We start from the raw sequence: 55,255 nt of genomic DNA, 5'->3' as shown, positions 1-55,255 counted from the left end.
AAACTAAAGACGTTCACAGAAAGTCCATCTAATATCTCTCATTATAATGTCCTAAAAGATGAAGCTGGTGCTGTCTATAAGTTTCGGATCCTTTCTACGCCGACACCTTTTTCTGCGGTAGTTACTTTGCAAGGAGTAACAGATCGTAATCAGGCGGAGGCATTGCGAGGGATTAGGCTTTATGTGACGCGGGAAGAGTTACCTGATTTAGCAGAGGAAGAGTTTTACTACACAGATTTGATGGGAATGGCAGTGATTGATCTTCAAGGTGATTCTGTAGGTGAAGTTCAGGCAGTTCACAATCATGGTGCTGGAGATTTTTTGGATATTCATCTTAACTCGGGGGATGTTTACAGCATTCCGTTCCGTAAAGAATCGGTGCCTACCGTGGATGTTGCTGCGCGGTCTATTACCATTGATAAATCGTTTTTGCTAGATAGCAAAGTTTAGATGTCCCTCATCCAATCCACATCACAATCTCCCTGGTATGCGACAGCAGTGACGCTTTTTCCAGAAATGTTTCCAGGCCCCTTAGGTTACTCTATTTTAGGAAATGGTCTGGACCAAGATCTATGGAGACTGGATACAGTCCAGATTCGTGATCATGCGTTAGATAAACATGCAACCGTTGATGATACACCCTATGGCGGTGGGGCGGGTATGGTGATGAAGGTAGATGTGGTTGATCGAGCACTGGAGACTGCGCTTGAACGCCAACCGGGGCGTAAACTCATCTACATGAGCCCTCGTGGTAAACCATTAACACAAGCTTATGCACGGCATTTGGTTCACGATTATTCAGGCATTATTTTGCTTTGTGGGCGCTTTGAAGGGGTTGATCAACGAGTTATTGATACAAAAGAGCTTGAAGAAATCAGCATAGGCGATTATATTCTAACAGGTGGCGAGATACCGGCGCTTGTTTTATTAGATGTTTGCGCGCGATTAATTCCTGGGGTCATTGGAAAACAGGAATCATTAGTGCATGAAAGTTTTGAAAATGGGCTGTTAGAGTATCCACAGTATACAAGACCACAATCCTGGAAAAATAAGATCGTGCCGGAGGTACTGCTCTCTGGCGATCATCAAAGAATCGCTGACTGGCGGCAGGATCAAGCAGAAAAAATAACTCAAATGCGTCGACCAGATTTATGGCAGAAGCATATTGGAAAAAAGTAAATTTTAGGAGTTAACTATGAACCTGTTGCAACAAATTGAGCAAGAACAGCTAGAGCATCTTACGCAAGACAAGCAAATTCCAGAATTTCAAGCAGGCGACACAGTTCGCGTGCACGTAAAAGTTGTGGAAGGTGAACGCAGACGTACACAGATTTATGAAGGTGTCGTTATTGGTCGCCGTAATGCAGGTATTCGCTCTACTGTGCGTGTCCGCAAAATTTCTTCTGGTGAAGGTGTGGAGCGCGTATTCCAACTTTACTCTCCAAGCATTAACATTGAAGTTATTCGTTTTGGTCATGTTCGCCGTGCGAAGTTGTATTATCTTCGTACACGTACCGGTAAAAGTGCTCGTATTGCTGAACGCCCTCGCAAAACAACAGCAAAATAACAAACTGTTTCTATTCTTTTTTAAAGGCGTCTTTATGGCGTCTTTTTTTTATATTAATTTAATTGTGGAAATATCGCCTCTCTCCTCCCTCATTTTCCCCCACCCATTTTCGGCTTTTTTTTATTACAAACGCCCCTAAATTTCTAGAAATAAATACCGATCCCTTGAAGAAAATTGCTATCTTTTTCACCTATAAATGTCGCCAAATTATCTTTATGTGAATGAGGGGCGAGGGTATCTAAATATTCTATCAAAACTTTCATTTTTAGGTTTGTAGATGGGGATGGCCTTGCTATAGTGGGCCATAGGATGATCATTGCTGTTCCCTTGGGCTTACTTCGGGGATCCAGGCATATATAAACAGCTTAGATCCGTGGAGCAAGATTTCGTAAAGTCTTTTTCAAAGAACTCCATCTAACCCAAGGATAGTAGTGAGCGCTGATAAAATAGTGGGGCAGCTAATACTGTATTATGTTGGAAAAATTGGTTGTGTAATTTTGCTGGCAATAGTCATGGGACTTTTATCGGGTTGCTCCTGGCTGTTCCCAAAAGAGGATAATGACTATTCTCGTAATTTGACAGACTATCCTGGCATAGAATATGATGTTCATTTTAACGTGGTAGGGGATGAGTTCTTAGAATCCTTTATTGAGACCAATTCAAAGCTAGAATTGTTGCGAAATAAGCCCCCAATTAGCTCTAATGCATTGAGATATCGTGTTGTCCAAGATGTCAAAAATATTCGACGGGCTCTAAAACATAAAGGATATTTTGAGGCGAATGTTGAGGCGGCAATAGACATTCAAGCTTCACCAAAACTCGTCAATATAGCCATTGAAACAGGCCCTAAATATAGTTTGGGGGGCTTTAGTTTAGAGATTTTAGATCATGATTCAAATGTTGATATAACCCCTTCTAAGCTGGCGCGCGTCATGGAAATTGAGGTGGATGATCCGGTGGATCAAGATAAAATTTTCGAGGCAAATTTACGGCTTGAGAAATACTTCAAAAATCATGGTTATCCGTTTGTAAAAATGGAAATCCCAGATGGCAAAGCTGATAAAGATGAAAAAACCTTAAATGTGGTATTTAAAGCAACCTTGAATCGAGCTCGACAATACGGCGATAATTTTATTAAGGGGATTAAAACCATTGATTCCACCTATATTCGTAACCGCATTGTTTGGCAAAAAGGTCATGTGTATGACGATCGGGAGGTCGAAAGGACAAAGCGTAACCTTATCGATAGTGAGCTCTTTTCGGCAGTGATGATTACCCCGCTTGAGGAAGCTGTTGGTGAAGAAGTACCGATGACAGTAGATTTGGTTGAGGCTCCGCCGCGGTCGGTGGGCGCTGGAGTTGAATATGCTACTTCAGAAGGGGTAGGGGGACGCCTTGCTTGGACGCATCGGAATCTATTGGGTGGTGGGGAAATCGTTAAAGTAGAGGTAAAAGGAAGTCAAAAGGAATCTAAGGCGATCGCTAGTTATGAAATTCCCGATGTTTTTATAGCTGATTTAAATTTTCTCACCTGGATTCAGGCGCGTTATGAGAACACAAGGGCTTATAAAGGGCAAGTTTATGAGACGTATGCCGGACTTAATTATTGGTATATGCACCATGTTCGCGCAAGCTTGGGACTGGCATATGAGCACTCAAAGCTAACGCGTATTGTGACACAACAGGATAAATATTTTTCAATTCCTGCGACTCTTTTAATCGATTTGCGTAATGATGCGATTAACCCCTACAAGGGGTGGCGCCTATTCGGTGAAGTGACGCCCTATTTTGGCAAGCTGGGCCAGTCAAAGAAAATGCTGCGATTTTTATTGAACGCGAACTATTATCTGCGATTAATTAAAAAGGATGTTTTTGTAATTGGTTTCTGGGGGCGACTAGGGCAAATCACACATATCCATAATAAAGATATTCCTTTAGATAAGCGCTTTTATGCAGGTGGTCTCAATTCGGTGCGCGGCTATGGTTTTCAAAAAATTAGCCCTACTGATATTGAGGGTAATCCAACAGGTGGTAAGAGATTAATGGAATTTGGGGTTGAGCCACGCTATAAAATTTCGGATACAATTGGTGTGGTTGCCTTTGTTGAAGCGGGATCTGTTGGCCAGGCGGAGTCATCTTCCTCTGAATCTGGACATTATTTAGTGGGATATGGCGTTGGTTTGCGCTATTATACGGCGATCGGCCCTGTTCGATTCGATATTGCGTTTCCAAGCAGAAGACGCATTGTTAATGGTAAATCTTATGATTCTGCCTTTCAACTTTATCTTAGTATTGGACAAGCGTTTTAAGATGATAGTAGCCTTTAAAAAATTCTCAATTTATGCGCTGCTGACTTTTATTTCTATGCTGCTTATTATCCAAATACCAAAGGTCAATACTAAGATCACTGAAATGGTATTGAATACTGCCTTGCCTAAGGGGATGAAAGGACATATTAGTCGAATTCATGGCCAGTTTCCCTTTGATGTCAAGATTGATTCTGTCAAAATTTCAGATCAGGAAGGGCTATGGTTAGATATACACGGTTTCCAATTTTCCTGGATTGGGGCAGGTATCTTTTTTGGTAAAATTGAGATTGAAAGGATTGGAGCTGAAACATTAGAAATCATTCGCTTTCCCATTATCCCTCATGATAAAGCAGCGAAAAAGGGTACGCTACCCCTCCCTGTAGAGATTAGTGAATATTTCATCAACAATGTTAAAATTTCTCCTTGGTATTCAGGCGGCGTCAAAATTCACGGTAAGGCAGCATTAGCACGCGCTGATCAGGCAGATTTTAAGTTATTTATCGAAACAATTGACCAATTTGAACATGGTGATGCAGATTTACTTGAGCTTGAAATTCACGCATCGGGCCAAAAACTCATTGTCTTTGCTGAAGCAAAAGATTCACTCACGCGGCTCAAAACGATCGCACCTGAGCTCGCCGCCCAAATTAAAGAAGGTGATTACGAGTTTAATATCGATCTAGAGGCCAATCTTGATGGGACAGGGGTGACGGGCTCCTGTACAGCGGCCATTAATAATTTCTTGAGTGTAAATACGCACCTGAATCAATTTATTGGTGATCAGTTGGATTTGGCAATTGAAATAAATCTCGATGAGTCTGGTAAAAATGTTATCGGGTTAGGTGATTTTTCAACTTCCAACAATATTAAAGCCAACTGGCAGCTAAACTATGGATTGGCGGAGCGGACTTACACAACAGCTTTGACGTTTAATTGCGCTCATACCGAGCATCTATTTCCCCATAACTCTCAACTACGGGGCAATGTGAAAGCCACCATCAACGCTGAGGGTCATTTAAATAGTGATCACCATGTGAAATGGTTATTAACTGGGCCAACATTAGCGGGACGCCCTTTAGATAAATTTGCGGGAAATGTTGTATATGAACACCAAAAAGGCCAAATTTATGCCAATTTTAGGCATCCTTATCTTGAAACAATCTTGCATGGGACCTTTTATTTGCAGGATGAATTATTACATTTTGATGGGTTTGAATTTAAAGGGATTGATCATAAAATCAACGGGAATGCTGTAGTTGATACCACCACTTTTAGCTTGAAGCAAGCTGATTTCCATGTGGCGATAGACAATATCAAGTCTATGGCCAAATTGTTTGGACAGAATCTTGCCGGACGGGTGAATGGGGCAATCCATCATGAGGATGGACAATATGGCATCGACCTAAAATTTGATGACGCTATTTATGAAGACTTGGCCTTTCATAAGCTTAATACCAAAATAGCCTTTAAAAATTCAGAAAACTTTACCGTGAACTTGAATGCAGGCATTGGACATTATAAACGTTCTAATATTGAGTCTGCTGTTTTTTCAGTAGAAACCAAACAAGGGAAAGGGTTCTTTGAACACCATCTCAAAGGCGGAGATATGGCCTGGTCAACGGCCGGGACTCTTGCTACAGTGGAGCAACAATGGAAAGTTCTGCTGAAAGAATTGCGCGTTTTTTATGCAGATCAGGCGATTGTTGAGCTTGTAAAGCCAGTTCACTTAGAGGCCACCCCCGAAACTTTTAAGGTTGCTGCGAACACGATAAAACTCGGGAATGGTGAACTTGTCTTTACTAATCTCGAATTGGGCAAAATATATAAAGGGAAGTTGACATTGACTTCTGTTAGGCCCTCAATACTTGCTTTTTTAGTAAATGATCAGGTATTGGACGGTAAAATTAAGGGAGAGCTTGAGATAAAGGGTGAGAAGACGCCCAAAGTTGTGGCTAAACTTTCAATTGAAGATCTAAGTTTAAAAAATACATCACGCAGAACAATGAAATCATTGTCAATGGCAACTACTCTTGTATTTCGGGATAGCGAATGGTCATTAAAGCTAAATTATCATGATTCTGAAAATTCTAAAATTGAAGCGGCGGGGACTATTTTAACTTCCACACTGATTCCGGAGGCAGCGGCAAAAGTTTCGGCGAAATTAAAAGGTCATCTTGACCTTTCTGTTTTGAATGGGTTTATTTGGTGGGGGGATCGCTTTAAAGGGCAATTAAAAATTGATCTTGCAACGAGCAATACACTGCAGCAGTTACACCATAGAGGTACTCTTATATTGCATGAGGGAGAATATGAAAATGCAGAATTTGGGACAATTTTGCGCCATATTGAAGTACACTCAATATTAAACGGGTCAACCCTGCAAATCACCAAATTGACGGGGAACGATTTCCGTGATGGCACTTTTACAGGCATTGGTTCTGTGAAGCTGGCAGATTTGTCGGCAATTCAGCCGCAGGTATTCCTTAAACTCGAGAATATGTTAATAGCGAACGATGACATTCTCTCAATCAATGTCACTGGCCAGATTAATTTGAAGCCAACAAACAAGGGTGCCTGTGTTCTCGAGGGGCAGATTCAAACAAATTTTGTGGATGTATTTTTAGAAGATACGGTTCAAAAAATCAAAAATATCAATTTGATAGAAGTCACAGAACAGACGCAATTACGGCGAAAAGCGCCTAAGAATCACCCACTAATTCCCATGGCTTCAACCTACGATTTAAAAGTCCACATTCCGAACAAGCTGCTGATCGAAGGACATGGAATCAAAAGTTTATGGAAAGGCGATTTGCATGTTATAGGGCCGCTCAATAACCCCGAGGTGAAAGGTGAGCTGGTGATAATTCGTGGCCGTGCAGATGTTATTGGCAAACAAATGTCAATCGCCCCTGATAGTAAAATTTCTTTTATCAACCAGAATAATGATGTTATTCCATTTTTGAATATTAAGGTTGAAAAGACAATCCGGGATGTTGACGTTATGATTTGGCTGCGAGGAATTGCGACAGATCCTAAAATTGACTTTATTTCAACGCCAGTGTTAGGTCAGGAAGAAGTGGTGTCGCTGTTGCTCTTTGGTAAGCCTTTAAACTCAGTTTCCTCAGCCCAAGCATTACAGCTAGCGACTAAGCTTGCCGCGATTAAAGCCCGCGATAAAGGTGGTAATTTGATTAATAAATTCCAAGATGCTTTTGGTTTGGACGAGTTTTCTGTGGGCAGCAATGATTCATCGGATGAGAATGGGACTGAGCAACAAGATATATCATCAGGCTATTCTGTGCGGGTTGGGAAGCAACTAAATGACCACATTTATTTCGGTGTTGATCAAGGCTTAGGTGTTGAAGCAGATACCAAAGCCATCGTAAATATTGATGTGACAAAAGATACCAAAGTTAATCTTGAAGCCGGTTCTAAAGGGGCAACGGTTGGATATTTCTGGGAAAAGCGCTATTAATCGGCTGTTATAAGTAATATTAGTTGGAAAGCTAAGATTTAATAACGCGATGGGAAATGAAATTTCAAGCCTTAATAACCGCGCCGAGCATAGTCCTGTTTCTTCTCGTGTTTGGGGTATATTGCCGCGAAATTGGGCGTCATTTACCGCTAAAGCAGCAACAATTTTATCTGATGCTTCAGAAGGTCGCTCAACTGTTTCAAACTGGAAAAAGCCATTATTGAGAGCGTTCTGGGTAGGGTGAGGGTAATAATTATCATAGACTTTTTGGCTTAATATGGTCGATAAGTATTTGATATCCTTTAGGTAATAGCTCCAGAACTCCTTTCTAGGTGGAGGCTTTCGTGATTTTTCTCAAAGTACGTTTCATTAAAATAAAAATAAGGCTATAATACATCAACGTAACAAAAATCATTATTGCGAAACAGCTTGTTGAGTCAGAATGCTTGAACCCCACCTGTTGCAAATCAATAAAATTTATAAACATAAGAGGAACAAGGAAAACCTTGCTATAAGTTGCAAAAGGTATGGTTGTTTGAAAGAAATCTGGATAAATTTGGTACTTCAAAACCCGTCTAAACCCATACCAGAAAAAAAGATAATCCCAGGCAAAACTCCAAAAGCCGAAATAGAGGCTGATGCTGAGAGAAGGTTCTTTTATGTCTTGCAACTCAGGGGAAAATGGTAAAAAAAGAAAAATATATTTTCTAAAAAATTCAAGCTCGCCAGAATTTATTAATAAATTGAGGAAAAGTAGGTTTAAGCACAAAAATATGATAAATATCGTAAAGCCAAGTACATTTGCACGCCATGAGATAGACCAATAGATTTTGATAAGGTCAAAGAGGCGAGGGTTCTGATTGAACATTGTGCTGATCATTCCCACATTTGAGATAAACAATGTTGTTAGCATAAGGGTAAACTCGGGTGATTAAAAAGATTTTTTTTAGTATGTTTAGCGCTTTAATTTTGGTACCAGTTGCCCTTATTTTATGGTTGATGTTTGGTCCAGGAGGGGTGTATACACGCGTCGATCACGGCCAAGATACGGTTATCTTAATTGAAAAAGGGAGTCGCCACGAAGAGATTATCAAGGTTTTGTTGGATAAAAAGCTCATTAAAAACTCTTATGTTTATTATGTAGCTCTGTTTCTTGCACAACAACAGGGCAAACTAAAAGCAGGGGAATTTTTAATTCCAGAACATGCAACTCCTTATCATATCATTCGAATTTTATGTTGCGGTCGGGTCATTGTTCACTCAGTGACCTTTCCAGAAGGAGTTACGGTTGCTGATGTTGTTGAGAAAATTAACTCACTTGACAATCTAAAGGGCCCCATTTCTCATACGCCAGAAGAGGGTATGCTGCTTCCCGAAACTTATACTTATGTGTATGGCGATACAAAGCAATCAATTATTGATCGTATGAGTGCAGCCATGACTAAAACGGTCAATGAACTTTGGGAAAAAAGCAAAGAATTAGGCCTTTATAAAGAGGCCCATGAAATCATTATTATGGCCTCTCTTATTGAGAAAGAAACGGGGAAAGCGTCAGAACGGTCAAGAATTGCAGCCGTGTTTCTTAACCGTTTAAAAAAGGGGATGAAATTGCAGTCGGACCCAACTGTTACTTACGGGTTAACTTTGGGCAAGATTAAGCTTGGTCGCCCAATCACCAAGCAGGATTTAAGATCTGAAACGATTTTTAATACATATGTCATCGCGGGACTGCCACCATCTCCGATCGCGTGTCCCGGTGTGGATGCACTAAAGGCGGCGGTGAATCCGCTGAAGACTGAGGATTTATTCTTTGTGGCAAATGGTAACGGGGGGCATCACTTTAGTGAAACTTATTCGCAACATACCAACCATGTTAATGCGTGGCGTCGCCTTGAACGTAATCGGGGATGAGATACTCCACACTATTTGGAGAAGCGAGTTTTTGGTTTTTTCAAGTATTAGGATATAGCGTAATAATTGAGGAGATAGGGCAAATTTGGTGCATTTCTAGATTCTGTGAACTTATTGATCTTAAAAGATTTTTGAAAAAAGTTAGGTGTAGGTTACTAAAGTGTTAAAGAAAAGTATTGCAAATTCTAACAGATTTGGTATCTTTTTAGTATAATCGCATTGGGGTGTAGCCAAGTGGTAAGGCAGCGGGTTTTGGTCCCGCCATTCCTGGGTTCGAATCCTAGCACCCCAGCCATATATGGCTCGTTTTCCTAATATACTCAATCTCGCTTTATTCAGTTTCTAGACTGAAAATTATCTCAATAATCGACATTAGCCATAAAAATTCTGTTCACCTCATAACTCTTGCCATCCTTGTAGCAGAGGAAGTCCGACATACGCCTCGCTGGTGTGCTGCCACATACGCCTCGCTGGTGCTGCCACAGATTACTAATCATCAGGTAAATAGGAGGAATGAGAGCGAAAGGGCGGAGGTGCTGACGCAGCAAAATCCTATGGTCGAAATCATCAAAGGAATTTCTATTTAATGGAGTTTTATGCTCGGTTTTAGGATTAGTTGATGCGAGAAGTTGCAAGGAGCCGCGCTAGCCACCCCTCGCACGACAAAGCTAGCCTTATTTGCTAGTGCCAGTTGCAGATGTCGTTGTTGTGGCCTTGTACGTTGTTGTGCTTGAACCACCTTTATTGGTTTTTTTATCTGTTTCTTTATAAGTTGTGGTGGAAGCAGAGTCGTCTGAACTCATTTTATGACCTGTTTCATTGGCAGCATGGGAGATAGCGTGGCCAGCTTTTGATAGATCTTCACCAATGCCTTGTGTTGTGTTGCATCCGGAAAGCATTAATAAAGCAATAGTGCCGCTGCCAAGAATTGTTTGTGTGGTTTTTTTCATCCGTAACTCCTTTATGGTTTACTCTTAAATAACATTGCAATCACTTGAATTAATATAAATACATAATATAGTAACACTCACTAAAAAATCTACGATATAAAAAGTTAATTTTTCAACTATACAAAAAATCACTTCCGAATGGATAGGCGGCTCAAGCAAGCAACCTCAGATACAGAGATAATTTCAACTTAAAGGATATGGTTAGGAAAATATATTGATATATTAAATATTTTTATTTAAAAGAAAGTAAAATTTTAAGTAATTTGAGATGAATAAACATCATCCATACTGAAGAATAGATACTTAGTATATTTTCAAGGAAATTAGATATGCACTACCTCCCTCCATTACAGTTAATGGTCAGCCTTATGATAATAATGTTTTTTTCATCTGTTAGTGGAGGAGACTATGAAAAACAAAGTACAAATCTTCCGTCTCAAAAAAGACGAAGGCTAGTTTTTGATATACCAAGTATCGTTATAAGTGATGACAAAGAAAACCACTCGCCCTGTCAGGAGGAGACAAAAAACTTAACAGAAGTACAACCCTTAGCTGATGCAGACCCCCTAACTTTTTTAGCTAAAAGGCCACGCAAAAAACGTGTTTTAGAAAAGCGGTCTGATTCTTTGCTTATACTAAATTCTACAAAGGAATTTTCTTTACCGGCAAAGGCGCCTTTCAGGGGAAGTGTAAATAGTAAAGCTTTATTGGAAAAGGAAGAAAAAGCCTCTTCCGTAACAAAAGATGCCCCAATAGCGCTTTTTTCGCGGCCCTCCAAAGGTATCGTTTCTCTTGATAGGGAGGAAAATAAAAAAAACAATGGCAAGAGATGATTGATGATCAAACAGAGATTTTGGCTATGCCAGGCCTCGCAGGTTTTACGAAAGCAATAACATATCAAAAACGGGGCTTAGCAAAATTGGAACTTTCTCACTATTTAGAGGCTATAGACGATTTTACATTAGCTTTAGATACAGAAGGTAATACAAGCATCACCAAAGCAAAAACACTTAAATATCGCGCCTTTGCAAGAACCCAGCTTAGTTGTTATAAAGAAGCTCTTAAAGACTACAAGGAAATTTTTAACATAGACTCTGATCTTTCCCCCTTATTCTTATCCGAAATTCATACTGCTTGTGCTAAAATCTATCAACTTATTGCTGCTGAAAGACAACCCCTATTTTACTCTGGTGAAAAGGGGGGCTCTGATGCTACCGCCTTAAGAGCCCATTAATTCTGGTCTTCTAGCTGTCATAGTCGCCATATAAGCCCCGGCAGCTATCACCTTTTCTATCAATTGAGATGCCGCTTCAAGGATAAGATCATTCATCATCTTAATGTCAGATGCTTGATAATCAGTCATTTCAACGGCATGCATGTTCATATCTGGGTCCATGGGTAAATGCATCTTATGCCAAGGCCTTTGAGGACAAAGACTTAAAGGCCGTATTCTTGCAGAATCTCTTCTTTAAGGTCATCTTTCCCAGGTCCTTCCAGAACTTCAGAGAAGTTATTCTCTATAAATTTAATATCGTTTTTAATATTTTCTAACTCAGATGTCTCGATTTGAATTTTGTATAAGCTTATCCTAGATTTTAAAGTGAGTTCCTTTTTAGAGTAATAAATAATCTTTTGTTCCCGTAAAGATAGAGATGAGAAGTGATCCATTTTCATCTGAGCCAGCTTTGTTAAATAGTGAGCATATAAAGCATAATTTTTCTTGATTTCGAAACTTTCATCAATATCAGTGGCTAGGTCATGCTTAATTTCTGCGATATGATGGAGGTGAGTCCTGGGTTTATGTTCTAGGGACTGGTAGGACCCCGTTAAATAAATGCTGGCTCTTATAAAATCAGCTTCAAGGGGAGAAATCTGCCTGTCTTCATCTGATTTTATTAAGCTGCGAGGACTGGTTTCTGCGGCTTCATCAAAAAGAAAATTTAAAACCTTGGCAATTTTTTGCCATTTACTTCTTTTTTGTTCTGCTTCAAGGCGGATTTGTTTGTATTCTTCCAGATCCTTACAAAAATGTATGAAAGTAAATAATCTATCTTCTCGCAACTTATACCAGTGAGGTTGCCAAATTCGATATTCTTCCCCCAATGCAAGCTTATTAAAAATTTCTTGTATACTTCCAAATACCCCATTTTCCAAATTATTATAGAATGATAGGTAATCAGGATCATATATATCATCTTTTCCGGAAGATATTCTTTTGTGTGGTACTTGGTTAAGCCATTTAGGCCCCATTAAGATTCCTACACGGCTATCTTTTAAAATATTAACAAGTTGATTAGCTTCTTTGTAGGAGCGGGGAGGAAATTGCTCTAAGAGCCAATCCCTGAAAAAGCCAAGATATTTAAAATCGTCAGGTAATGGTTCTTGATACAGGAGCTTTGTATCTGGATGCTCTCTAAATATATCCTGTAAAGTAAAAGGTTCTACGCGCGTGGCCTCATAAAAAATCTTGTTAAGGACTCTTAAAACAAAAGGGTCATTAAGAATTTGTACTGAAGACCTGTTGGATGGTGATTGGTCATGTTCAACAATCTCTCGAAGCATATCTTTAAGGGAGTTTCTTGCTGGCAGTGAAGGATAGGGCATCCCATATGTCTCTTTCACAGCTTTAATAAACTTCTCTTTTTCTTTGCCTTCAAGAAGATTTGGAACATCATTATTACTCTTTATACGCTCCATAAATTTGAAGAAAATTGAATTTATTACCAGAGAATTAGCAAGAGTTTTATTGCCATTTTCTGTTAGCTCTTTAATTAAGCTTTTGACTTCAACTGAATTATCTTTCAGCCAAGATCTAAAGTTATTATCTTGATTTATTTCCAAAATAACATTAGGTAATAGCTTTGCAGAAAAATGTGTTTCTTGTAAAATTGTTTCTAATGGTGCTTCTTCCTCTAGATCTTTCATCTTCTCTTTTAATGAAGTGATAAAGCTCAAGTCTTGACGCTTGGCAATAGCGTCCTGAACTTCATCACTTAGTAAGAGAGACTTTTTTCCTTGTTCTCTTAAATTAGCATCTGTAATAAATAGATTGAGCCAACCTTCTATATCTTTAAACCATTCTTCTAAAATTTTCAGACGCGCAGGATTTAAATGACTGGCAGATTCATAACTCTTGGCCATAAAGAATTGGGCCATAGAAGCTAAATCATAAACTTGGAAAGGAGAAAGAAGAAGTTTGGCAAGCTCTTCTTTAGAAGCTTTTTCATTGAAATGAACACAATAACGAAAAAATGGGTTTAGCAATTCTTCAAGTTTCATGAACAAAGTGTCCGAGTGACTTGTAAGAGGAATACCTAATTCATTAAAAATTTCCTTTTGCCGCACATTAAAAGTTTCATTATCGACTTCTTCTGTTCCCACCGTCACTGTGCAATTCAACAGAGCTTGTACTGAAGCGAGTTCACGATTATCTTCAAGTTTCGACCAGGGTGTAGCAATTTTTAAAAGGCCATGAGCTTCTAAGATATCATAAATCTTGGTTTTTATTTTTTCTAAAGCTGGATCGTAATTATATATTTTCCCCAAAAAATTTGGGTTTTCTCTCTTAAATTCAGCAAGTCGATGATTAGGTACCAACGCATAAGAATTATTCTTAAATTGATGAAGACCGACCGAAAAAATGTCTGAAGCTGTTCCTCCATAGATTTCACCTAGAAAACCTTTGAAGGGTTCTATTAAGGCAATCGTGTTATCATTAGTCTGTAAGTCAGATTTTTTTGCTTCACCCCTAAATCCACGCATTATACTAGGAACGGGCCCGCCTATACAAAAATGAAGGGTATGGCGGGGTTGGATAACTTGATCTTTTGAAAAAACTTTTATTTCTCTAGGACCAAACTTCATCCCCATGAAGCTTTTTCTTTCTGTCAAACTTGTGCCGGGAATAATAGTATTATTTTTAGGGCAAATGCTCGTTAAATGAACTAATGGTAACTTTTCTATCAGTTGATCAGCTGATAGATTTTCCAAAGCTGTCGAAGCTAAGGAGCAAGTTATTAATGCTTTAAAAACACAAAAAAATCTAACGGTTTTCATTATTTTCACCAATGTTAATTGTATTAAAAAAGAGATAGTTATTATTTGTGGTTTTTACAATAAGTAGTAGCAGGATAATGTAATGCCCTGTAATGCCCCCCGCTTAGCAAGCATATTTTAAGGGGGCCTCCTTCTGTGTTGGGTTGAAAAATTTATGTTCTCTTAGTTTATCAAATCTCTTTCTGACTTTGTACTTCTCAGCATTGGGGGTTGTTTATCAGAAAAAGAATAATTGCTGTGGGGCACGGCCTTTCCTTGTTTGCTATGCCTCGGAGAGACAAGGGAAGCTATTCTCTCACTTAAAGGAGATTGCGCCAAATTAAAGGAAGGTATGCGCAAAGGGGACACTATAGAGGGGCATTCTTTTTTCTCAATTTTATCCTCGATGGGTTGTCCTTTTCTCTCTTGCCCCTTCTCTTTTTCCCTATTTTCTCCTCTTATATACTTTGGCGTTTTTCGATACTCTCGCTTAGAAAGCTTTTCTGCTACTCCCTCACCTGAAGAATTACTATCATCAGATTGTTCTTCTGAATCGTCAGAACTACTTTCTATCTTTTTTGTAGGCGGAAAGGCTTTTGATAAATTTAATTTCTTTGAATTTTTTCCAAGACGGTGAAAAAATGTAGGCTTTTTGCCAGAGGCATCTTTAGTTTCAAAGTGCTCGATCTCATCTAAAGTTTTTTTTGCTTTTTTTGCAATCGGTTTATACCGAGTCAACAGATTTTTTAAGTTGCTTTTATTTTCCAAAGATTGTCGAATTTCTTTATCAAAATTTTTGACCACATCTTCAATAAAATTTTCAGAAAAAGCGTTCTCATAATACTCATCAAAGATGTCCAGGTAAAAATTTACGTCAACGGTAGGAGAAAGCCTTTTCAAAAAATTAACGGATATTCTATAATCTATTTCTTGTAGCCTAAAACTGTCTCCCAGAGTTATAATAGCAGCGTGATTCTCTTTTAGAAATTCTCTAAGCTCTTGGCAGATACTAGCTGTTCCTTGCAATGTTTGAATAAGCACTTTTATTTTTTCGCGCTCTTTTTTTAATTGCATTAATTCTTCTATTAATTCCTCTGAAAAGCTATCCAAAGAAAGCCTTTTTTCTATTAAAGAGCACTTTTTTATTAAAGAGCACTTTTTACTGTAATGAGAAATATGAGATTGTACTTGAGTGAGCAGCTTTTCTTGGACCCACGTTTTCCCTTTTATTTCTGAAAGTTCTTTTGCAAAATCTTTTAAAGAAGTAAGAACTTCTTTTTGAGTTTCCACTTTCTTTTTGAAACTATCTTTTCTCAAAATTTCTCCATCCTCCTTAACATCGAAATGAATAAAGTCTTCAGGAATCTCTCCTTCTTTTCTTAAAAGGAAGTGCTTTCTATCCATCCAGAAATTTAAAGCACTTTGATTATAAGTGGGCAAAGAAAGGATTTCTTCACTAAAAACTGAAAATTTTTTATTATTTCTCATTAAAGTGGCCTTTGGTATAAAAGGCTGCATATCCTTAAGTAATTTGTCATATTGTTGTCTTTTTAGTCGGGACATAGGCTCTTGATATGTTGCTATTTGATGATCACACTCTACAATTAATTTTTCTCTTTCTGTGTGGCTAAGATTTTTAAGATTCCCGTGGTTTTGAAGAGCTATATGATCAAAAAGATATCTTTCTTTTTCTGCGGCGTGAAGAAGAACACTATTTGAGAAAATAATAAAAAGAATAAACACTATCACTTTAACTAATTTATATTTGATGTCATTTAAAAGAATCATTTTGAAAATCTCTCTTCAATATTTTTTATTATCAATAGATTGTTGACTCTTATTAAGTGAATTAGTTGAGGGTTCTAATTTCTAAAGAGTCCTATAAACTGAGTAACCTATTCAAGTTTTTGGATACCTAGGCTTCTAGAAGGACAAGGAGAAACGTTAGTTTTTCCTCCTAAGACGATTTTCAATTTATTATCCTCCAAGCCTAAAACCATTGCTAACTTAAGGATTCTTGCTGAAATCCTTAATGTGCTGTTAAATTTTATTATACCTTTTTTTAGAATTTTAAGAAAAATAAATATTATCGATTGTAAGTAAAAAACTAACAGCTATAGGTATCGTCATCAACTATGTTGTAGGGATTTAAGTTTAGCATTAGCAATGATAACGATTTTACTTTACGCATAAGGGCAGGGGGCTTGTTGCGTAAATGGGATAGAAGGATAAACTCCTCCCTTTCCCTCACACTTATTAGATTTTAACTGATACCAGCATGCCAAGGTTCGTAAATCTCGCATTGTGCTTACGATCAATTACCTCTTTATATCGGTACATCGTATTTTCTATTCGTGCGTTCCTGCCATAATCATTATTAAGGGAGAGCAATACACAATGGCTGGATGAATTTTTTGTATTTAAATCAAACTATTATAAAAAAGTAAAACATTACTATTATTTCTCTTTGAGCCCTATAAAATAATGCATTATAATTTTTTGTTGAATAGAAAAACTTATACCGATTTATCTCTAAATTTATGGTTTCCAAAAAAATAGGAGAGATACACCCACCCTATCAAAAAATTAGCTTTGTATAATATTTTTATTTTATATTCACTATTTTATATTTTTTGACTCAAAGGAAAATTGAATGGCTTCTCATCCTTACCAGTTTTATAGAGACTTTTATGATAATTCGTCCCACATGAGGATACTGGCAATTAATAATCCTTATAAATTTAAAATAGTTAATTGTACGAGGCCATTCTTAGAAGTTTTAGGTTATACAAAAGAGGAGCTGCTAAGTTTTCGATCTATGAAAAGTCTATATCATCCTGATTGTTATGAAGCTTTGGATCAAGCTAGGTGCTTATATTTAAAACAAGGTTTCCTTCAAAATTATGAACTAATTCTTAAAGCAAAAAATGGCAAGAAGATCTCTGTTTATTTGAATATTTTAGCGGTAAAAGATTATGAAGGAAATATCCTCTATAATCATTGTTTATATAAAAATATTTCTGATTGCGGAGATAAAGATATTTCAAAGACTGTCAAAGCCCAGCAATATCTGGAATCCTTAAATAAGGCATTTATAGAAGTGCAGGATTTCTATCAATATTTCTATGATTTTTACGAAAATGCTCCCGATATGTTTGTCTCTATGGCAGGTGGAGATATAGAAAATGTAGGTATTACACATTGCAATGACACTATTGCTCAAAAGCTAGGTTATTCAAAAGAAGAAATCCTGGCTATGAACATGTATGATTTATATCATCCTGACTGCCTTGAGGAAACAAAAAGGATGAGGAAACATTTTCTTATCCACGGATATGTAAGCAATTGGGAGCTTCAACTTAAGAAAAAGAACGGTGAAAAAATTCAGGTTTCTTTAAGTTCAAAAAGTAAGAAAGACAGCCAGGGATGCATTATCAGTAGTATTAGCATGTGGCGAGATATAACGGACTTGGTAGAAACGCGGCGTCAGCTTCAAAAATCAAATGACTTGCTGACTCTTCAAAATGAAGAAATAAAAACACTTATGCACCTTATGTCGCATGATATTCAGGGGCCTATACGCGGAATTGAAAATTTTACACAATTTATCCTCGATGAAAGTAAAAAGGTTTTGCCAACTTCTACTTTAGATCTCCTTTATAAAGTGCAAAGAAATGTCAGAAAACTTCATTATCTTACACGAGATATTCTTTCTTACTTTTTTAAAGGCTCTTCGGCAAGCATAGAAGAAACCAACTTAAAAGATATAATAAACCAACTTTCCGTCTATCTTGATATACCTTCATCGATAAAAATCCGCTTAGAAAGTAATATCCATACTTTTAAAACGAAAAAAATCCTTTTAGCGCAAGTTTTCTATAATCTGATCTCCAACGCTATTAAATACCATCATAATCCAGATAAAGCGGAAATTTATGTAGAAGGGGTAGATAATAATAAAGATTTGCTTTTTATTATCAGAGATAACGGCCCTGGTATCCCGCCGGAATTTCATGAAACTGTGTTCGAACCGCTCAAAAGACTTAAAGCTGTGAAAGAAGTTGAGGGGAGTGGAATGGGACTTGCTATAGTCAGGAAGATAATTACTCAAGAGGGCGGCAAGATTGACCTAGAATCTGAAGCAGGTAAGGGGGCTACTTTTACTTTTACTTGGCCGAAATAAAGGGTAAGCCATGATTCGTGTGTAAGGTTACGTTAAGGATTCAAAAAGGGTTGAAAGGGTTTTGTTTTCTGAGGCTCACAGAAGCTTTATTTTTTGTGAACCAGGACATCTTTAGAATATGGCTATACTCTTCGCGGCGCACCAAAATAAAGTCACCTCAAATCTGCTGACCATAATCCCGCTTCTTCAGGTATTGTGGGTATATTAGTTGAATATTAACTAATAAAAACTATCTTTTCTTCTATCTAAGAGATTTAAAAGGAGAATAGATTATGAAATTTACTCTCGCAGCTCTTGCACTGTCGGCTCTTTTAACAACTCATGCCTCGGCTCGTGTTTCTACTAATGACCTTGGCTTCCCATGGAATGCTCCGGCTGACACCTGGGATAGTGGTGACTTATCCTATGAAGAAATGTTTGGCGAGGAGATGGCAAAAAATGCCATGTGGCATATCAATCTCCCAACGAAAGCTTCTGAGGCAGTCAGCCAGTTTCTCTCAAATCCTCTGATTCGGGATTATCTTATTCGGGAAACCCAAACATGGGACAACTTGTCAGGACCTGTAATTCAGGCCTATGTCACCGCTCCATCCGTTCTTAATGAGAGAACTGGCGAGAATTTTAAGGCAGCTGCTGCACCCGACTCTATCAGCGCTATCAAGCTACTGTCGCTACAAAGAAACCTGTTGCCCCACGAAGCAAAAATTTCTTATCTCTTGAACCCAAAAATGGAGAGTGGAGAATATCTATCAGAGGATCAAAAGGCACATGTCCTCCAGTATATTAAGAATAATTTTCCGCAAAGAGGAGTGCGGGAATATATCGATATAATGCAAGGATTTTCAACAGACTAATTAATGCCAATTATAGTTTGTCTGTAAAATTTTGATGCAAAAAGTCATTTTCTAACAGAGGGGGCGGAAAATGATGGCAGTAAAAGCTTTATTAGAAGGATATAGACTGACTACAGTGGAGATTTTATATCGCTTGCCCGATCATCCACACTTACTCCAGGCTTTTATCTGGCAGGATTATGATCTTCCCCCCGAGTTTCCTAGGCTCATGCATTTTTTGGAATTTTGGGCACAGTCTATCGACGGAAAGCTGTATTCTGTTCAAGTGGCTAGCGCTGGCCCCCTCATTTTGTCATCCAATCGGTTAGCTTCTTTTTATGGCAAGTTTTAAAAGTTGACAAGGCTTAGTAAATTGATTTATTTACTTAAATGTAAGATCGATAATTATGCATTTCCAAGCCTCTAGGTAATCCCTAGAGGCTTTTTTTATTGTCCAAAGAGTAGGACCTCAAAAAAATGAAACGTTTTTGGAAAACTTTGACAAAGGGCTTGGAGCAACCAAAAAAAACTGGTAGATCAACTGCCCCTTATGTTGCCTACAATCTATTAGGTAGGCCAGTATGGACACCGCGTGATTATCAGCAATTGGCCGATGAGGGATATCAGAAAAATGTGATTGTTTATCGGTGTGTGAATCTCATTACTCGTGGGATCAGCAGCATTCCATGGTTGCTCTATGATCGTGATGCGGAGGTTGAACGGCATCCCATTTTGGAGCTTCTCCATGTTCCTAACCCACGCCAGGCAGGATCGGCCTTTATGGAATCGCTCATGGGGCATTTGCTGCTTTCCGGCAATGCCTATATCCAGGCAATTTTTGATGGAGACAATCTTCCTTGTGAGCTTTATCCTTTAAGGCCCGATCGCATGAAGGTAATTCCCGGAGAATCTGGAACGCCTCTAGCCTATGAATATACCGTTGATAATGCCAAGCGCTATTTGAATTGTGATAGAGAACAAGGAAATGTGGCGGTATTGCATTTTAAACACTTCCACCCTCTCAATGATTGGTACGGAATGAGCCCCATCGAAGCCGCTGCAAGATCTATTGACCAACACAATGTCGTGGCCGAACATAACTTATCCTTGTTGCAAAATGGTGGAAGGCCTTCAGGAGCGCTGATGTTTAGGCCCTCACCCAATGGAACGCCGCTCACCGATAGTCAACGCGAAGGGCTGCGCGAAGATATTAAAAATATCTACGAAGGAAGTACAAATGCTGGCAAAGTTCTCGTACTAGAAGGGGATTTTGACTGGAAAGAAATGGGGCTTAGCCCAAAAGATTTAGACTTCATTGAAGGAAAAAACCTCTCGGCCAGAGAAATTGCGCAAGCATTCGGCGTACCGCCCATTTTGGTAGGAATTCCAGGCGATGCAACTTTCGCTAATTATAAGGAAGCTCGCTATCACCTATGGGAAGATACAATTGTGCCGCTAATTGAGTCAATTGTCGCGGAGCTTAATCTTTGGTTATGTCCCTTTTTTGATAAAAACCTAAGGTTAGGCTATGACCTTGATTCTATTCCCGCATTAGCACTCAGGCGCGAGGCAACGTGGAACAAAATTTCCACAAGTAACTTTTTAACAATCAATGAAAAGCGTCAAGCGGTGGGATACTCACCTATTCCTGGCGGCGACATCTTGTAATTCTTATGCTTATGGCCAACTAGCGGCTCAAAGTGGCGCTTCCGATACGCATGAACACTAGCTCTCATTATGATTTATTTTTATTAATGGAGGATAAATGCAGCAACAATATATAGCAAATTTAACGATTAAAAGCCATCAGACCGATGGCTTTTTTTGTGGCTACGCCAGTGTTTTTCACCTCAAAGATCACCACGGTGAGATCATCACTCCCCATGCGTTTAAAAAGTCTTTGGACCAATGGAAAGCAAATGGTGGCATGCCAAAGCTGTTGTGGCAGCATGATCAAACACGCCCCATTGGTGTTTGGCATGAGATTTATGAAGATGACCATGGTCTGTTTGTAAAGGGACAATTGCTCTTAGATTTGCAACAGGCACGGGAAGCTTATGCGCTCTTAAAGGCAGGAATCATCGATGGGATGTCTATTGGGTTCAGACCCCTTAAGACACGAAAATATGGCAAAAATCAGGATCGATACATTGAAGAAATCGATCTGCAAGAAATATCGCTTGTCACTTTTGCAGCTAACGATCAAGCCAAAGTAACGGCGGTAAAGACGTTCGAGGGGGGGAGAATGATCCTCTTGCCAAACAATCAACGCACTCTAAGGAGAATAAAATGACTGATATGCTTAATGAACGACTCAACCAACTTGATAATCTTATTGAAAAATCAACACAAAGGATTGAAAAAATGGAAATTTCTCTACAACGTCCAGTATTTTCTGAAAAAACAACAAGCACAAAGTCAACAGGTTTTTCCAATTTTGTTCGTAAAGGAATTGAGGACTTTAACCAAAAATCTTTGAGCTCCCAAACTGAAGATGGAGGCGGTTATCTTATTCCACATCCGATAGTGCAGTTGATTAATCAAGGCATTGCGAGCTATTCGGTGATCCGTCAACTCGCCTCTCATACCAGTATTAATTCCGATTCTCTAGATCTGTTATTGGAAAAAAATGAAAGTGAAGCCGGCTGGGTTGCAGAGACCGAGGACCGTCCGGAAACCGGAACGCCAGAACTTGCTAAAATCCGCATTCCGGTCCATCAAATCTATGCCAAACCACGGATCAGCCAAAAATTGTTAGAGGATGCTTCCATCAATATCGATCAGTGGATTTCCGATAAAATCGCTGATAAGTTCGCCAAAATCGAAAACACAGGTTTCCTTTTTGGAGACGGTAAAGGTAAGCCACGCGGTATCTTAACCGGTGAAACTTGTGAAATTAATAAAGAAGAATGGGGCAAAGTGTCAACTCTAACGACTGGTGCTGAGGGGGACTTTGTCAATGCCGATCAGATTTTAGAGGTGGTTTATGCGTTGAAATCTAAATATTTACCAGGAGCTGCTTGGATTATGCCACGCTCTGTCGCCTTTAAAATCGCCAAAATGAAGGACAAGCAAGATCAGTACATCTGGCAAGGTTCATTAAGTGCAAATCAGCCAAATACATTGCTCGGCTACCCCGTTTATCTGTGCGATGACATGGTTCAGGAAGAAAGTCCTCTGCGAATCGTGTTTGGTAATATCAAAGAAGCATATCATGTTGTTGATCGTACTCAAATGTCTATGCTGCGCGATCCATTCAGCGCCAAGCCATATGTCGAATTCTATGCGACAAAGCGCGTAGGTGGTGACTTGGTTAACTGTGAGGCTTTGAAGTATATCAAGCTTGTTAAGGAATAAATTCATCATCTGAACTTTCATTTATTCCTAGTTGAAGGCATCGCTCCCTGGTAATCTCCTCGTTTTATTTTCGAGGGGATTGCTTGCAATGCCTTAACCCAATTTTCAAGTTGTTGAGGGTATATACCCCAAATAAAAAGGGAAAAATGCTATGCTACGTCAATTAACCACCTCCACTGTATTGCCAATTACATTGGCTCAGGTCAAGGCGCATTTACGTCTTGATCATGCTGACGAAGATGATTATTTGACATTTTTAATTCAAAGTGCAGTGGAAGCAGTGCAAAACTACACCGGTCGATCGCTCATGCTTCAAACCTGGGAAAAGACTTATTATCAAAGCCAGCATTATCGCAGCAGAATCAGTAAACAAGTGGACTTACCAATCACAGTGTCGCTGCCTCATTCCCCGTTGCTGAAAATTAATTCTGTTGTCGGCACCCATACCCGTAAAATACCCCAAGAGATTACTCAGTACGATCTGAAATTTCAGGGAGAGTTGGCGATCATTGAGATTGATCAGCTTTTCTCAAAGGTAAAGATAGTTTATGAGGCAGGATACGGCGAACGGCCAGAGGCAATTCCAGCTGATATTCGCCAGGTGATTTTGCAATTGGTAGCGCTGTTTTATCAAAAACGACAATCATTCCTCCTCACAGAGGAGCCCTATCTCGCTGCCTTAATGCAACCTTACCGAATTTTCAGGCAGGTTTAAAATGCATCCAAGATACATGACAGAGCGAATCACTTTTTTAAAAAGACGCATTGGTGAAAATCAATTTGGTGAGCGTATAGAAGAGTATATGGAAGTGGGAAAAGGTTGGGCTGCAATCAAATTCAAGTCAGTTGACTTTGGTGCTGGGGAGTCAGAAAAAAGTATTGTTTATCAAGCGACTATGCAAAGATCAATCCCTAAATTTCACCGATTCATTTGGCGCCAACAGCACTATGCGCTGAAATCAGCGGTCATCGTTGAGAGCAATCGTAATACTGTGACAATGTTTGTTCAAGCTGTCTAGGCTCAACTGCACCTAATTTCCCCAAATTCATTTTTGTAGGTATGGAGGGCAAGAGGACCTAAAAGAATTCGGGGCGTCAACTATTTGTTAATAAATGAAATGCTACAGCTAAAGTAACAAGAGCAAAACTCTAAGAGGTTTTTTATGGCAGATTTTCAAATATTTAGCTTGATAAAGCAGTATCTAAAGGAAAAAATGGGAGATCAAGCTATTTACTTTACGCTTGATCATGACATGCAAAAACCGTGTTGTGTGATTGAGCTGGAAGAGTTTTGGTCCAACAGCATCGCCTTAAATGAGGGGATTAAATCAAAAATTACCTTTAAAACTACCTGTTTTTCCGATGACAATTTATTGTCAACACAAGTAAGCCAATCCCAACAAATTGTGAGGTTATTGGATGGATTAAATCTTCAACTGGATGATGGGACCAAAGCCCACGTGAAGTTTTCCCAAACACGCGTTAATGCTCCTATACAAACAGCCCCGCAATCAGTCAGTCAGTTTTTTGAAACCGTGTTGAGGAATAATTAATGGCAGAGCAAAATCAAAATACGACCCCCTCACAGACGCTACTTGAGCAAATCACCGAAGAGCTTTCTCGCCATAACCGCGGCCTCGTTACAGAATTACCCCGCTGGATGCAGTAAAAGTCAAAGGATTCTAGACTAGGGGCCGGACACCTAAACCACGCAAAAACGATTTGGAGGAGGTGAGGGGCGAGAGAGCTTAAGAAAATTAGTGAGGAAATCATGGAAACAACTTTAGTTTTAAGTCGAGGTGGCCTGCCACCAATGTCAGCCCGCGGGTGTATTCAAGAATTAACTCCGATCACTCAAGGCCAATTTAAGAGAACCGTAAATGGTGATTTAATTTTCATGGGGATGCAGGGAAAAAAATATAAAACAACCATTTCTTGTCAAGATACAACCGTTCTTGCCACTGATGGTTTAATTCCGGGTGCAATTATTGAGGTATCATGTATTCAAGTATTATGGCAAAAGGTGGTTGGCGGTAAAGCAGCGTTGGAGCGACCACCTGTTTTAGGGTCTATTACCGTTGTTGATGAAAATAAAAATCCTGTCCAACTTATTCGCTGCGAAGAAGGAAATATTGAGGTTGCGACAACCGAGATTGCCTATGTTTGCTACCGGCCAATTTTGGCGATGCGGATTATCTCTTATACCCTCAAGACCAATGAATGGGGAGTAAAATCAGGGTGGAGTTTGGAACTCGAAGAGGTATAACTATAAAGATTATGGATAATTCCCGCACGCATATACTTTAGGACGTTTCTGGTGCGGGGTCTCGAAATTAATTATACTTGCTTCCTATTTTTTATAGTTGACCGACCACAATTAAATCTTATTTTTTTTCTTAGCTTCGTAGTAGCTGATGTAGAACGTGGCGGCAATAATCAAAGCAGCCCCTTCTAGAATCAACGCCATGGGTACTTCACTGAACAGAAGGAATCCGATAAGCGCAGAGAAAATCAACTCAACATAGCGGAATGGCATCAGCGCTGAGGCATCTGTAGCTGAGAAGGCGCGAATCAAACAAACTTGAATGAGGTTAGCCCCAATCCCCAAAAGGATAAGAAGACCTAATTCTGCCAATGTAGGTGTTTGCCAAAAGATAATCGCGGGGATAAAGGCGCCTATTGTCGTTCCAAAGGCAAAGTAAAACAACATAGAATAGGTGTTTTCAGTAGCCACCATCTTTTTTGCCAAGATATCGAGCAAGGCAAACTGGAATGCTGCTGCCATCGGGATTAAAGCTACGAGGTTAAAGGTTTCTGAGCCTGGTTGAATGATAATTAACAGCCCAGCAAAGCCAAACAAGGTGGCAATCCAACGCGGTGCATCTACTTTTTCCTTTAACAATAAAACAGCCAGCGGCAAGAAGAAGAGAGGCTGAGAAAACATAATTGTCGTGTTTTCCGAAAGGGGCATAACGTTGACAGCATAACAGCACGCCCCAATAGCTCCAACTCCAAGAATGGCTCGGAAGACATGTAAATGCGGACGGTTTGTTTTAAAGAGAGTTAATCCGCGGGACATCATCAATGGCACAACAGTGATCATGCTGAAAAGAAAGCGAAAAAAGATAATTTCAGCCACGTGTAAACGCTCACCCAAGTAACGCATTAAAACGTCATTAGAAACGCTAACAAGACAGATCATGCATGCCCAAAAAGCGCCCTGTAAGTAGCCTTTTTGGAAAAACCAACTCGAAAGAATAATCTCTTTAAGCCAATTATGAGTTGATTGGCTAGAAGCGATTTTATCAATTGTTTCGAGGGACGTATCAGTAGGTGATTGTGACATATAAGTATATTTTTTCATTTTTATAACTTTTATCTGCACCAGATATAAACCTCCTCCCCCCAAATGTCGATAGGTAATATGAGGATAAGATGAGATTTTTTTTGAATTGGATAGATGTGAACTCACTCCCCACCGGGGAAGAGATCACAAAAACAGATCTAGATATTCTTGATCTTGTTATAACACAGCGGGAGGGAGAAATCGCTCTTTGTCAACTAACCGTCCCCCTTACTTCTCCACTGAAGCAGAATAGTCAGGCAATTTTGTTTGTTGAGGTAGAGGGTAAGAGGACTCCTCTATTTAAGGGGAAGTTGATGGATCTTCCCTTACAAATCAATGATTGGCAACAGGTGATTGAGTTTTATGCTATCCCTTACGATGCCAAAGAAAAGCTTGCACAGCTGCGAGATGAAATCCAGCAATCCGGAAATTGGGATGAGTTGTTTATTGAGGAATCATCACGCCAAGATCCAGTTGAAGCATTGGAGGCGACTCCGTCACTTTTCTGTTGGGATCCGGTAAGTCATGCCGTGGAGCTCTCCGACTTATTTCAGGGAAGAAGGATACGGAAATATGACGAGACACAGATCTTAAAAGATACCCTTAGTATCAAAATTGCAGGCCTTCCAAAACCCTATATTAAAGTCTCAGTTGTGGCTGAATGGATCCAGGAAGTCAGGGGCGAGCTTAATCTTTTCCCGCTCATTGAAAAGCATTTTAACGGAGGAAGAATTAATACATTGACAGCAAAAGGGTTAATATCAAGCTGGCCCAGAACTGGGCAAATTTTGGGCAGATCCGGTTACGCAGTTGTCGAAAGCAGGTTGGCGCCTTTTACGCCAGGAACAACAGGTAGCCTTGGTCTTTATCCCCAAATGACCCAAAAAATTATCTTTGCTGATGAGCCAGTAAAATCTGTCCATCTCAAACACTCTTGGTTTACAGGCAAGCTAAAATTGGAGTGGAATTATCGCCAACGACGGCGTGAGATTACAACCTTTAAGTTGCACCATCAAAATCAATTATTGCAGCGGTCGGAGTTCAAAAAGCTTGATCTTGTCTTGAATCTTGCAGATATAAGTCAGCAGCTGCCTTCTCCCTCAGCGCCCAGTTTTTTTGAGACAGAGCGGGGCAAAAAGGCGATTATGCATGCCATTAAAATCGCCAGATGTCACCTAGCCGCGTCAGCTCGAGGTATCGAAGTTTCTTTTAAAGTTCCTTTTGCGGAAGCGATTTCCCTGAGTATGGATGACTCAATCCAGATCCGTCACCATGCTTTTCATGGCGACTCTGCTACTGGAAAGCTGGTTTCTTATAAGCTTAGTGCCAGCTTTGAAAAGTCATGGGCTGAACTTAAAGTTGCTATTGCAGCTGGAATAGGGGAAGAGGGGCTGCCAACAACAATTGAGCTTGACGCAGAAACGCCACTTGCGGGGTTGCCGGCTCTCGAAAATCTGAACTTAAATGATTTTGTGGAGGCCACATCAGTGCGAAACCAAGCAAATGAACAGCTTAAAGCTATCCATGAAGCTCCTCCAAAAGATTTGAACGCGCTGAAGCAATTGCTTGTTGAACATCAAACAGAAGTGAACCTGAAGCTCAAAGATATCAGATCTGTGGATGTTTTAGAGCGGCGGTTTTTCGTGACAACGCCACTTATGTGGAGTGCGCCATCTCAAATAAATGTGGAAGGAAGTTAAATGAAGTTTCACCAAAATTTTAATAAGCTGTCGATTCGGCCCTATGGCCAAGGCTACCAAGCGCCCTCCACAGCGTTATTTAATACAGAGGTAACCGCAATTCAAATAGCCCCAACAGAAGAAGATATTGAAACAGTTGAGCTAGTGCAAATGCCAGATTTTATTGAAGTTTTAGTAGATATAGTCTCGGTACCATTGCCTCAGGAAAGTTTTATGGCAACATATCAGTTCGACGATGTGATTTGGCCCTCGGTTCCTCTTTACCCGCTAGACGAACCTCAATTCGTTAGGGCATTGAAACTAATGTATGGCGGCAGACTCAAAATACGTGACAATGAAATGCACGAGTCTGTGCCAATCAGGGGGAAAAACATCAAAGGTTTTGAAGTGGTTGTTGATGAAAATGAATCTGTCTACACCCATAAATTTGATGTACAAAATAGCTCAATTGATTTCTATGTAAAGCAAATTCGCGATGTTGTGCCAATTTGGTCTTGTGGCGGGTTCTACCGACCTAGCTTGGCTTTAGATCAAATTCAACAGGTTTTTTGCTCCATTTCTGAATATAACGGAAAAACTCTGGCGCGAAAAACATTGTTGCATCAGTGGAATGATCAAGGGTTTTATCCTCCGTTTACTGCGGAAAAAGATAATCAAAAAACCATTTTTAAAACCAATCACCAGGAACTTTATGTGAAGTTTATCGATACCATTTGTCGTGGTGAGGCAGTTTTAAAACTGATTAATCCACAATCTAACGAAGCAACAGCGTCGTTTATTTATCGATCCGTCGATATCAAAGAGGCTGGGATTGGCAAGGCTTATCTTCATTTCCAGCTTATATCTTGATCATCAGTGAAATAAAGAATTTTTCAAAAAGAAAAGGGTAAAAAATGACACCAGATATCCAAATTCTTGCCCGAACAATTTATGGTGAAGCAAGAGGAGAATATAACAAGGTGAATGGTGGTATTGCCGCCTTGATTGCCGTCGCTAACGTTGTTGTAAATCGGACGAAACAGCGCACGTGGTTTGGAAAAACAATTGCTGAAGTTTGCCAAAAACCCTGGCAGTTTTCTTGCTGGAATGTGAATGATCCAAACCTTCGCTTGCTGCAGGCCAACACTATCCTAGATCCCATTTTTGAGGTTTGTTTAATGGTTGCAACAAAAGTCATCCAGGGGGAGTGGCCAGATTTAACAAAAGGATGCGATCACTACTACGCAGTAAGCCTGAAAACACCCCCTCCTTGGGCTCAGGGGCGGGTCCCTAAATGCCAGATTGGTCAACATCTTTTTTTTGATTTGAAAGAGAGGCATTAAATGACACTTCCCCTTATTTCAGCCGCTTTAGGTTTGACCCAATTTGCTCCCAGTATTGCAAAATGGCTGGGGGGAAACGAGGCCGAAAAGATAGCAACAACGGTGGTTGACTTGGCCAAGAAAGTCACTGGAGAAGATGATTCATTAGTGATGATTCAAAAGCTCCACAATAATCCTAATTTGGTTATCGATTTTCAAAAAGCAGTGATTCAGCTGGAATCAGAACTTGAATTTATGCACTTGCGCGATCGCCAAGACGCCCGCGCTAGAGATACCGCCCTAAATCAGTCCGGGAGAATTAATATACGTGCCGATATCATGGTGACCTGTGCCGCTGGCGGGCTCATCAGTTGTCTGGTGTCGCTTGCATGGTACTGCGATAATTTACCAGGAGAAGCCGTTGGTATTATCTCCACAATCGCTGGGATTTTTGGGGCGTGTTTGAAGGACGCCTATGCCTTTGAATTTGGTTCATCCCGAGGCAGTAAGATTAAAGATACAACCGTAGCTAATATCATTGAGCGCAACGGCTTATAATTTAAAAGTGATTTGCTATTACTCGTTTGTAATGAGGTAAAAATGCAAAAACTTTTTAAAAAAGATTGGAAAAATAATGACATTTCAAGAACGTGTATATTTCATGGCTTCATCACGACCAAAAAGTTTTAGTAAGAAGGCCAATGCCTGGCCTTTTGGCGTTTCAAGAAGAGGATCTTCTTTGCAAATACGTCTGGCTTCTTTATTAGCTAATGATAAAAGTGTAGAGCAAATTTCAGGATGCTCAACAAAGTCAGCAATTTTAAATCCGGGCATTCCGCTTTGACGCGTGCCAAGCACATCGCCTCCACCGCGAAGTTTCAAGTCTGCTTCGGCAATTTTAAATCCATCGGATGTTTCGCGCATGGTCTCCAAGCGTTTGCGGCCCACTTGGCTAAGTTGTTTGCCGTATAGTAAAATGCAGGTGCCAGGTTTGTCGCCTCGGCCAATCCGGCCACGAAGCTGATGGAGTTGTGCGAGGCCAAAACGCTCAGCATGCTCAATAATCATGATAGTTGCCGCCGGGACGTTGACGCCCACTTCAATGACAGTTGTTGCAATTAAAATGTCAACATTGCCGTTGATGAAGTGATCCATCACCGCGTCTTTTTCTTGGGCTTTCATCTGGCCATGGACGAGGCCAACGCGGGTTTCAAAAATTTGTTGGAGATGCAAAAAGCGATCTTCAGCAGCAGAGAGGTCCAGGGCTTCAGATTCTTTTACCAAGGGGCAAACCCAAAAAATTTTGGCGCCTTCTTCAAGAGCGCGTTTCGCCCCTTCCACGATCTCCTCAAGGCGATCAAGATTAATAACTTTTGTTTGGATGGGCAATCGGCCTGCTGGTTTTTGGGCAATAATCGAGACATCCATATCACCATAGTTAGCAAGCTGAAGGGTACGAGGAATAGGGGTGGCAGTCATGGCAAGAACATCAGGGTTATAACCCTTACTACTGAGTTGTAAGCGCTGTTCAACGCCAAAGCGATGCTGTTCATCAATCACAGCAAGGCCTAATTTTTTAAACTCAACTTTATCTTGAATAATCGCGTGGGTCCCAATGATTAAGTCAATTTCGCCACTCGCCAATTGGTCTAGGATTTTGGTTTTTGCTTTGCCTTTTTCACGGGCAGTTAAGATGGCCGCTCTCACACCAATTTGGGCGACAAGGTCGATAATTGTTTCCGCATGTTGACGTGCCAGGATATCCGTTGGCGCTAACATCGCTGCCTGATTACCAGCCTCAATTGCCTTGAGCATGGCGATTAGCGCCACCACTGTTTTACCACTGCCAACATCACCTTGAATTAAACGTGACATAGGATGGGGCAAGGCCATATCCTCAAAAATCTCGTGCACGACATGTTTTTGCGCGTCGGTTAGCTCAAACGGCAAGGCACTAAGCAATTTTTGTACCAGCTGACCACCTCCTTTTTGAGTAAGTCCTGGAAGAGTGCGTACTTGGTGTTGTCTGGCAAGCTGCAATCCTAGTTGATGAGACAGAAACTCATCAAAAGCCAATCTCTGCCTGAATTTTGATTGTAATGACAGATCAATTGTGGTTTTAGGAGCGTGCACCGCTAGAATCGCCTCGCGCCAACTAGGCCAACCATGTTGTTTGACATGAGCTTCATCCAACCAATCAGGAAAGTTTGGGATGCGGGAAAGAGCTTGGTTAATCGCGCGCTGAACGCATTTATTGGTTACCCCTGTGGTGAGAGGGTAAATCACCTCATGGGTGATGAGATGTTGAGCGTTAGCCGTATCAAGTACAGCATCTGGATGAGCGATCTTGGCCTGCGAAAGATAGCGATCCACTTTGCCAATAATGATTTTGCGAGCGCCGACAGGATATAGCTTTTGTAAATAAGGTTTGACGGCATTAAAATAAATAATCTCAAAGGTATGCCTGCCATCTGTACACATAATTTTATAAGGTTTCGTCCGTTGTATGCTGGGAGTATGACTTAAAATATCAACTTCAATAATTATATTTTCCCCGGATTCCGCCTGGAGAATTGACTGAATGGGACGGTATTGAATAATATTAGAAGGAAGATGCAAAAGTGCGTCCACAACCCGGGCACCTAAGAGGCGTTGAAATAAGGATTTGCGCCTGCCTTCAATGCCTGGCAGCGTTTCTAATGGAGCAAAAAGCGGGTGAATTGGGATGTTCTGCATGTAGTTTATGAATGTAAGTTTTTACTCCAGTCGATATTATAGCTAAGCAGCGTTTCTTCAAAGTGTTTTGGTGGGGGGGCGGTAAAAGTAAATTTATTGCCATTGCAATCTGTGACACTAATGGCGCGAGCATGCAAGTGCATGTTTTTACTAACTTCAGTCGCCTCCCGGCCACCGTATTTGCCATCTCCGATAATAGGGCAGCCGATGTATTGACAGTGCACACGAATTTGGTGAGTTCGGCCTGTTTCTGGATTTAATTCTAGCCAAGTAAGTTCAGGCTTTCGCTTAGAAATAAGTTTTTTAACGGTTCGGTAAACAGTGATAGCTTTTTTGCCATGCTTTTCGTCAACCACCATTTTTTCTTTATCAGCTTTTTCTTTTATTAAGGGGGCTTTGACTTTGCCAATACCTGGTTTAGGATGCCCCAGAACAACGGCCCAGTAAGTTTTAAAAATATTGCCTTCTTTGAATAATTCGGTTAAATGCGTTGCCACACCCAGCGTTTTAGCAATGATGAAAACGCCGCTGGTATCACGGTCAAGGCGATGGACCAAACGGTAACGTTTGTTTTTGATTTTACCTAAGGCTTGTAAGTAGCCATCTATGTGCTTGGTCGTTTTGCTGCCTCCCTGAACCGCAAGCCCGCTGGGTTTGTTGAGGACCAAAAAATCTTCATCCTCCCAAATTACGAGGGATTCTAGCCAGGCAATTTCGTCAGAAGAAAGAGCAAGTTCAGGTGTTGGTTTTTTCACCGGCGTTATAGTTTCTAGCTTTTCTTGAAGGCTTGCTAGGTCGATATAAACATTCACCACATCGCCGTTTTGGATACGCTCACTGGATTTTACTTTTTTATCATTTAGCTTAATTTTGCCTTGCCGCAGGAGTTTCTCAAGCAATCCTTGCCCCAAATGAGGAATTTGGCGCTTGAGCCAACGGTCAAGACGAGCAGATTCAGTATCTTCAACAACAAATATTTGTGGCTGTTTAGGTGGCATCGTTTATTTATTCTTATAATAGGTTTGGGCCTATTATATCGCTGTTTTAAGATGATGTGCAAGCGTTTGCTCGTAGCTACCCTTGCAAAAGCGCCAAATAATAATTATTGAGGATTTTACGCAAAAAAAAGTACGTTCTTAGGAGATTTCGGAGGGTAAATGGTTTTTCCTAATGATCTGCCATACGATATTTCACCGACCACCTTAAGGCGTAGCTGCTGGTGTAGACAAAAGTTGAAGGGGAAGAACAGGGCAAGAATTGATAATAATTAAGTTAAAGATTACCTTGAAATCTGCTTGACATAATTGGATGGCTTCAAGTTAATTGAAGATAATATTTTTTGCTTACTTTTCTGAAAAATTAATGATCCAATTTTATAAAGCTCATGGTCTGGGCAATGATTTTGTAATTTTTGAGGCGCCGGAAAATTTACTTTTATCCCCAACCCTCATTCAGAAAATTGCAGATCGAAGGCATGGCATTGGATGTGATCAAGTCATTGTTTACCGTGAACTTTTCCATCACAACTACCATGTACGTTTTTATAATTCCGATGGAGGAGAAATTGCGGCATGCGGGAATGGATCTCGCGCTTTAGGGCGATTGCTATTTGACAGGGATGGTAAACCAGATCAGACGCTTTCATTTCACACAAAAGGCGGCATTTTAAAGGTTTTCAAGCAAGCTTCCCAGCAAATTCAGATAGAATTGCCAATGCCCAAATTCCATTGGACGGAAATCCCACAGCACCATGAGGGATTACATGCTCTACCTATTATTGAAGGCCAAATCTCTCCTTACTATACTCTGAATGTTGGAAATCCCCACCTGGTCGCGTTTTTTGAAAATGTTAGCCTTATTGATGTTATAAAAATAGGCCCGATGCTGGAACATCATTCACTATTTCCCCAACTCATTAATGTTTCCTTTGCAGAAGTCAGGGGACAGCAACATCTTAAGCTTATTGTTTGGGAGCGGGGTAGCGGCTTAACAGGTGCATGTGGGACCGCAGCATGCGCCACAGCGGTTTTAGCAATCCGGGAGGGATTGGTTGAGGGGCCCGTAACTGTCACGCAGCCCGGCGGTGATCTTATAATCGAGTGGAAAGAAAACCAGCCGATTCTAATGACCGGGCCAGCAACAATTACTTTTCGTGGTGAATTTGATTTTGGCGGAGATATTTAATGCCTAAAAAGTTGATGATTTTTGATTGTGACGGGGTGTTGGTCGACAGCGAAATTATTGCGCATCGAGTGGTCGCAGAGGCTTTGCAGAAAGTTGGTTGTGCGATTTCGGTTGAAGAAAGTATACGCTATTTAACGGGCATTAATCGTCAGCACTCAAGAGAATTATTGCGAGAGATGTATGGAGTTAATATTTCTGATGCTTTTTGGGAGGAGGAACAAGAGCGAGTCATAAAGGCATTTGAAGGCGAACTTAATGCTTTAAATCTCGACGTCTTACAGAAATTGTCTTATTACAAAACAGAAATTTGCCTGGCTTCTAGCAGTCAGCGTCGGCGTGTAATCACAGCCTTATCAGTTACTAATCAGCTACAGTATTTTGAAGGAGCAGCTATTTTTACGTCACAGCAAGTAAAACACGGCAAACCGGCACCAGACCTTTTTTTATTGGCTGCATCTACCATGGGTTATGCTCCAAAAGAGTGTGTCGTCATTGAAGATAGCCCTGCTGGAGTTGAGGCGGGATTGGCTGCAGGGATGACTGTTATTGGGTGCAGCCATGCAAGATTTCCTTGGTATCAAGAGTGGCTTAAGACTTATCCCATTCAAGTCTCTTCTTTATAGTTTATCGATAATGAGGGAAATCCTATTAAAAATAGCATGAATATCTGCAAATATCTTAAATATTACACAAAAACAGATGTTTAATTTTTATCCTAACACCATTGAGAGTGCTGATTAATCTAGGGCATTAAACTTTTATCAAAAAATAAAAAAGGGAAGGGGCTGTGTTGAGGTCAATGCAGATTCCTCTCTTTTCTCCAGAGATAACAGGCGCAAGCGTTTATTTTTTAAAAAAGCATTGCTTTTAACCATATCTAAAGGGGAGGTTACTAAATTGATAGGTAAGGAAATTTAAAACTGAATGATATGCCGATGGTACAAAGTATCCAAAAATTACGCGCCATTGCCAATGATTATGAGGTCTTCATCATTGATCTCTGGGGCGTTATCCATAATGGTATTAAAGTTTTCTTACCTGCAATAGAAGCCTTAGAGCACTTAAAAAAAGCTGGAAAGATAGTTTATCTTGTTACGAATAATCCCAAAACGAGTGCTGAAAATATTGTCAAATTGACAGGCATGGGGCTATCTTGTGAATTTTATACCGAAATGATTTCAGCTGGACAAAAGTGCTTGGAGATGTTTCTTAATAATGAAATTCTGCCTGATCGACCTCGACCGCTTAGAGCCCTCATTTTAGAAGAAGGATTGGCTTGTACTTGGGATAAAGTAGCGGGTCTTACGCGAGTCCCTGCTCTTTGTGATGCAGATATTATTCTTGGTTTTCATATTGCAGAAGAAATTATCGATATGTCCAATTATAAATCTATGCTAGAAGAAGCGTTGGGTCACAATATCTTATTCGTTTGTTCGAACCCGGATATGTACGCAACAAGGAATAATGAAAGATTTGCTAGAGTTGGCTTACTCGCAAGGACTTATGAGCAAATGGGGGGGCCAGTTATCTATGTGGGCAAACCTTACCCATCAATTTATGAGGAGATTCTAGAAAAACATCGTAATAAGCGGATTTTGATGATTGGTGACTCCTTAATTACCGATATTAAAGGAGCAAATCAGATGGGGTTTGATGGGATGCTTGTTTCCATGGGAAATCACAAGGAGGAGCTTTCGAAAGTTCCTTCAAATGAATTACAAAATTTCTTTATCCGAAAAGGAATTGTCCCGACTTTTCTCTGCCCCCAATTATTATGGTAGGTTCTCTTGGCTGTCTACCCAAAATACTGGAAGAGAAGAAGAATACAGGATATCGCATGCATGTTAATTAATTTATCTCTCCCCATAGGCAGTCCTGTAAAGTGCCTCAATCTTTTTAGGGGAGACGTTATAGTTCCAGAGAAGGAATATCAAAATGGTTGCCATAATCTACTCACACTTGAACAGCGATCAACTTATTGATTTTTCATTGAAAAATGGAGAGGGGGAGCTGGCCAGTAATGGGGCACTAAATGTTAGAACTGGCGCCAGGACTGGTCGTTCACCCAAAGATCGTTTTATTATTAAAGATTCCATAACAGAAAATGTGGTAGATTGGGGCGTTATCAATCAACCCTACTCAAATAGTGATTTTGAGCACTTATGGCAAGATGCGTACGATTCATTAAATCGACATGATATTTTTGAGTCTATAAATTGGGTTGGCGCTGACCCAAACCACCGCGTCAGCGTTAAAGTCCAATGTAACCTTGCTTGGCATACCTTATTTTGTAAAACACTATTCATTGCGCCCGACACTGAGACAACACAGCATGATTGGCTGATGGTGAATGCATCTAAATTTGACTTTGACGGCCCTAAATATAACTTACCCGGCTCAGCCGCGATTGTACTGGATTTCACTCACAAACGAATTTTGATCTGTGGCACGCTTTATGCGGGTGAGATGAAAAAGGCGATGTTTTCTGTGCTTAATTTCCTTTATCCACAAAAAAATATTCTGCCCATGCACTGCGCAGCTAACCGATCAGAAGAGGGGCATGTAGCCTTGTTTTTTGGTCTATCTGGCACTGGCAAGACCACCTTGTCTACAGATCCGGCACGTCAACTAATTGGGGATGATGAACATGGTTGGGCTGATGAGGGTGTCTTTAATTTTGAAGGTGGTTGCTATGCAAAATGTATCCATTTATCGGAAAAGAATGAACCCTTGATATGGGCAGCGCTTCGCCACGGAACGTTACTTGAAAACACTGTCTTGAGCCCAACAACTAAAACTCCTGATTTTGCGGATGATTCATTGACAGAAAACATAAGAGCGGCCTATCCACTTGATTTTATCCCAGGACGAGCGTTGAAACTTTTACACCCACAACCGGATAACATTATTTTCCTTACCTGTGACCTTTATGGCGTGCTCCCGCCCGTCTCCAAACTTACCCTTGATCAGGTGGTCTATTATTTCTTGAGTGGCTATACAGCATTAGTTGGTAGTACCGAATTTGGGCATGGTAAAGGTGTTAAGTCAACATTTAGTCAATGTTTTGGCGCACCATTTTTTAGTCGTCATCCTAAAATTTACGCTGATATTTTGATTGAAAAATTAAAGAAAACTGGTGCGCGTGTTTATCTGGTCAATACAGGTTGGCACGGAGGTGCTTATGGGGAGGGGGGGACACGATTTCCCATTAAGACGACCCGTCAGATTGTCTCCAACATTGTTAATAATTCCTTAAATTTTGTGGAATTTAAGAAAACCCATCCCTTTGATCTCTATGTACCAATGGAGGTGCCAGGTATTGATCCAGATTTATTGGATCCAAAAAGGCTGTGGAAAAATGAGTCCGATTATCTGGCAAAAGCGAAAGAGTTAATGGCAAAATTTGAAGAAAATTATCATGCTAAAGGATTTGCCAAAATCTTATAAGGTACTTTGTGTAATATTGCTGATTAGTTTGTAGATTAATAATTTTTACCTATTTTTTTACCTATTGTTAAAATTTATTTTCGATAACGCTAATAGAGTTAATTTATTCAAAACTGTATATTTACTATTGAAGTAGGTTCTGATTAACTAATATGAGGACTATTACTAATATGAGGACTATTATAAGAGTTATGGCCGAAATTATGTATTATTTGCCTTCTACTTTATAGCAAGGGAAGTCCTTGCTATAAAGGCTTAGAAAACGGGACTAAATGTCCTTAAAGAACCAAGAACAGTAGCAGAGGCTAAGTGTTTTTCTTACCTCTCTAGTTAACAATACGGCTCTCAGCAGCACGGAGAGCTGCTTCTCTCATTTCTTCTCTAGAGATCGACTTTGGTCCTTCTTCTTGTGTAGGTGTAGTACTGCCCCAGAAGCGGTTATAGGCATAGTTACCTAAAGACCAAGTGCCATTAACGGCAGATTTACCGCCTGCCAAAGCAATATTGCTTGTAATCTCAGCTGCTTTTAAAGCTACGGTAGCGCCATGCTTGGCGACAAAACCACCAACTGTGACCAAAGCAGCCTTAGCTACTGGGGAGTTCCCAATCATCATTGCCGCGTTTGTGGCTGCTGAGAGAGCGGTAAGGCCTTCAATACCTACTTTAGCTAGTAGATAAGAACTTCCGTAGTAGGTTCCCCAGAACAATGCCGTTGGCCCGTAGAGGTATGTAAGACCTAATCCTGCGGCTGTAGCACCCAACTGAGCTGCACTATACAAATTATCTTTATAAACATTTCCTCCCTCTGCTGGTTGCTCTAATTGGTCTTTCGTTTCTGTCAGAGTGATAGTTTGAGATTTAAGTACTGATTCATTAATTTGTACCCGCTCGTCTTTCCACAATTTTGGGGTCGACTGGTCCAATCTGTTGAACGTCCAAATATTACTCTCCTGGGCAGATACATAGGCACTGTCGAAAGCCATAATTGTTAGAAAACTTGTAATAATTTTTTTCATGTAAATATTTATTCCTATCTTACTTTAATTTAAGATTTTTGTGCTTTAAATTTAAAACTTGACAGTTTTCATGTTGGTATGGTGAATGGATAATTCAAGGGGTCTTCTTTGCATAAACGAAAAAATAGAAATTTTTAATAGCCAGCAGTTATTTGGAATTCCACGGTCTTTAACTAAACACTAGCATATCGCATTGATAGCAATGGGGGACCGAAGCTACCTTAGCAATTGGTTAAGGCGTTTATTGATAAGTCCCGAATAAACACCCTTCGTTGGTGTTGGTAGGAACGAAACATCAATGATCTCTGGCCATTTTTTAGTCGCAAGAATGATATTTTTTACCATTTTTTTTATGCGTGCGGGGTGGATTCCTAGACAGTCAATAGCAAAATAATTGATAAAATCATGGCTGTGCAACATATGCTTTTTTCCATTGAGTGATAACGCCATTTCCTCATCGTCTTTAATTTCTCTTAGAATGGCTGTATTCATCAAATTATAGGCAGGAGACAACTTGACCACTTGATTCTTAGTGATAAGAGAAATGTTTTTCAAATGCATATTGGTATTTCCGACAAGAAAATTGAAAATAACCTGGCAAAATAGCTTTTCTTTTTCCAATAGAGGAAAAGTTGTGTGCTTTTCAATGATTCTAACCACATTTTCTAATGAATTTTGATCTGTTTGCTTCTGAGTCGTCTCCGCCAATTGAGTAAAGTTCTGGGTACATAATTGAAGACGAATGGGACTTTTAAGCGAGGGGCGATCAAAACGACGACTCCAAAAACTAAAAAGGCCATCTGTATTGTAAACTAAGCCATGCAATGGGACATCTAGACCTGCTGATTTTGCTAGACGCATGGTCAAATCCTCATTCTCGGGCAAAGAGGGGTAAAGTAGGCTTGGGGGCTTTAAAATAAAGGTGCTTCCTTTTTCAATAATTTCAAAAATTTCTTTTGTTGGATTGAGTGATACCTTTAGTTTTGGCTGTATTTCATGAGTCCTAAGTTTTTCCATCATGACTTGCGCCTGTTTAATTTGAGCATGGCGGGGATAGGAAAAATCCTTTAAATCCTTAATGTTTTTTGATAACAGTTGCAATCCCTTCTGACTATAACGTTTGCCAGAATCTTTAATAACCTCATAGGTAATCGGACAACGCATTTACTTTTCTCCATCCCACTCACCAGTCATAGCATCAGTTTCTTCTTTGATTAACAAGGGATGGTCAAAGGATAAGCGAATGTTAAGAACATGGCACACTTTCAGCAATGTATCAATCTGCAGTGATTCCTTGCCCGCTTCAATCCCTTGAATGGCAGTGCGGCTTAATCCTGACAATTCGGCTAAATTTTCCTGCGAGAGGCCTGCTTTTTTCCGTAAAAGTGGGATGTGGTAGCCAAGCTTATGGGCCGTTAATTTCATACTATTTGAATGCTTTCTTTCTATTATTTATCATCACGAAGTTTTTTTTCTATCCTATTCTTAATTGTTTTAAAAAAAAGAAGCATTTTGATTTTTTTAACAATCTATATTCGTTTTTTTGAAAAAAGTAGGAGAGGGGCTTTTGCTTCTTTTTTGAAAAAGTGGCTTCCTAGTGTTGCTCCAAAACCTTCATTTCTCACACTTCAAAGTGTAAAATGATTAATCATACCAGATACAAGCAATCAAGGGGCTATACGTGCTTATGAAAAAGCGGGGTTTCAAACAGTGAATGGTGGTCGAATAACTTTGATGCTAAAGGATAAACCGCGAAGAAACGATAAGCAGTCAGCAATATAGCAGTATCGATATCGATAAAACTTATAATCAATATTATGTTAAATTATTAACTAATAGCAACTAACAATCGTGACTATCTGCTATAAAAATTTTCAAAGGTAAACTCACCGTATAATTCTCCTTTCTGAAACTGGACTAGCCCAAATTCAATAACCGGAATCATGGGGTCAAACCAAGACAGAGCATCGTGCTTTTTGGTTCAACATTATAGGGTTGTTCTGCCCCGATTTTGTCAACAAAAAACAAACATAGATCCTCCCATATTGTTGATGGATCAAATGAAGACAACCGTTGCTAGATTTGGCGAGACTGAAGTTCCAATCTGTTCTCTACCCTCACGAATAATAGTATTACGGGGGCTTTCTCCTTCTTCAATTTTTCCAGTCGGCAGATGCCAATGTCCTGCAAAAATTTTTGATGTCGGAGCACGACGTAATTGAGGAAAAGTTGGTACCATACTATGACAGATCATTTTTAGCTCCTACTCAATTGTAAATTAGGGCATGCCCCCCCTTCTTTCTCTTACCAACTATGCCGTTGTTGCATTCATTTTGCTATACGGATCAATCAACATAAAAGCCGGAATGAAATCACCAAAACCAATAATCGGCCCTGAATTAGAGGGAAATTCTTCCTCTTTCAGTATTCGATTGTTGCTGGTTCGTATTCTTGATGATCTCTCTGCTCTTTCCGGCCTTTGAGATCTTTCTTTTACGACCACAGGCGCTTTTTCTTCTTCTGCAATCTCAACCATAAGTGGCGAAATTGTCTTTTTAATCAGATGTTCTAATCGGCTTAATTTTGCTTTTTCTGATTTTGTAACAAAGGTGATAGCTTTACCAGTGTTCCCTGCCCGCCCTGTACGGCCAATACGATGAACGTAGTCTTCGTTGTTAACCGGCATATCAAAGTTGATAACAAGCGTCACACCCGAGACGTCAATCCCGCGCGCTGCCACATCACTCGTTACTAAAATCCTCGACTCGCCTCTTTTAAAACTATCAAGCGCGTCGTTACGGGCATGCTGACTCATATCACCATGAAAAGCCTGTGCCGCATATCCATGGCGCACCAAAGAACGCATTACTATGTCCACATCTCGCTTGCGATTGCAAAAAACAATCGTTGGCTCATTACTTGGGTGTTCTGATAAGATTTTACGCATCACTTTGCGCTTGTTTATTGTGTCAACATGAATTACATGCTGGTCAATAGTATCCGCTGTTTTTGCTTGACGTGTAATAGTAATTTGTTTCGGATTAAGTTGATATTGGCTGGAAATTTGCTGGATTTCTTTAGCAATCGTTGCACTAAATAAAAGGGTTTGCCTAAGTTTAGGCAGCATTGCCAAAATGCGATCAACGTCTGGCATAAAGCCCATGTCAAGCATGCGATCTGCTTCGTCAATCACCACTATCTTAATGTCGATGAGGACCATGCGCCCCCGTTCAAACATATCAATCAATCGACCCGGTGTTGCGATAATAATATCAACGCCTTTTTTCAATTTACGTTCTTGGCTGGTGACGATCTCACCCCCTACCAATAAGACTGTGCTAAGACCTGTACCACCTGCATATTGAATGATGTTTTCTTCAACTTGGGCTGCAAGCTCACGCGTGGGTGCCATAATGATTGCCCGGGGTAAGCGATTTCGCTTGCGGGTATTTTGTAGAATATCGACAATTGGCAAAGCAAAAGAAGCAGTCTTCCCTGTCCCAGTTTGCGCGCAAGCTAGAAGGTCTCTACCTTGCAAAATTTCCGGAATAGCTTCTTGTTGGATTGATGTGGGAAATACATAGCCGATTTCCCGTATTGTTTTTAATAGGTTTTTCGATAAACCTGTTGTTTCAAAACTCATTGATACCTAAATTTCTCTTTTTACATCCAGGCATTCTATTCCCAGATCCCAAATAGGGTTTTTAAAAATTATGTTTTTCTTACTTTATACATTCTATTTATGCATTTTCAATAAATTTACAAGTAAATTCAACATAACATAGAAACCTTATCATAAATTATGACATTTTCTCCACTGAATTCGACAATCATCCCATCAATACCTGGCTGAATGCCCGGTGGCAGGTGTTTAACTGCCTCATCATAATCAAAATCCTGATTCATATGCGTTAAAATCGCCTGTTCTGGCTGTAGCTTTTGAATCAACTCCACTGTTTGAGCAAAAAAAGAATGGGTGGGATGTGGTTTAAAACGCAAACAATCAACAACCCAACATTTTAGCCTACGGAGCTGGCTCAATGATTTATCAGGAATATGATGAAAATCTGTAGAGTAGGCAAAATCCCCAACGCGAAATCCCCACGATACCATATTCCCATGATGTTGGGGAAACGCACACATCTCAATACCTGCGACAACTATCTTTCCTTCGGAAAAAGGATGAACAGTTACAAAACTTGGGTAAAACTCATCCACTTGGCATAAGGCATAAGGATAATTAATTTTGATGCTTTTTAAAGTATGTTCATCGCCGTAAAGAGGAATAGGATGCTTGTTGCGAATGGCAAATTGTCGGAGATCATCAATTCCACGCAGATGGTCTGAATGAGCATGAGTAAAAATCACTGCATCAATGTTAGTGATTCCCGTATCAAGTAACTGTTCGCGCATATCCGGTCCCGCATCAATCAGGATGATTTTTCCTTGAATCTCTAAGAGAATGGAGGCACGTCGGCGGCGATTTCGGGGGTTATTTGGATCGCAATTCCCCCACTCTCCTGTAATAAGTGGGACACCGCCAGAAGAGCCACACCCCAGAATTATAATACGCATTTTGCCCGATAAGCCTTCGTAAAGAGATTGAAGAAGTTATTAGTCGTCGCTTCTGCTAAGTGGGGAAAAGAGAGTTCTTTTAATTCTGCCAGCAATTCAGCCGTGTGAACCGTAAATGCTGGCTCATTACGCTTACCGCGATGAGGAATCGGCGCCAAAAACGGTGAATCTGTCTCCACTAAAATACGATCAAGAGGAACGAATTTAGCAATTTCACGTAGTTCTTCTGCTTTTTTAAAGGTAAGAATCCCTGAGAATGAAATATAGTAGCCAAGCTCAAGAGCTTGGCGCGCTAAATCAGCCGCTCCGCTAAAGCAATGAAATACTCCCTTGGCAGCTGGATATTTCTTTAGACACGCAATCGTATCTTCATCAGCATCTCGAGTGTGAATGATCACAGGTAAACTGAGTTGGATAGAAGCGTCTAAATGCTGCCCAAAAGAATCAATTTGGCTACCTTTTGGGCTATTATTGTAAAAATAGTCTAAGCCTGTCTCACCAATGCCAATGACTTTTGGATGTTGGGCAAGTTTTATAATTTCTGCCTTAAGACCTGGTTTTGCATAGTCTGCCGACTCATGGGGATGCACCCCCACTGAACAAAAAATATTGTCGTATGTATCTGCAATTTTTTGAAGTTCGTGCGCTTCAGATAGCCTTGTATTCACCGTCAACATGGTTTCGATCCCCAGATTATGGGCTCTTTTAATTATGTCTGGTAAATCATTTGAAAATTCTGGAAAGTTCAAATGGCAATGGCTGTCGACTAGCATATTTATTTATTACCCACTAAAAATGGTTTACTTATGGCGGATCAATCTTTAGAAGAAATTCCTCAATCAATCCCTCCTAGGTTAAAATATAGTTTTACTCGAAAAAGTCAGTCTATTCAATATTATTGCTGCTACTTTCTTCCAACTCAACCAAACAGCCTAAACAATCTTTAGGATGCAGAAAAATTACATTTATGCCATGAGCGCCCGGTTTTGGTTCGGTAAGGGGGCGAATTCCCTTCTCTTTTAAATAGGAATGCGCTTGAAAAATATCATCTACTTCAATGCAAAAATGGTGAATACCACCCGTTGGGTTTTTTGCCAGGAAACCAGCAATTGGTGATTTTTCACCAAGAGGAAAAAGCAATTCTATTTTTGTGTTATCCAGATTGACAAACACTGTTGTAACTCCATGCTCTGGCAAATCAGCGGCTTTTGAGACCTGTGCCCCTAAAATATCCCTATAAAAGGAGGTTGCTTGTTCTAAATTAGGAACCGCAATTGCAATATGATTTAATCGTTTAAGCATGATTTCTACCCAAGATAAAGAGAGCCAAAGATGTGAAGCCAGAAATCGACGTCAGATTGGTGAGAAAGAAAGTAACCATTATTGCATTTCGAGCCTTTGAGAGGGGCAGAAAATTGCCACGTTGCTTAACCTCTCCAAAATGACACTATCTGAATGACAAAAAATTCAACGATATCTATCAATCTCAACTCCTACACTTGTCACGTTAGGATAAACTGCCAATTTCTCAACACTTACCCAAACACGATAAACGCTTGAATTTTCAAAACAAATTCGGCAAATTTCTGCCGCTAAAGACTCAACAAGTTCAATGTGACCTTTATTCACAAAAGCCTCAATTTCTTTGATAAGTTTGTTATAGCAGACATATCTAAAATTTTCATCAATAGGCGCCAAAAGACGTGCATAGCATTTTATAGAAATCTGAACAGGCTGTTTTTCTTGTTTCTCATAATCAAAAACACCAATAAAACATGGCAAGACCAGCTCTCGAACGGAAATAACCCAAACATTATTATGGTTTTCTACCTCCCTATTTTCAGAATGTGAAGGGGGGACCCGGGTAACTTCAGTCATTAATCTTCCCTCACTTTAGCATCTTTTGGCATAGCCCAGCCTAGGTGTTGGCCGCCATCAACGGCAATCATTTGGCCTGTAACTGAAGGTGCGCTTAAGAAAAACCTAGCTGCGGCACATATTTCCTCAATACTTCCCCCTCGCCTTAAGGGCATGCTGCGACATTGTTCAGCAAACTGTGCCTCAGTTTGGTTTTCGTTACGCAAAGTTGGTCCCGGCCCAATAGCATTCACGCGAATAGTGGGGGCTAAAGCTAAAGCCAATGTTTGGGTTAGCCCCCACAATCCAACTTTACTCAAACTATACGTTATATAATGGGGAGTTAGATTCCAAACCCGCTGATCAATAATGTTAAGAATCAGCCCCTCTTTGGTTTGGTTGGCAAAATCTTGGGCAAGTATAAAAGGTGCACGCAGATTGGGTTCTAGATGATAATCCCAGCTGTTTCGCGTTGCTGATGTAATGCTGTCATATTTGAAGGTCGAGGCATTGTTAACAAGAACCGAAATAGGCTTAACCACATCCAAAAGCTTTGAAAAAACCTCGCAAACCTCTTTCTCGCACGACAAATCTGCCTGAATCAGGTAGGCTTTTCGACCGAGTGCACGAATTTCTTCCGCTAAAGTCCCCGCCTCTTGTTCTGAGGCGTGATAGTGCACACAAACATCAAAACCGTTGGCAGCAAAGTCAAGTGCGAGTCCTCGCCCTATTCGCTTAGCCGCGCCTGTAATTAAAACTGTTTGGGGCACTATTGAGTCCTTTACATTGTTATGCTTATGATTGCAATTATGAAGACTTTAAAGAAGACGCAGTGATCCATGTATATTTTAAATAAAGCACGGATTTACCCCACAGCGCTTTTGCCGCTCGCACAATGGCGGGCGAAGAAAATGGTGAGATTTTGGAAAATCTAGTCTTCGTCAGCCATCACTTCATCATCTAACAACTCATCCTCATTTTGATCTTGTGAAGATACTGCTTGGTGTTGAGTTGTTTGATCGTGCGAAACAGTTTCCGCTGTGGCTGTCTCAATTACAAAACCGAGAACCATGAAAAAGTTTAGCATTTTTGTTATATGTGAAAGGCTCATTTTTATCTCCGAAATTTAAAATCCTCTGCAGTATATAATTCTTCAAAAATACTGTCTAGCTTTATTAAGGTTGTTTATGCGCCAAATCATAATATCAGAAATATGCGACCACTTGCCAGTCAAAATGCCAGAAAGAATGAGAATACGGGCCTCTTTTTGTTGAAATTCCTTGATAATTCCTGGGGACTTATCATCAAGTATGCCCGTCCCCAGAGGTTGCAATGGAGGCTGTAAACTCGCTTTTAGGGCTTCAGGCACTGAGTGCATAGCACTTTTAACAAATTCGGCATTGTCACGAAAGTTGTCGTCTTGAGAGTCTATCCCCTCCACATTCTCCCAAATTTACAAAACGTCGGGGGTGGCACATCAAGAAATAAAGTCGTATCAAATTCTACTGGCCATAATCTCGTCTCTTCAAGTATTTTGAGTATAAATAATCAATATCAATATTTTCCCTTTAAATTATCTTCAAAATTTACTATGTATCTAATACAATAACAGAGAAAAACTAAGACAATGAAATTTCTAGACCAAGTAAAAATATATCTTCGATCTGGCAAAGGTGGCAACGGATCCTGCAGTTTTCGCCGTGAGAAGTTTATTGAATTTGGCGGCCCTGACGGCGGTAATGGCGGTCGAGGAGCAGATATTGTCATTGAAGCTGTTGAAAATCTAAATACGCTTATTGACTATCGTTATCAGCAACATTTCCGGGCCGAAAATGGCAGAAATGGTGCTGGACGCAATAGAACGGGCGCGGATGGCAAGACACTTGTTCTAAAGGTTCCCGTCGGCACCCAAATCCTTGATGATGATAAAGAAACCCTAATTGTTGACATGGTTGAGCCAGGTCAACGTTTTGTCATTGCCCATGGGGGTGATGGTGGTTTTGGAAACCTCCACTTTAAAACATCTACTAATCAGGCGCCGACTAAGACGATACCGGGTTGGGATGGGCAAGAAATGTGGGTGTGGATGCGATTAAAGCTAATCGCTGACGCAGGTCTTGTGGGCCTCCCAAATGCCGGAAAATCAACTTTTCTAGCAGCAGTGACTCGGGCAAAACCTAAAATCGCTGATTATCCGTTTACAACATTAGCTCCCCAATTGGGCGTTGTTTATGTCCATGACCAGGAATTTGTGTTGGCGGACCTTCCTGGCTTGATTGAAAATGCCCATGAAGGGGCCGGGCTGGGACATCGCTTTCTGGGACACGTAGAGCGTTGCGAAGTCATTTTACATTTGATTGATGGCACAAGCGAAGAGGTTGTGGAAGCTTATACAACAATCCGTAATGAACTCGACCAATATGGCTATGGCTTGAGCGAAAAAATGGAAGTTGTTGGTCTTAATAAATGCGATGCCTTAACAGAAGAAGAAATAGCAGAAAAGCTTACCGCGTTGAAAAAAGCCTGTGGACATAACAAAATTTTTGCCACCAGTGGTGCAACAGGTCAAAATGTCCAACCCATTTTAGCAGAACTTCTTACCCACATTAACAACAGCCGACGACGACGGGAGCGTGCTGCCGTTGAAGAAAAACCTTACCATCCATTGGGCTGATGCGCGAATGCACATACTGCCCTCCAAATGATCATGCTGAACTGAATTCAGCATTTACTGATGAGAGTGGGATCCTGAAATAAATTCAGGATGACCAACATATCAGTATATTCCAAACAACTTTTGTTAAAAAGCCGGAGTCAACTATGTTAAAAAAATTATTGGGAACTCTCCTTATTGTATCTGCGTTCGTTGCCGGTTGTTCAGATGAAAACACCAAATCTGCTGCTGCTGAAAAAGGAGTTTATTCCGTGGCAACCAGTGCGGATTATCCCCCTTTTGAATTTTTACAAGATGGTAAAATTGTTGGTTTTGACATCGATTTAGCTCAAGCTATTGCGGATAAACTTGGCATCAAAATCCAAGTGAATGATATGTCATTTGATGGTATTTTGGGATCTTTAAAGTCGAGCAGAACGGATTTAGCCGTGTCTGCTCTCACCGCTACGCCAGAGAGAAAAGAAGCTGTTGATTTTTCTGAAGAATATTACACAACTGCGCGGGTTCTAGTATGCAGTGATCTCTCACCTGTGCGCAATATTACGGATCTCACAGGGATGGCTCTGGGGGTTCAAGCTGGATCAATTTATGAAATCTATGCTAATAGTGATTTAAAGGAAAAAGCAGCGGGTGTCACGATTAAGACGCTACCGCGGGTCCCCGAATTGGTTCAAGAACTTAAAACGCGGCGGATAAGCTGTATTCTTGTGGGACAAAAAGAAGCTGAAATCTTGATGAAAAACAATGAAGGTTTGCGCCTTGTTCCACTTGGGGATGATGATAATGCAGGTTTTGCTATTGCCATGCCTAAAGGGTCGGTTTTAAAAGAGAAGGTTAATCAAGCCTTGGCTGAATTAAATGCTGATGGTACGATTGAGAAACTAAAACAGAAGTGGCTTCAGAAATGACCCTCAATTTTGCGGCAATTGCCCCTTCTATTCCTATGATTTTAGAAGGGTTAATCGTCACCTTAAAATTCACTTTCACATCACTTGCTTGTGGTTTGCCGCTGGGTTTTTTGTTGGCATTGGCAAAGGTATCTCCTCAAAAGGTATTGCGCAGCTTTGCTCAAGGGTATACCTCTATTTTTCGAGGCACACCGCTTTTAGTGCAGTTGGGGTTGATTTATTATGCAACCCCCCAGCTAACTGGTTATACCATTTCAGCTTTTGAGGCTGGTGTTTTGACTTTTTCTCTAAATTCAGCCGCTTATTCTTCTGAAATTATTCGAGCGGGGATTGAGTCCGTTGATATTGGTCAATGGGAAGCAGCCAGAGTATTGGGCTTAAGCCGAAAGCAACTGTTACTGGGTATTATTTTGCCCCAAGCCATTCGCAATGTTCTGCCAGCAATTGTAAATGAAATGGTTGATTTATTAAAAGAATCTGCCCTTGTTTCGACGATTGGAGAAGCCGATCTGTTACGACAGGCGCAAAAGGTTGCCAGCGAAAAATATCTTTACTTTGAACCCCTGGTTATTGCTGCTGCTTGTTATTATGTGATGGTAATGTTGATCAGTTTTTGTGCCAAAAAACTAGAACAGAAGCTCCGCTATGCTTAAGATTAATGCTGTCTCTAAAACTATTAACGATCTCAAGATTTTGGATTCAATCTCTTGCGACTTAGACAACGGTCAAATTGTTGCCTTACTTGGCCCTTCAGGGAGTGGCAAATCAACGCTATTGCGTTGTTTAAGCCGCCTCACCTCTCTTTCAGCAGGCAAAATTCTCTATAACGGCACTCCTATTGAAGCATTGGCACCAAGCAAAATTGGTGTGGTTTTTCAAAGTTTTAACTTGTTCCCCCATATGACTGCAGAAAAAAACCTTACTTATGCGCCCGTCAAGTTAAAGCAAATGGCAGAATCAGAGACGAAAAACAGAGCTGTGCAGCTTTTGGAACAGTTTGGATTGAGTGATAAAAAAGATTTATATCCAGGGCAATTATCTGGGGGGCAAAAACAGCGTGTCGCGATTGCCAGAGCTTTGATGATGGATCCGGATATTTTGTTGTTTGATGAACCCACCTCTGCCCTTGATCCAGAAATGGTAGAGGACGTTGCGCAGCTGATTTTAAAGTCAAAGCGCGGTGACCGGTTGATCATCATGGCAACGCATGAACTCAAAATCTGTAAGTTGATTGCCGATCATATCCTATTTTTAAATCAAGGAAAATTGGTTGAAAATTGCGGTACTACACAGTTTTTTAATGCACCAACCAGTGCTAGGGCCAAAACGTTTATCGATAAAATGAAGGTGTAATTTTTTAAAGCGGCTCGTTTTATTTAATCTTAAGAAGAGGGAAAAAACCAAAGCCCCTCTGACTATCACCGTGAAGTCTGGTCCGGAGGGAGTACTCGGCATTGTTGATTATAGGTTGACCTTGGCTGTCATGGTCAGCTCCCCCCTCTAATACTGAATATCATACCGGGTACTAGGCCCCTCGCCAGGAAGTTTATAAAGGATTCCTTTCTCAAGAAGATCAGCAAGATCGCGTGTGGCAGTGGCTTTGGAACAGCCTGTCAAACTCATGTATTTTTTTGCGCTGATGCCGCCTGTAAATCCTGAAGGCCCCTCTTCAAACATTCGGTGGATCACTTTTTCTTGTCGTATGTTTATATGACTGGCATAATCGCGCCAAAATTTGGCTTTCTTCAGAATGAATAGAATGAGGTTTTTAGATTCAAGTTGAGATTTGTAAAGAATGTTCACAAAAAAGTCGATCCACTCTGTTATCTCCAAAGAATAACCGCTGCACAAATTAAGCATGCGATAATATTCTTTGCGATTGCTTTGGATTGTACTTGATATACTAAACAAAACAGGGGACCCAATATCTTGTGAAAGGGCTTTTTCAGCAATTGCACGCCCAATACGACCATTTCCATCTATAAAGGGATGGATACTTTCAAAATAGAGATGGGCGATAGCGGCGCGAACGGGGCCAGGTAAATAAGGATCTCCTTTTGACTGAGTTTGATTGTACCATGCCAAAAAGCGCTCCATTTCCGCTTCAACTTGGTCGGCAGGAGGTGCTTCATAATACACTTTCTCGCGCCCGATGGCGCCAGCAATAATTTGCATTGCCTCAGAATTTTTTCGCCAACTCCCAATTTCCTCCACGGAAGAGGTCTCATCCATCATCACCATCCGATGCCACCTAAATAGCATGTCTTTGGTAAGCGGTTGATTAAATGTATGGCGTGCATCTAGCATCAACTCTGCAATTCCCTTGGCTCTGTCATCCGAAACATTCATATCGGCATGCGGAAGCCCCAAATTTAATCGAATTGAAGATCGTACATCATCCGCCTGAAGAATTTCCCCTTCTATTTCGGAAGTTTTGGTGGATTCAAGAACCATTAAATCAATGAGAAGGTCGGTAAATGAAGCATCCGGCAGCTGGCTCACCGCCCCTGCTAACAGACTAACTTCTTGCGCATACTGATAAAGAATAGTTTGGACGTTGGAAAGATTGTACTCAAAGTGAGGCCATTCAGGATTTTGCCAGTTATAACGCATAGTAGCTGTGCCTTTAATAGGATATGATTATTATATACCATTAAATCGGCTCAAAAAAATAGTTATTTGAGCTAATAGTGCTCTTTAATCGGCTCTTTTTTTGCTTTGAGCCGATTAAAGGCTGTATCGGCTCGTTTATTTGTTAAAAATGAATCGATACAACGAGAAAATCGGCTCAGATATATAAAATAGTCCTCATGAGAGCGGTATTTTCTCCTATCGCGCTCCATTTTAATTGGAGTATTAAGATCACTCATTAACTATTGTGTAAAAACCGTTCCACTTCAAGCGCCGCCATACATCCCTGCCCTGCAGCTGTGACGGCTTGACGAAAGACTTTATCTTGTACGTCACCAGCAGCAAAAACACCTTCAATATTTGTGCCAGTCGCGCCATTTTTCACTAAAATATATCCTTCCTCATCCAGGTTGATTTGCCCTTTAAAAAGATCACTCATGGGTGTATGGCCAATGGCGATAAAGACACCATCAACGTCAATATATTGCATTTCATTGGTCTTAACATTCATTAGGCGAACTTTATTAACGCTTTTAGGAGAATCAGTGCCCATAATCTCATCAATGGCTGAATCCCAAATAATGCGAATCTTTTGGTTTTTAAAGAGACGTTCCTGAGCTATTTTTTCCGCGCGCAAACTATCCCGACGATGCACCAAAATCACTTCTTCAGCAAAATTTGTCAGATAAATTGCTTCTTCAACGGCTGTATTGCCCCCACCCACAACCATAACTTTTTTTCCTTTATAGAAAAAACCATCACACGTGGCACAACCAGAAACGCCGTAACCACGGAATTTTTCTTCAGACTCCAGCCCCAGCCAACGTGCCTGCGCGCCGGTAGAGATGATAACTGTTTCAGCCTCAATAAGGTCCCCCCCATCAGTCCAGCATTTGAACGGACGGCTGGAAAAATCAACTTTATCAATCATATCCTCAATCATTTCGGCACCCACATGCTCGGCCTGAGCCCGCATTTGCTCCATTAACCAAGGGCCTTGAATGACCTCAGCAAACCCTGGGTAGTTTTCCACATCAGTTGTAATTGTTAGCTGTCCACCAGGTTGTAGCCCTAAAGCCTGAATCGGTTTCAAATTAGCACGAGCTGCATAAACGGCTGCCGTATAGCCAGCTGGACCTGAGCCAATAATCAAGACTTTTGTCTTTTTCGTGTCTGTCATTTTATTCTCTCGTTTTGTAACCTATAATTGATGCATATTGTGGGGAATTTTTCAGAAAAAATCGAGCTTAATATTTGGGGCATGCTAGGATTTGTTCGTATGATCATTCCTTATCCCCCTCATACCAACAAATCCGAGAGCCTTCCTATGGTAATCCCCTCATAAAAAAGAGGTATTTTAAAGTAGAATTGTCAAAAGCCTCACGATGTAGCTTTTGTGTAGGCGTTATTCCGCTTAGATTTTAACTGATGTCTTAAATCAGACTAAAAAAAGCCCTCTATCGGGGAGCGTTCATTTACTCATTTGATAATCGATAACGCGGGCCGATCCGGATCATACTGACACAGGCAGCAACGATGGATAAAATCGCCGCTCCATATAAGACGATGCGCGTCGGGCCGGCTGCGACTAAGCCAAAAACAAGTGATACAAGCGCCGCTCCCACTGTTTGGCCAAGCAGTCTGGCGGTCCCCAGCATGCCGCTAGCCGAACCGCTGCGATTATCTGGTGCTGAACCTAAAATTGCTCGGTTGTTAGGCGACTGGAACAACCCAAATCCGGCCCCACATATAGACATTCGCCACATAATACTGGCGTCCGTTGCATCAGCCGATAAGCCTGCCAGCAAATAAAGTCCCGCAGAGAAAATCAGGAGTCCTATCCCCCCCAGAACCCCAACAGAATAGCGGTCGGCTAGTCTTCCGGCGAGAGGTGCCGTAATCGCCGTTGCAATCGGCCAAGGGGTCATCAACAATCCCGTTTGAACTTCATTACGTAACAACACATATTGCATAAAAAATGGTAAGCTGGTGAATGCTGCCATCTGAGCGATAAATGAGCAAATCGATGTGGCAATAGAAGACGCAAAAAGTGGGATTTTAAAGAGGTCAACGGGAAAAAGTGGTGCCTCAACGGTCAGCTCTCTGCGAATTAGAACAACTCCCATCCCAAAAGCAAAAAGCAAGCCACTGGCTACCTGAATCAATTTCCCTTGATGTCCAACACCGTCAATACTGATGATCAAAATCGAAATCGTCATTGCGCATAAAACAGCATTTGCCCAATCAAAGGTATAACCATTATGGGAATCAGGCAGGTGTGTGGTGGCAATCCGTAGCGCTACAAGACCGATCGGCACGTTGATCGCAAACAACCACTCCCACGTTCCAATGGCTAAAATACCGGCGGCAATCGTAGGGCCAAGTGCCGCAGAGACGGCCACAATAAAGGCGTTGAGACCTATCCCCCGCCCTAATTCTTTTTTAGGATAAATCAGGCGAATAATCGCCGCATTTACGCTCAGAATCCCAGCAGCACCAATTCCTTGCAAGACGCGTGCGAGAGTTAAAGCAGGTAGACTTGATGAAATTGCACAAGCAAGGGAAGCAGCTGAAAAAATAGCTAACCCAGCACAATATACTTTGCGATAGCCAACAATATCACCCAAGGAAGAAAGCGGTAATAAACAGATACTGAGCGTCAACTGATAGGCATTAATAACCCAGATCGAACTGTTGGGAGTGGAGTTTAAATCCCGCGCAATAGTCGGCAGCGCCACATTCGCAATAGTGCTATCCAGAGTTGACATCGTAATTGCCAAGGCAATCGTTAGCATCGCCCACCGCCGATCAATCAGCGGTAATCCATCTGTTTTTTCCATGGATATCATTCCCAGCAAAAAATTAACTCTAGATTTATTTTAGAAGATATTGTTTAAACAATCCTAAATAATATTATTTTAATTAAATTTTAAAAGGTTTTTATAATGGCATCAAAATTTGTTCTCACCGCTTTCTTGGGGCTGTCCTTGCAAACTATCACCGCATCAGTAAAGGCCACTGATATCCATGACACGCAATTGGATATAGCACCTTCTCATCAACAAATAGCACAACTTTACGAGGAATTCTTTGCTGAGCCTGTCTCTTTTGATTTTAAGCATATCGATAATAGCAAAACACCAGCCCTTATTAGGCAAATTTGTGATAAAGGGATATTCGATTGTGACCGGCTTTTAAATATATTAAACCATGAAACCCTTGCTTGCCCCCTTGATCCAACTACTCATATTTCATCGATAAAACAATATTATGAAGTGATGAAAAACCAAACAGAAAATCTTGAGGAACTCTCTAATTTTAGCGAACTCCTCCTTATAACTTTCTTCATGCAACTCCGGGATCAAGGTTTCCAAGCTACAAAGTTGACAGATCCTGTGCTACAAAAAGCTGGCGATCGTCTAGCTTACGATGCATTACTAATCAACACTCTTTCTCTTCAACGGTGATAATGACTAGATTCTGTGCACCTCATACACACAAAGAGGATTTTGAGCCAATTTTAGCTGAAAATGATGCCAACTTTCGATGTCGTCATTTACCTAATCCAAGAATTTTGGAGGAACTTGCAAGCAAAATGGACCCATACGGATCTCAAAAGAAATCTTGGGATAGCTTAAAAAAGGGGCAACAAAGCCCCTTCCCTTTACACTTTCCCATAGATTTTGAGAAGGAAAGTAAGGTCTTCTGCATCTTCGTACAACCGTTCGTCACGTTTGGAGCCCCCGGCATGACCCGCCCCCATATGCATTTTCAACAAAATAGGTTGATGACCAGTGTTATACTCTCGCAGCTTTGCGACCCATTTGGTTGGCTCCCAATAGGTGACACGGGGATCCGTCAACCCCCCTGTCACATAGATCGCTGGATAGGTTTGAGGCTTAACATTATCATAAGGTGAATAACTCAAAATATAATTGAAATAAGATTCTTCCCTGGGATTGCCCCACTCAACAAACTCACCCGGTGTCAACGGTAATTGTTCATCCAACATGGTGTTCATCACATCGACAAAGGGCACATGAGCAATAATTGCCTTGAATAGATCAGGGCGATCATTCGCAATGGCCCCCATCAACATTCCCCCAGCGCTACCACCCATGGCTGAGATGGATCCTTTCTTCGTATAGCCCGCTTTGATCAAGTGTTCTGCTGAATCGATAAAGTCGTTAAAGGTGTTTTTCTTATTCAACATTTTGCCGTCAAGATACCACTGATACCCCAGATCATCACCTCCACGAA

At 40.6% G+C, this 55,255-nt stretch carries 56 protein-coding genes, 1 tRNA gene and 1 pseudogene; 34 read left to right on the top strand and 24 right to left on the bottom strand.

The features are described from left to right. The 9 genes from rimM to IG80_RS0101070 form a co-directional block, all read left to right on the top strand. The coding region (rimM, locus tag IG80_RS0101110) for a ribosome maturation factor RimM (protein ID WP_032112241.1) at window positions 1-450 on the top strand (450 nt) is incomplete at its 5' end. Beyond that, complete coding sequence (gene trmD / locus IG80_RS0101105; RefSeq protein ID WP_052045830.1) at window positions 451-1,179, top strand: tRNA (guanosine(37)-N1)-methyltransferase TrmD; 729 nt, start codon at window positions 451-453, stop codon at window positions 1,177-1,179. It abuts the gene before it with no gap. Between the two features lie 16 nt (window positions 1,180-1,195). After that, window positions 1,196-1,567, top strand: a complete 372-nt coding sequence (gene rplS, locus IG80_RS0101100; RefSeq protein WP_032112240.1) for a 50S ribosomal protein L19 — start codon at window positions 1,196-1,198, stop codon at window positions 1,565-1,567. Window positions 1,568-1,998: 431 nt separating this feature from the next. Beyond that, window positions 1,999-3,876, top strand: coding sequence for an autotransporter assembly complex protein TamA (locus IG80_RS0101095; protein WP_156961985.1), 1,878 nt, complete (start codon window positions 1,999-2,001; stop codon window positions 3,874-3,876). Next, entirely contained in the window at window positions 3,830-7,351 is a 3,522-nt protein-coding gene (locus IG80_RS0101090; RefSeq protein WP_232224300.1) for a translocation/assembly module TamB domain-containing protein, read from the top strand. Before IG80_RS0101095 ends, IG80_RS0101090 begins: the two co-directional genes overlap by 47 nt. 49 nt (window positions 7,352-7,400) lie before the next feature. After that, window positions 7,401-7,595, top strand: coding sequence for a hypothetical protein (locus IG80_RS0101085; protein WP_032112237.1), 195 nt, complete (start codon window positions 7,401-7,403; stop codon window positions 7,593-7,595). Window positions 7,596-7,886: 291 nt separating this feature from the next. After that, complete coding sequence (locus IG80_RS16060) at window positions 7,887-8,039, top strand: hypothetical protein (RefSeq protein WP_232224299.1); 153 nt, start codon at window positions 7,887-7,889, stop codon at window positions 8,037-8,039. A gap of 263 nt (window positions 8,040-8,302) precedes the next feature. Next, window positions 8,303-9,262 (top strand): endolytic transglycosylase MltG, encoded by a 960-nt coding sequence (gene mltG / locus IG80_RS0101075; RefSeq protein ID WP_052045828.1) that lies wholly within the window; start codon window positions 8,303-8,305, stop codon window positions 9,260-9,262. 220 nt (window positions 9,263-9,482) lie between these two features. Next, window positions 9,483-9,557: transfer RNA gene (locus tag IG80_RS0101070), tRNA-Gln, on the top strand. Window positions 9,558-9,936: 379 nt separating this feature from the next. Here IG80_RS0101070 and IG80_RS16670 read toward each other — a convergent pair. After that, window positions 9,937-10,212, bottom strand: a complete 276-nt coding sequence (locus IG80_RS16670; RefSeq protein WP_032112234.1) for an entericidin A/B family lipoprotein — start codon at window positions 10,210-10,212, stop codon at window positions 9,937-9,939. Window positions 10,213-10,541: 329 nt separating this feature from the next. Here IG80_RS16670 and IG80_RS0101055 point away from each other — a divergent pair, with 329 nt between their 5' ends. Together IG80_RS0101055 and IG80_RS0101050 are read left to right on the top strand one after the other, a co-directional pair. Beyond that, a complete protein-coding gene (locus tag IG80_RS0101055) occupies window positions 10,542-11,045 on the top strand; it encodes a hypothetical protein (protein WP_032112233.1) in 504 nt (167 codons plus the stop codon). Next, window positions 11,042-11,446: a hypothetical protein gene (locus IG80_RS0101050; protein WP_032112232.1), complete on the top strand. Its 405-nt coding sequence runs from the start codon at window positions 11,042-11,044 to the stop codon at window positions 11,444-11,446. Before IG80_RS0101055 ends, IG80_RS0101050 begins: the two co-directional genes overlap by 4 nt. Here IG80_RS0101050 and IG80_RS14885 read toward each other — a convergent pair. The 4 genes and pseudogenes from IG80_RS14885 to IG80_RS16665 all read right to left on the bottom strand — a co-directional run. Continuing rightward, window positions 11,432-11,608 carry a hypothetical protein gene (locus IG80_RS14885; RefSeq protein ID WP_156961984.1) on the bottom strand — a complete coding sequence of 59 codons (177 nt, stop codon included), beginning with the start codon at window positions 11,606-11,608 and terminating at the stop codon, window positions 11,432-11,434. The genes IG80_RS0101050 and IG80_RS14885 overlap by 15 nt on opposite strands. 41 nt (window positions 11,609-11,649) lie before the next feature. Then, a complete protein-coding gene (locus IG80_RS0101045) occupies window positions 11,650-14,268 on the bottom strand; it encodes a hypothetical protein (RefSeq protein WP_032112231.1) in 2,619 nt (872 codons plus the stop codon). A gap of 162 nt (window positions 14,269-14,430) precedes the next feature. Beyond that, window positions 14,431-16,035, bottom strand: a complete 1,605-nt coding sequence (locus tag IG80_RS0101040; RefSeq protein WP_032112230.1) for a hypothetical protein — start codon at window positions 16,033-16,035, stop codon at window positions 14,431-14,433. Between the two features lie 468 nt (window positions 16,036-16,503). After that, a pseudogene (locus tag IG80_RS16665) lies at window positions 16,504-16,623 on the bottom strand (IS5-like element ISParac1 family transposase); the annotation flags it as partial. A gap of 277 nt (window positions 16,624-16,900) precedes the next feature. Between IG80_RS16665 and IG80_RS0101035 the strand changes: the two are divergent. From IG80_RS0101035 to IG80_RS0100990, 10 genes are all read left to right on the top strand, one after another. After that, on the top strand, window positions 16,901-18,430 hold the full coding sequence (locus IG80_RS0101035) for a PAS domain-containing sensor histidine kinase (protein ID WP_032112229.1): 1,530 nt from the start codon (window positions 16,901-16,903) through the stop codon (window positions 18,428-18,430). A 272-nt stretch (window positions 18,431-18,702) separates the two neighbouring features. Next, window positions 18,703-19,284: a hypothetical protein gene (locus IG80_RS0101030; protein ID WP_032112228.1), complete on the top strand. Its 582-nt coding sequence runs from the start codon at window positions 18,703-18,705 to the stop codon at window positions 19,282-19,284. A gap of 70 nt (window positions 19,285-19,354) precedes the next feature. After that, window positions 19,355-19,615, top strand: coding sequence for a hypothetical protein (locus tag IG80_RS0101025; RefSeq protein WP_198027058.1), 261 nt, complete (start codon window positions 19,355-19,357; stop codon window positions 19,613-19,615). 125 nt (window positions 19,616-19,740) lie between these two features. Next, window positions 19,741-20,931 (top strand): phage portal protein, encoded by a 1,191-nt coding sequence (locus tag IG80_RS0101020; RefSeq protein WP_084756016.1) that lies wholly within the window; start codon window positions 19,741-19,743, stop codon window positions 20,929-20,931. Between the two features lie 97 nt (window positions 20,932-21,028). Next, window positions 21,029-21,556 carry an HK97 family phage prohead protease gene (locus IG80_RS12255; protein WP_052045826.1) on the top strand — a complete coding sequence of 176 codons (528 nt, stop codon included), beginning with the start codon at window positions 21,029-21,031 and terminating at the stop codon, window positions 21,554-21,556. After that, entirely contained in the window at window positions 21,553-22,620 is a 1,068-nt protein-coding gene (locus IG80_RS0101010; RefSeq protein WP_052045824.1) for a phage major capsid protein, read from the top strand. Before IG80_RS12255 ends, IG80_RS0101010 begins: the two co-directional genes overlap by 4 nt. 151 nt (window positions 22,621-22,771) lie before the next feature. After that, window positions 22,772-23,335, top strand: a complete 564-nt coding sequence (locus IG80_RS0101005; protein ID WP_032112227.1) for a head-tail connector protein — start codon at window positions 22,772-22,774, stop codon at window positions 23,333-23,335. A gap of 1 nt (window position 23,336) precedes the next feature. Beyond that, on the top strand, window positions 23,337-23,639 hold the full coding sequence (locus IG80_RS0101000) for a phage head completion protein (RefSeq protein WP_032112226.1): 303 nt from the start codon (window positions 23,337-23,339) through the stop codon (window positions 23,637-23,639). Window positions 23,640-23,783: 144 nt separating this feature from the next. Then, window positions 23,784-24,173: a hypothetical protein gene (locus tag IG80_RS0100995; protein ID WP_032112225.1), complete on the top strand. Its 390-nt coding sequence runs from the start codon at window positions 23,784-23,786 to the stop codon at window positions 24,171-24,173. 218 nt (window positions 24,174-24,391) lie between these two features. After that, window positions 24,392-24,886 carry a hypothetical protein gene (locus IG80_RS0100990; RefSeq protein WP_032112224.1) on the top strand — a complete coding sequence of 165 codons (495 nt, stop codon included), beginning with the start codon at window positions 24,392-24,394 and terminating at the stop codon, window positions 24,884-24,886. Window positions 24,887-24,997: 111 nt separating this feature from the next. On the opposite strand, the gene IG80_RS0100985 is transcribed toward IG80_RS0100990, so the two are convergent. Then, window positions 24,998-25,984: a DMT family transporter gene (locus IG80_RS0100985; RefSeq protein ID WP_084756013.1), complete on the bottom strand. Its 987-nt coding sequence runs from the start codon at window positions 25,982-25,984 to the stop codon at window positions 24,998-25,000. Between the two features lie 71 nt (window positions 25,985-26,055). On the opposite strand from IG80_RS0100985, the gene IG80_RS0100980 reads away from it, so the two are divergent. From IG80_RS0100980 to IG80_RS13005, 4 genes are read left to right on the top strand one after another with little or no spacing between them, the layout of a single operon-like run. After that, a complete protein-coding gene (locus IG80_RS0100980; protein ID WP_032112223.1) occupies window positions 26,056-27,666 on the top strand; it encodes a hypothetical protein in 1,611 nt (536 codons plus the stop codon). Next, entirely contained in the window at window positions 27,667-28,515 is an 849-nt protein-coding gene (locus IG80_RS0100975) for a hypothetical protein (RefSeq protein WP_032112222.1), read from the top strand. Between the two features lie 44 nt (window positions 28,516-28,559). After that, a complete protein-coding gene (locus IG80_RS0100970) occupies window positions 28,560-28,988 on the top strand; it encodes a cell wall hydrolase (protein ID WP_032112221.1) in 429 nt (142 codons plus the stop codon). Then, window positions 28,989-29,525 (top strand): hypothetical protein, encoded by a 537-nt coding sequence (locus IG80_RS13005; RefSeq protein WP_052045822.1) that lies wholly within the window; start codon window positions 28,989-28,991, stop codon window positions 29,523-29,525. It abuts the gene before it with no gap. Between the two features lie 84 nt (window positions 29,526-29,609). Here IG80_RS13005 and recG read toward each other — a convergent pair whose 3' ends face one another. Together recG and IG80_RS0100955 are read right to left on the bottom strand one after the other, a co-directional pair. Next, window positions 29,610-31,703 carry an ATP-dependent DNA helicase RecG gene (gene recG / locus IG80_RS0100960; RefSeq protein ID WP_032112220.1) on the bottom strand — a complete coding sequence of 698 codons (2,094 nt, stop codon included), beginning with the start codon at window positions 31,701-31,703 and terminating at the stop codon, window positions 29,610-29,612. Between the two features lie 5 nt (window positions 31,704-31,708). Then, a complete protein-coding gene (locus IG80_RS0100955; protein ID WP_052045820.1) occupies window positions 31,709-32,701 on the bottom strand; it encodes an RluA family pseudouridine synthase in 993 nt (330 codons plus the stop codon). A gap of 364 nt (window positions 32,702-33,065) precedes the next feature. Between IG80_RS0100955 and dapF the strand changes: the two genes are divergently transcribed. The 4 genes from dapF to IG80_RS0100935 all read left to right on the top strand — a co-directional run bounded on the left by dapF (window position 33,066) and on the right by IG80_RS0100935 (window position 37,334). After that, entirely contained in the window at window positions 33,066-33,887 is an 822-nt protein-coding gene (gene dapF / locus IG80_RS0100950) for a diaminopimelate epimerase (RefSeq protein ID WP_032112219.1), read from the top strand. Further along, the gene (locus tag IG80_RS0100945) at window positions 33,887-34,510 is read left to right on the top strand and encodes an HAD family hydrolase (RefSeq protein WP_032112218.1); all 624 of its coding nucleotides are present in this window, start codon (window positions 33,887-33,889) and stop codon (window positions 34,508-34,510) included. Before dapF ends, IG80_RS0100945 begins: the two co-directional genes overlap by 1 nt. A 312-nt stretch (window positions 34,511-34,822) precedes the next feature. Beyond that, a complete protein-coding gene (locus IG80_RS0100940; RefSeq protein WP_198027056.1) occupies window positions 34,823-35,668 on the top strand; it encodes a TIGR01459 family HAD-type hydrolase in 846 nt (281 codons plus the stop codon). A 148-nt stretch (window positions 35,669-35,816) separates the two neighbouring features. Beyond that, on the top strand, window positions 35,817-37,334 hold the full coding sequence (locus IG80_RS0100935) for a phosphoenolpyruvate carboxykinase (ATP) (RefSeq protein WP_320408878.1): 1,518 nt from the start codon (window positions 35,817-35,819) through the stop codon (window positions 37,332-37,334). Window positions 37,335-37,660: 326 nt separating this feature from the next. On the opposite strand, the gene IG80_RS0100930 is transcribed toward IG80_RS0100935, so the two are convergent. The 12 genes from IG80_RS0100930 to IG80_RS0100875 all read right to left on the bottom strand — a co-directional run bounded on the left by IG80_RS0100930 (window position 37,661) and on the right by IG80_RS0100875 (window position 46,160). Then, window positions 37,661-38,350, bottom strand: a complete 690-nt coding sequence (locus IG80_RS0100930; RefSeq protein ID WP_032112215.1) for a hypothetical protein — start codon at window positions 38,348-38,350, stop codon at window positions 37,661-37,663. 216 nt (window positions 38,351-38,566) lie between these two features. Then, a complete protein-coding gene (locus IG80_RS0100925; RefSeq protein WP_032112214.1) occupies window positions 38,567-39,514 on the bottom strand; it encodes a HipA domain-containing protein in 948 nt (315 codons plus the stop codon). Beyond that, complete coding sequence (locus tag IG80_RS0100920; protein WP_052045818.1) at window positions 39,515-39,775, bottom strand: helix-turn-helix domain-containing protein; 261 nt, start codon at window positions 39,773-39,775, stop codon at window positions 39,515-39,517. Between the two features lie 631 nt (window positions 39,776-40,406). After that, entirely contained in the window at window positions 40,407-40,604 is a 198-nt protein-coding gene (locus IG80_RS0100915; RefSeq protein WP_032112213.1) for an NUDIX domain-containing protein, read from the bottom strand. A gap of 57 nt (window positions 40,605-40,661) precedes the next feature. Further along, window positions 40,662-41,993, bottom strand: coding sequence for a DEAD/DEAH box helicase (locus IG80_RS0100910; RefSeq protein WP_032112212.1), 1,332 nt, complete (start codon window positions 41,991-41,993; stop codon window positions 40,662-40,664). 128 nt (window positions 41,994-42,121) lie between these two features. Next, on the bottom strand, window positions 42,122-42,925 hold the full coding sequence (locus IG80_RS0100905) for an MBL fold metallo-hydrolase (protein WP_052045816.1): 804 nt from the start codon (window positions 42,923-42,925) through the stop codon (window positions 42,122-42,124). Further along, the gene (locus tag IG80_RS0100900) at window positions 42,913-43,698 is read right to left on the bottom strand and encodes a TatD family hydrolase (RefSeq protein ID WP_032112211.1); all 786 of its coding nucleotides are present in this window, start codon (window positions 43,696-43,698) and stop codon (window positions 42,913-42,915) included. The genes IG80_RS0100905 and IG80_RS0100900 overlap by 13 nt, the downstream gene beginning before the upstream one ends. 112 nt (window positions 43,699-43,810) lie before the next feature. Next, on the bottom strand, window positions 43,811-44,227 hold the full coding sequence (gene mce, locus IG80_RS0100895) for a methylmalonyl-CoA epimerase (protein ID WP_032112210.1): 417 nt from the start codon (window positions 44,225-44,227) through the stop codon (window positions 43,811-43,813). Between the two features lie 165 nt (window positions 44,228-44,392). Then, window positions 44,393-44,803 (bottom strand): dihydroneopterin aldolase, encoded by a 411-nt coding sequence (locus tag IG80_RS0100890; RefSeq protein WP_032112209.1) that lies wholly within the window; start codon window positions 44,801-44,803, stop codon window positions 44,393-44,395. Beyond that, a complete protein-coding gene (locus tag IG80_RS0100885) occupies window positions 44,803-45,552 on the bottom strand; it encodes an SDR family oxidoreductase (RefSeq protein WP_032112208.1) in 750 nt (249 codons plus the stop codon). Before IG80_RS0100885 ends, IG80_RS0100890 begins: the two co-directional genes overlap by 1 nt. A 161-nt stretch (window positions 45,553-45,713) precedes the next feature. Then, window positions 45,714-45,869 carry a hypothetical protein gene (locus tag IG80_RS0100880; protein WP_232224298.1) on the bottom strand — a complete coding sequence of 52 codons (156 nt, stop codon included), beginning with the start codon at window positions 45,867-45,869 and terminating at the stop codon, window positions 45,714-45,716. Between the two features lie 66 nt (window positions 45,870-45,935). After that, window positions 45,936-46,160, bottom strand: a complete 225-nt coding sequence (locus tag IG80_RS0100875) for a hypothetical protein (protein WP_232224297.1) — start codon at window positions 46,158-46,160, stop codon at window positions 45,936-45,938. Between the two features lie 249 nt (window positions 46,161-46,409). Here IG80_RS0100875 and obgE point away from each other — a divergent pair, with 249 nt between their 5' ends. From obgE to IG80_RS0100855, 4 genes are all read left to right on the top strand, one after another. Beyond that, the gene (obgE, locus tag IG80_RS0100870; protein ID WP_032112205.1) at window positions 46,410-47,456 is read left to right on the top strand and encodes a GTPase ObgE; all 1,047 of its coding nucleotides are present in this window, start codon (window positions 46,410-46,412) and stop codon (window positions 47,454-47,456) included. 146 nt (window positions 47,457-47,602) lie between these two features. Beyond that, window positions 47,603-48,364: a transporter substrate-binding domain-containing protein gene (locus IG80_RS0100865; RefSeq protein WP_032112204.1), complete on the top strand. Its 762-nt coding sequence runs from the start codon at window positions 47,603-47,605 to the stop codon at window positions 48,362-48,364. Further along, the gene (locus IG80_RS0100860) at window positions 48,361-49,017 is read left to right on the top strand and encodes an amino acid ABC transporter permease (protein WP_032112203.1); all 657 of its coding nucleotides are present in this window, start codon (window positions 48,361-48,363) and stop codon (window positions 49,015-49,017) included. The genes IG80_RS0100865 and IG80_RS0100860 overlap by 4 nt, the downstream gene beginning before the upstream one ends. Further along, a complete protein-coding gene (locus IG80_RS0100855) occupies window positions 49,010-49,717 on the top strand; it encodes an amino acid ABC transporter ATP-binding protein (protein WP_032112202.1) in 708 nt (235 codons plus the stop codon). Before IG80_RS0100860 ends, IG80_RS0100855 begins: the two co-directional genes overlap by 8 nt. A gap of 147 nt (window positions 49,718-49,864) precedes the next feature. Here IG80_RS0100855 and IG80_RS0100850 read toward each other — a convergent pair whose 3' ends face one another. From IG80_RS0100850 to IG80_RS0100835, 3 genes are all read right to left on the bottom strand, one after another. Beyond that, on the bottom strand, window positions 49,865-50,977 hold the full coding sequence (locus IG80_RS0100850; protein ID WP_032112201.1) for a Fic family protein: 1,113 nt from the start codon (window positions 50,975-50,977) through the stop codon (window positions 49,865-49,867). A gap of 256 nt (window positions 50,978-51,233) precedes the next feature. Further along, window positions 51,234-52,175 (bottom strand): thioredoxin-disulfide reductase, encoded by a 942-nt coding sequence (gene trxB, locus IG80_RS0100840; protein ID WP_032112199.1) that lies wholly within the window; start codon window positions 52,173-52,175, stop codon window positions 51,234-51,236. 295 nt (window positions 52,176-52,470) lie between these two features. Then, a complete protein-coding gene (locus IG80_RS0100835; RefSeq protein ID WP_032113225.1) occupies window positions 52,471-53,841 on the bottom strand; it encodes an MFS transporter in 1,371 nt (456 codons plus the stop codon). 99 nt (window positions 53,842-53,940) lie between these two features. Between IG80_RS0100835 and IG80_RS0100830 the strand changes: the two genes are divergently transcribed. Continuing rightward, window positions 53,941-54,462, top strand: coding sequence for a hypothetical protein (locus tag IG80_RS0100830; protein WP_032112198.1), 522 nt, complete (start codon window positions 53,941-53,943; stop codon window positions 54,460-54,462). A gap of 197 nt (window positions 54,463-54,659) precedes the next feature. Here the strand turns inward: IG80_RS0100830 and IG80_RS12250 are convergent. Next, a partial coding sequence (locus IG80_RS12250) for a prolyl oligopeptidase family serine peptidase (protein WP_032112197.1) occupies window positions 54,660-55,255 on the bottom strand: 596 nt, incomplete at its 5' end.

This window comes from Candidatus Paracaedibacter symbiosus (genome assembly GCF_000757605.1).
Classification (GTDB): domain Bacteria; phylum Pseudomonadota; class Alphaproteobacteria; order Paracaedibacterales; family Paracaedibacteraceae; genus Paracaedibacter_A; species Paracaedibacter_A symbiosus.
The sequence above is the reverse complement of the archived record's forward strand: the minus strand, read 5'-3'. Positions and strand labels throughout refer to the sequence as shown.

Excerpts from the sequence above, each read along its gene's own strand:
- IG80_RS0100905 (WP_052045816.1), bottom strand. The coding sequence starts at position 42,925 with ATGCGTATTATAATTCTGGGGTGTGGCTCTTCTGGCGGTGTCCCACTT.
- IG80_RS14885 (WP_156961984.1), bottom strand. The coding sequence starts at position 11,608 with ATGGACCCAGATATGAACATGCATGCCGTTGAAATGACTGATTATCAA.
- IG80_RS0101000 (WP_032112226.1), top strand. The coding sequence starts at position 23,337 with ATGCATCCAAGATACATGACAGAGCGAATCACTTTTTTAAAAAGACGC.
- IG80_RS0101035 (WP_032112229.1), top strand. The coding sequence starts at position 16,901 with ATGGCTTCTCATCCTTACCAGTTTTATAGAGACTTTTATGATAATTCG.
- IG80_RS0100875 (WP_232224297.1), bottom strand. The coding sequence starts at position 46,160 with ATGCACTCAGTGCCTGAAGCCCTAAAAGCGAGTTTACAGCCTCCATTG.
- obgE (WP_032112205.1), top strand. The coding sequence starts at position 46,410 with ATGAAATTTCTAGACCAAGTAAAAATATATCTTCGATCTGGCAAAGGT.
- mce (WP_032112210.1), bottom strand. The coding sequence starts at position 44,227 with ATGCTTAAACGATTAAATCATATTGCAATTGCGGTTCCTAATTTAGAA.
- recG (WP_032112220.1), bottom strand. The coding sequence starts at position 31,703 with ATGCAGAACATCCCAATTCACCCGCTTTTTGCTCCATTAGAAACGCTG.
- IG80_RS0100970 (WP_032112221.1), top strand. The coding sequence starts at position 28,560 with ATGACACCAGATATCCAAATTCTTGCCCGAACAATTTATGGTGAAGCA.
- IG80_RS0100890 (WP_032112209.1), bottom strand. The coding sequence starts at position 44,803 with ATGACTGAAGTTACCCGGGTCCCCCCTTCACATTCTGAAAATAGGGAG.
- IG80_RS0100955 (WP_052045820.1), bottom strand. The coding sequence starts at position 32,701 with ATGCCACCTAAACAGCCACAAATATTTGTTGTTGAAGATACTGAATCT.
- IG80_RS0101055 (WP_032112233.1), top strand. The coding sequence starts at position 10,542 with ATGCACTACCTCCCTCCATTACAGTTAATGGTCAGCCTTATGATAATA.
- IG80_RS0101005 (WP_032112227.1), top strand. The coding sequence starts at position 22,772 with ATGCTACGTCAATTAACCACCTCCACTGTATTGCCAATTACATTGGCT.
- IG80_RS0100860 (WP_032112203.1), top strand. The coding sequence starts at position 48,361 with ATGACCCTCAATTTTGCGGCAATTGCCCCTTCTATTCCTATGATTTTA.
- IG80_RS0101050 (WP_032112232.1), top strand. The coding sequence starts at position 11,042 with ATGATTGATGATCAAACAGAGATTTTGGCTATGCCAGGCCTCGCAGGT.
- IG80_RS0100985 (WP_084756013.1), bottom strand. The coding sequence starts at position 25,984 with ATGAAAAAATATACTTATATGTCACAATCACCTACTGATACGTCCCTC.
- dapF (WP_032112219.1), top strand. The coding sequence starts at position 33,066 with ATGATCCAATTTTATAAAGCTCATGGTCTGGGCAATGATTTTGTAATT.
- IG80_RS0100880 (WP_232224298.1), bottom strand. The coding sequence starts at position 45,869 with ATGCTAAACTTTTTCATGGTTCTCGGTTTTGTAATTGAGACAGCCACA.
- IG80_RS0100945 (WP_032112218.1), top strand. The coding sequence starts at position 33,887 with ATGCCTAAAAAGTTGATGATTTTTGATTGTGACGGGGTGTTGGTCGAC.
- IG80_RS0100990 (WP_032112224.1), top strand. The coding sequence starts at position 24,392 with ATGGAAACAACTTTAGTTTTAAGTCGAGGTGGCCTGCCACCAATGTCA.
- IG80_RS0100920 (WP_052045818.1), bottom strand. The coding sequence starts at position 39,775 with ATGAAATTAACGGCCCATAAGCTTGGCTACCACATCCCACTTTTACGG.
- rplS (WP_032112240.1), top strand. The coding sequence starts at position 1,196 with ATGAACCTGTTGCAACAAATTGAGCAAGAACAGCTAGAGCATCTTACG.
- IG80_RS0101090 (WP_232224300.1), top strand. The coding sequence starts at position 3,830 with ATGATTCTGCCTTTCAACTTTATCTTAGTATTGGACAAGCGTTTTAAG.
- IG80_RS0101025 (WP_198027058.1), top strand. The coding sequence starts at position 19,355 with ATGATGGCAGTAAAAGCTTTATTAGAAGGATATAGACTGACTACAGTG.
- IG80_RS0101085 (WP_032112237.1), top strand. The coding sequence starts at position 7,401 with ATGGGAAATGAAATTTCAAGCCTTAATAACCGCGCCGAGCATAGTCCT.
- IG80_RS13005 (WP_052045822.1), top strand. The coding sequence starts at position 28,989 with ATGACACTTCCCCTTATTTCAGCCGCTTTAGGTTTGACCCAATTTGCT.
- IG80_RS0101040 (WP_032112230.1), bottom strand. The coding sequence starts at position 16,035 with ATGATTCTTTTAAATGACATCAAATATAAATTAGTTAAAGTGATAGTG.
- trxB (WP_032112199.1), bottom strand. The coding sequence starts at position 52,175 with ATGACAGACACGAAAAAGACAAAAGTCTTGATTATTGGCTCAGGTCCA.
- IG80_RS0100975 (WP_032112222.1), top strand. The coding sequence starts at position 27,667 with ATGAAGTTTCACCAAAATTTTAATAAGCTGTCGATTCGGCCCTATGGC.
- IG80_RS0100830 (WP_032112198.1), top strand. The coding sequence starts at position 53,941 with ATGGCATCAAAATTTGTTCTCACCGCTTTCTTGGGGCTGTCCTTGCAA.
- IG80_RS0100915 (WP_032112213.1), bottom strand. The coding sequence starts at position 40,604 with ATGATCTGTCATAGTATGGTACCAACTTTTCCTCAATTACGTCGTGCT.
- mltG (WP_052045828.1), top strand. The coding sequence starts at position 8,303 with ATGTTTAGCGCTTTAATTTTGGTACCAGTTGCCCTTATTTTATGGTTG.
- IG80_RS0100910 (WP_032112212.1), bottom strand. The coding sequence starts at position 41,993 with ATGAGTTTTGAAACAACAGGTTTATCGAAAAACCTATTAAAAACAATA.
- IG80_RS0101010 (WP_052045824.1), top strand. The coding sequence starts at position 21,553 with ATGACTGATATGCTTAATGAACGACTCAACCAACTTGATAATCTTATT.
- IG80_RS0100995 (WP_032112225.1), top strand. The coding sequence starts at position 23,784 with ATGGCAGATTTTCAAATATTTAGCTTGATAAAGCAGTATCTAAAGGAA.
- IG80_RS0100900 (WP_032112211.1), bottom strand. The coding sequence starts at position 43,698 with ATGCTAGTCGACAGCCATTGCCATTTGAACTTTCCAGAATTTTCAAAT.
- IG80_RS0100930 (WP_032112215.1), bottom strand. The coding sequence starts at position 38,350 with ATGAAAAAAATTATTACAAGTTTTCTAACAATTATGGCTTTCGACAGT.
- IG80_RS0100940 (WP_198027056.1), top strand. The coding sequence starts at position 34,823 with ATGGTACAAAGTATCCAAAAATTACGCGCCATTGCCAATGATTATGAG.
- IG80_RS16670 (WP_032112234.1), bottom strand. The coding sequence starts at position 10,212 with ATGAAAAAAACCACACAAACAATTCTTGGCAGCGGCACTATTGCTTTA.
- IG80_RS0100855 (WP_032112202.1), top strand. The coding sequence starts at position 49,010 with ATGCTTAAGATTAATGCTGTCTCTAAAACTATTAACGATCTCAAGATT.
- IG80_RS0100850 (WP_032112201.1), bottom strand. The coding sequence starts at position 50,977 with ATGCGTTATAACTGGCAAAATCCTGAATGGCCTCACTTTGAGTACAAT.
- IG80_RS0101020 (WP_084756016.1), top strand. The coding sequence starts at position 19,741 with ATGAAACGTTTTTGGAAAACTTTGACAAAGGGCTTGGAGCAACCAAAA.
- IG80_RS0100980 (WP_032112223.1), top strand. The coding sequence starts at position 26,056 with ATGAGATTTTTTTTGAATTGGATAGATGTGAACTCACTCCCCACCGGG.
- IG80_RS12255 (WP_052045826.1), top strand. The coding sequence starts at position 21,029 with ATGCAGCAACAATATATAGCAAATTTAACGATTAAAAGCCATCAGACC.
- trmD (WP_052045830.1), top strand. The coding sequence starts at position 451 with ATGTCCCTCATCCAATCCACATCACAATCTCCCTGGTATGCGACAGCA.
- IG80_RS0100865 (WP_032112204.1), top strand. The coding sequence starts at position 47,603 with ATGTTAAAAAAATTATTGGGAACTCTCCTTATTGTATCTGCGTTCGTT.
- IG80_RS0101045 (WP_032112231.1), bottom strand. The coding sequence starts at position 14,268 with ATGAAAACCGTTAGATTTTTTTGTGTTTTTAAAGCATTAATAACTTGC.
- IG80_RS0100925 (WP_032112214.1), bottom strand. The coding sequence starts at position 39,514 with ATGCGTTGTCCGATTACCTATGAGGTTATTAAAGATTCTGGCAAACGT.
- IG80_RS0101030 (WP_032112228.1), top strand. The coding sequence starts at position 18,703 with ATGAAATTTACTCTCGCAGCTCTTGCACTGTCGGCTCTTTTAACAACT.